This window comes from Cupriavidus sp. FW306-1B-F12B, from assembly GCF_058781795.1.
This window is the reverse complement of sequence record NZ_JBYSXC010000023.1, coordinates 1-57,671: the sequence shown is the minus strand read 5'-3', so window position 1 is coordinate 57,671 and position 57,671 is coordinate 1. Positions and strand designations below refer to the sequence as shown.

At 67.7% G+C, this 57,671-nt stretch carries 44 protein-coding genes and 1 pseudogene (1 of these 45 running past the window's edge); 21 read left to right on the top strand and 24 right to left on the bottom strand.

All coding sequences use genetic code 11. The features are described 5' to 3' along the window. The 3 genes from AC3WLE_RS28700 to AC3WLE_RS28690 form a co-directional block, all read left to right on the top strand. Window positions 1-921, top strand: the 3' portion of a protein-coding gene (locus tag AC3WLE_RS28700) for an NAD(P)/FAD-dependent oxidoreductase (RefSeq protein ID WP_492353184.1). Its footprint begins 333 nt before the window's first position; the window shows 921 of its 1,254 coding nt (coding positions 334-1,254); its start codon lies off the left edge, out of view; the stop codon is at window positions 919-921. A gap of 39 nt (window positions 922-960) precedes the next feature. Next, window positions 961-2,334, top strand: a complete 1,374-nt coding sequence (locus AC3WLE_RS28695; protein ID WP_492320231.1) for an MFS transporter — start codon at window positions 961-963, stop codon at window positions 2,332-2,334. A 69-nt stretch (window positions 2,335-2,403) separates the two neighbouring features. Continuing rightward, entirely contained in the window at window positions 2,404-2,724 is a 321-nt protein-coding gene (locus tag AC3WLE_RS28690; RefSeq protein WP_492353186.1) for a hypothetical protein, read from the top strand. 53 nt (window positions 2,725-2,777) lie between these two features. Here the strand turns inward: AC3WLE_RS28690 and AC3WLE_RS28685 are convergent, their stop codons facing one another. Then, window positions 2,778-3,623: a class II glutamine amidotransferase gene (locus AC3WLE_RS28685; protein WP_492340323.1), complete on the bottom strand. Its 846-nt coding sequence runs from the start codon at window positions 3,621-3,623 to the stop codon at window positions 2,778-2,780. A 327-nt stretch (window positions 3,624-3,950) separates the two neighbouring features. Between AC3WLE_RS28685 and rpoD the strand changes: the two genes are divergently transcribed. The 7 genes from rpoD to AC3WLE_RS28650 all read left to right on the top strand — a co-directional run bounded on the left by rpoD (window position 3,951) and on the right by AC3WLE_RS28650 (window position 15,236). After that, entirely contained in the window at window positions 3,951-5,921 is a 1,971-nt protein-coding gene (gene rpoD, locus AC3WLE_RS28680) for an RNA polymerase sigma factor RpoD (RefSeq protein ID WP_439671651.1), read from the top strand. A 56-nt stretch (window positions 5,922-5,977) separates the two neighbouring features. Then, a complete protein-coding gene (locus AC3WLE_RS28675; protein WP_492320228.1) occupies window positions 5,978-6,562 on the top strand; it encodes a DUF2760 domain-containing protein in 585 nt (194 codons plus the stop codon). After that, entirely contained in the window at window positions 6,562-8,409 is a 1,848-nt protein-coding gene (locus tag AC3WLE_RS28670; protein ID WP_492353187.1) for an Hsp70 family protein, read from the top strand. Before AC3WLE_RS28675 ends, AC3WLE_RS28670 begins: the two co-directional genes overlap by 1 nt. Further along, window positions 8,402-11,209 (top strand): Hsp70 family protein, encoded by a 2,808-nt coding sequence (locus AC3WLE_RS28665; RefSeq protein WP_492357352.1) that lies wholly within the window; start codon window positions 8,402-8,404, stop codon window positions 11,207-11,209. The genes AC3WLE_RS28670 and AC3WLE_RS28665 overlap by 8 nt, the downstream gene beginning before the upstream one ends. 72 nt (window positions 11,210-11,281) lie before the next feature. Continuing rightward, window positions 11,282-12,061 (top strand): protein-L-isoaspartate(D-aspartate) O-methyltransferase, encoded by a 780-nt coding sequence (locus tag AC3WLE_RS28660; RefSeq protein WP_492359038.1) that lies wholly within the window; start codon window positions 11,282-11,284, stop codon window positions 12,059-12,061. A 32-nt stretch (window positions 12,062-12,093) separates the two neighbouring features. Next, window positions 12,094-14,544, top strand: a complete 2,451-nt coding sequence (locus tag AC3WLE_RS28655; RefSeq protein ID WP_492357263.1) for a spermidine synthase — start codon at window positions 12,094-12,096, stop codon at window positions 14,542-14,544. An 86-nt stretch (window positions 14,545-14,630) separates the two neighbouring features. Further along, window positions 14,631-15,236, top strand: coding sequence for a J domain-containing protein (locus AC3WLE_RS28650; protein ID WP_492320223.1), 606 nt, complete (start codon window positions 14,631-14,633; stop codon window positions 15,234-15,236). A gap of 52 nt (window positions 15,237-15,288) precedes the next feature. Here the strand turns inward: AC3WLE_RS28650 and AC3WLE_RS28645 are convergent, their stop codons facing one another. From AC3WLE_RS28645 to AC3WLE_RS28635, 3 genes are all read right to left on the bottom strand, one after another. After that, window positions 15,289-15,591 (bottom strand): hypothetical protein, encoded by a 303-nt coding sequence (locus AC3WLE_RS28645; RefSeq protein WP_010811581.1) that lies wholly within the window; start codon window positions 15,589-15,591, stop codon window positions 15,289-15,291. A gap of 30 nt (window positions 15,592-15,621) precedes the next feature. Beyond that, entirely contained in the window at window positions 15,622-16,074 is a 453-nt protein-coding gene (locus AC3WLE_RS28640; RefSeq protein ID WP_011615190.1) for a PA2169 family four-helix-bundle protein, read from the bottom strand. 210 nt (window positions 16,075-16,284) lie between these two features. Next, window positions 16,285-16,713 carry an ACT domain-containing protein gene (locus AC3WLE_RS28635; protein WP_492320222.1) on the bottom strand — a complete coding sequence of 143 codons (429 nt, stop codon included), beginning with the start codon at window positions 16,711-16,713 and terminating at the stop codon, window positions 16,285-16,287. A gap of 205 nt (window positions 16,714-16,918) precedes the next feature. Here AC3WLE_RS28635 and acs point away from each other — a divergent pair, with 205 nt between their 5' ends. Continuing rightward, window positions 16,919-18,976, top strand: coding sequence for an acetate--CoA ligase (gene acs, locus AC3WLE_RS28630; protein ID WP_492357262.1), 2,058 nt, complete (start codon window positions 16,919-16,921; stop codon window positions 18,974-18,976). Between the two features lie 35 nt (window positions 18,977-19,011). Here the strand turns inward: acs and AC3WLE_RS28625 are convergent, their stop codons facing one another. Further along, window positions 19,012-21,741 carry a UPF0182 family membrane protein gene (locus tag AC3WLE_RS28625; protein ID WP_492320220.1) on the bottom strand — a complete coding sequence of 910 codons (2,730 nt, stop codon included), beginning with the start codon at window positions 21,739-21,741 and terminating at the stop codon, window positions 19,012-19,014. Window positions 21,742-22,020: 279 nt separating this feature from the next. On the opposite strand from AC3WLE_RS28625, the gene AC3WLE_RS28620 reads away from it, so the two are divergent. The 3 genes from AC3WLE_RS28620 to AC3WLE_RS28610 all read left to right on the top strand — a co-directional run bounded on the left by AC3WLE_RS28620 (window position 22,021) and on the right by AC3WLE_RS28610 (window position 26,720). Continuing rightward, a complete protein-coding gene (locus AC3WLE_RS28620) occupies window positions 22,021-25,437 on the top strand; it encodes an adenylate/guanylate cyclase domain-containing protein (RefSeq protein ID WP_492357266.1) in 3,417 nt (1,138 codons plus the stop codon). Window positions 25,438-25,619: 182 nt separating this feature from the next. Continuing rightward, entirely contained in the window at window positions 25,620-26,195 is a 576-nt protein-coding gene (locus AC3WLE_RS28615) for a cysteine dioxygenase family protein (protein WP_492320219.1), read from the top strand. A gap of 66 nt (window positions 26,196-26,261) precedes the next feature. Then, window positions 26,262-26,720, top strand: a complete 459-nt coding sequence (locus AC3WLE_RS28610; RefSeq protein WP_010811575.1) for an Lrp/AsnC family transcriptional regulator — start codon at window positions 26,262-26,264, stop codon at window positions 26,718-26,720. Between the two features lie 32 nt (window positions 26,721-26,752). Here the strand turns inward: AC3WLE_RS28610 and aspT are convergent, their stop codons facing one another. The 13 genes from aspT to AC3WLE_RS28545 form a co-directional block, all read right to left on the bottom strand. Next, window positions 26,753-28,450, bottom strand: coding sequence for an aspartate-alanine antiporter (gene aspT, locus AC3WLE_RS28605; protein ID WP_492357261.1), 1,698 nt, complete (start codon window positions 28,448-28,450; stop codon window positions 26,753-26,755). A 29-nt stretch (window positions 28,451-28,479) separates the two neighbouring features. Beyond that, on the bottom strand, window positions 28,480-29,865 hold the full coding sequence (locus tag AC3WLE_RS28600) for a BatD family protein (RefSeq protein ID WP_492353136.1): 1,386 nt from the start codon (window positions 29,863-29,865) through the stop codon (window positions 28,480-28,482). Further along, window positions 29,862-31,508: a VWA domain-containing protein gene (locus tag AC3WLE_RS28595; RefSeq protein ID WP_492357260.1), complete on the bottom strand. Its 1,647-nt coding sequence runs from the start codon at window positions 31,506-31,508 to the stop codon at window positions 29,862-29,864. Before AC3WLE_RS28595 ends, AC3WLE_RS28600 begins: the two co-directional genes overlap by 4 nt. Next, on the bottom strand, window positions 31,508-32,548 hold the full coding sequence (locus AC3WLE_RS28590; protein ID WP_492357259.1) for a vWA domain-containing protein: 1,041 nt from the start codon (window positions 32,546-32,548) through the stop codon (window positions 31,508-31,510). The genes AC3WLE_RS28595 and AC3WLE_RS28590 overlap by 1 nt, the downstream gene beginning before the upstream one ends. Further along, window positions 32,535-33,074: a DUF4381 domain-containing protein gene (locus tag AC3WLE_RS28585; RefSeq protein WP_492357258.1), complete on the bottom strand. Its 540-nt coding sequence runs from the start codon at window positions 33,072-33,074 to the stop codon at window positions 32,535-32,537. The genes AC3WLE_RS28590 and AC3WLE_RS28585 overlap by 14 nt, the downstream gene beginning before the upstream one ends. Next, a complete protein-coding gene (locus AC3WLE_RS28580) occupies window positions 33,071-34,093 on the bottom strand; it encodes a DUF58 domain-containing protein (protein ID WP_492357257.1) in 1,023 nt (340 codons plus the stop codon). The genes AC3WLE_RS28585 and AC3WLE_RS28580 overlap by 4 nt, the downstream gene beginning before the upstream one ends. Window positions 34,094-34,111: 18 nt before the next feature. Continuing rightward, window positions 34,112-35,089 (bottom strand): AAA family ATPase, encoded by a 978-nt coding sequence (locus AC3WLE_RS28575; RefSeq protein ID WP_492357256.1) that lies wholly within the window; start codon window positions 35,087-35,089, stop codon window positions 34,112-34,114. Between the two features lie 66 nt (window positions 35,090-35,155). Next, window positions 35,156-36,865 carry an arylsulfatase gene (locus AC3WLE_RS28570; RefSeq protein WP_492357265.1) on the bottom strand — a complete coding sequence of 570 codons (1,710 nt, stop codon included), beginning with the start codon at window positions 36,863-36,865 and terminating at the stop codon, window positions 35,156-35,158. 128 nt (window positions 36,866-36,993) lie between these two features. Further along, window positions 36,994-38,091: an HAD family hydrolase gene (locus AC3WLE_RS28565; protein ID WP_492357255.1), complete on the bottom strand. Its 1,098-nt coding sequence runs from the start codon at window positions 38,089-38,091 to the stop codon at window positions 36,994-36,996. Window positions 38,092-38,142: 51 nt separating this feature from the next. Beyond that, on the bottom strand, window positions 38,143-39,372 hold the full coding sequence (locus AC3WLE_RS28560) for a formylglycine-generating enzyme family protein (protein WP_492357254.1): 1,230 nt from the start codon (window positions 39,370-39,372) through the stop codon (window positions 38,143-38,145). A gap of 147 nt (window positions 39,373-39,519) precedes the next feature. Further along, window positions 39,520-39,915, bottom strand: a complete 396-nt coding sequence (locus AC3WLE_RS28555; RefSeq protein ID WP_492320207.1) for a hypothetical protein — start codon at window positions 39,913-39,915, stop codon at window positions 39,520-39,522. 69 nt (window positions 39,916-39,984) lie between these two features. Continuing rightward, a complete protein-coding gene (locus tag AC3WLE_RS28550) occupies window positions 39,985-41,148 on the bottom strand; it encodes a BamA/TamA family outer membrane protein (protein ID WP_492352337.1) in 1,164 nt (387 codons plus the stop codon). Window positions 41,149-41,178: 30 nt separating this feature from the next. Next, the gene (locus tag AC3WLE_RS28545) at window positions 41,179-41,964 is read right to left on the bottom strand and encodes a hypothetical protein (protein ID WP_492357253.1); all 786 of its coding nucleotides are present in this window, start codon (window positions 41,962-41,964) and stop codon (window positions 41,179-41,181) included. Between the two features lie 312 nt (window positions 41,965-42,276). Here AC3WLE_RS28545 and AC3WLE_RS28540 point away from each other — a divergent pair, with 312 nt between their 5' ends. Beyond that, window positions 42,277-43,233, top strand: a complete 957-nt coding sequence (locus AC3WLE_RS28540) for a SphA family protein (RefSeq protein WP_492320204.1) — start codon at window positions 42,277-42,279, stop codon at window positions 43,231-43,233. Between the two features lie 231 nt (window positions 43,234-43,464). Then, the gene (gene yihG / locus AC3WLE_RS28535) at window positions 43,465-44,367 is read left to right on the top strand and encodes a 1-acylglycerol-3-phosphate O-acyltransferase, YihG family (protein ID WP_492320265.1); all 903 of its coding nucleotides are present in this window, start codon (window positions 43,465-43,467) and stop codon (window positions 44,365-44,367) included. Window positions 44,368-44,374: 7 nt separating this feature from the next. Here the strand turns inward: yihG and AC3WLE_RS28530 are convergent, their stop codons facing one another. Genes AC3WLE_RS28530 through AC3WLE_RS28520 form a run of 3 tightly spaced genes read right to left on the bottom strand, consistent with a single transcriptional unit; the run spans window position 44,375 to window position 47,760 of the window. Further along, window positions 44,375-46,219 (bottom strand): NAD(P)/FAD-dependent oxidoreductase, encoded by a 1,845-nt coding sequence (locus AC3WLE_RS28530; protein ID WP_492357252.1) that lies wholly within the window; start codon window positions 46,217-46,219, stop codon window positions 44,375-44,377. A 7-nt stretch (window positions 46,220-46,226) separates the two neighbouring features. Continuing rightward, window positions 46,227-47,561, bottom strand: coding sequence for a c-type cytochrome (locus tag AC3WLE_RS28525; RefSeq protein ID WP_492352341.1), 1,335 nt, complete (start codon window positions 47,559-47,561; stop codon window positions 46,227-46,229). 13 nt (window positions 47,562-47,574) lie between these two features. Next, on the bottom strand, window positions 47,575-47,760 hold the full coding sequence (locus tag AC3WLE_RS28520; protein ID WP_340527259.1) for a DUF2970 domain-containing protein: 186 nt from the start codon (window positions 47,758-47,760) through the stop codon (window positions 47,575-47,577). Between the two features lie 152 nt (window positions 47,761-47,912). On the opposite strand from AC3WLE_RS28520, the gene AC3WLE_RS28515 reads away from it, so the two are divergent. Further along, the gene (locus AC3WLE_RS28515) at window positions 47,913-49,328 is read left to right on the top strand and encodes an aminotransferase-like domain-containing protein (RefSeq protein ID WP_492357251.1); all 1,416 of its coding nucleotides are present in this window, start codon (window positions 47,913-47,915) and stop codon (window positions 49,326-49,328) included. Here the strand turns inward: AC3WLE_RS28515 and AC3WLE_RS28510 are convergent. After that, a complete protein-coding gene (locus AC3WLE_RS28510) occupies window positions 49,325-50,779 on the bottom strand; it encodes a glycine betaine ABC transporter substrate-binding protein (RefSeq protein ID WP_492320264.1) in 1,455 nt (484 codons plus the stop codon). The two genes, AC3WLE_RS28515 and AC3WLE_RS28510, sit on opposite strands and share 4 nt — an antisense overlap. Before the next feature lie 247 nt (window positions 50,780-51,026). Between AC3WLE_RS28510 and AC3WLE_RS28505 the strand changes: the two genes are divergently transcribed. Genes AC3WLE_RS28505 through AC3WLE_RS28490 form a run of 4 tightly spaced genes read left to right on the top strand, consistent with a single transcriptional unit; the run spans window position 51,027 to window position 54,665 of the window. Then, window positions 51,027-52,037: a LysR family transcriptional regulator gene (locus AC3WLE_RS28505; RefSeq protein WP_492352344.1), complete on the top strand. Its 1,011-nt coding sequence runs from the start codon at window positions 51,027-51,029 to the stop codon at window positions 52,035-52,037. Then, complete coding sequence (locus AC3WLE_RS28500; protein ID WP_492357250.1) at window positions 52,030-53,505, top strand: FAD-dependent oxidoreductase; 1,476 nt, start codon at window positions 52,030-52,032, stop codon at window positions 53,503-53,505. Before AC3WLE_RS28505 ends, AC3WLE_RS28500 begins: the two co-directional genes overlap by 8 nt. Window positions 53,506-53,535: 30 nt before the next feature. Further along, a complete protein-coding gene (locus tag AC3WLE_RS28495) occupies window positions 53,536-54,072 on the top strand; it encodes a CMD domain protein (RefSeq protein WP_492320198.1) in 537 nt (178 codons plus the stop codon). Beyond that, window positions 54,069-54,665 carry a peroxidase-related enzyme gene (locus tag AC3WLE_RS28490; RefSeq protein WP_492357249.1) on the top strand — a complete coding sequence of 199 codons (597 nt, stop codon included), beginning with the start codon at window positions 54,069-54,071 and terminating at the stop codon, window positions 54,663-54,665. The genes AC3WLE_RS28495 and AC3WLE_RS28490 overlap by 4 nt, the downstream gene beginning before the upstream one ends. Before the next feature lie 34 nt (window positions 54,666-54,699). Here the strand turns inward: AC3WLE_RS28490 and AC3WLE_RS28485 are convergent, their stop codons facing one another. Both AC3WLE_RS28485 and AC3WLE_RS28480 read right to left on the bottom strand, forming a co-directional pair. Further along, window positions 54,700-55,035, bottom strand: coding sequence for a cupin domain-containing protein (locus tag AC3WLE_RS28485; protein WP_492357248.1), 336 nt, complete (start codon window positions 55,033-55,035; stop codon window positions 54,700-54,702). A gap of 33 nt (window positions 55,036-55,068) precedes the next feature. Next, window positions 55,069-57,671, bottom strand: a pseudogene (locus AC3WLE_RS28480) (DNA translocase FtsK); the annotation flags it as partial.

Genomic DNA, 57,671 nt, shown 5'->3' with positions numbered 1-57,671 from the left:
CTGTCTTACGACAAGCTGATCCTGTGCACCGGCGGCAGGGCCCGCGCGCTCAACCTCCCGGGCGCTGGCACGGCACCCGTGCATACATTGCGCACGATCGGCGACGCCCTGGCCCTGGCGCCGGAGTTGCGGCCCGGGCGCAGCATCGTGGTGATCGGCGGTGGCTGGATCGGCCTCGAAGTCGCCGCCACGGCGCGCCGCAAAGGTGCCGAGGTGACCGTGCTCGAAGCCCAGAGCCGGCTGTGCGAGCGCACCGTGCCGCCGGAAGTCTCGGAACACCTGCTCGGGCTGCATGCCTCGCATGGCACCCGCGTCAGGCTCGGCGCCAACATCACCGGCATCACCCCCGGTACCGGCGGCCGGTCCGTCGTGACGCTGGCCGATGGCGGCACGCTGGCTTGCCACGCCATCGTCGCGGGTGTCGGTCTCGTGCCGAACGACGAGCTCGCGCGGGAAGCCGGGTTGGAGTGCGACGGCGGCGTGGTCGTCGACGCAAGTTGCCGCACGTCCGACCCCGACATCTTCGCCGCGGGCGACGTCGCGGTCACGACCAACCCGTGGGCCGGCCGGCGCCTGCGGCTGGAATCCTGGCAGAACGCCCAGGAACAGGGCATTGCCGCCGCGCGCGCGGCGCTCGGTCTCGCGGTCGACTATCAGCCGCTGCCTTGGTTCTGGTCAGACCAGTACGGCATGAACCTGCAGATCCATGGCATCCCCCTTCCCTCGCACCGCGTGGTGGCACGCGGCACGCCCGGCACGGACAGCTTCGTGCTGTTCTACCTCGACGGCGATGTGGTCAAGGCCGCGCTAGGGTCCAACGCCGCGCGCGACCTGCGCTTCGCGCGCCGCCACATCGAGCAGTGCAAGCCGGTCGATGCCAGCCGCCTGGCTGACCCGAACGTGCCGATGTCCAGGCAGTAAGCCCAACCATAAGAACAGACCGACCGGAGACAAGCCCCCATGCAGCAAATCGACATCCACAAGCTGGCCGACACGGCCCGCTTCAACCGCTTCCATGCGCTCGTGCTGTTCTGGTGCGCACTCATCGTCATCTTCGACGGCTATGACCTCGCGGTCGTGGGCATCGCGCTGCCTTCGATCATGAAGGACCTCGGCGTCGCCCCGACCCAGGCGGGGCTCATGGTCAGCTCCGCGCTGTTCGGCATGGTGTTCGGCGCGATCTTCCTCGGCACCATGGCCGACAGGATCGGCCGCCGCTGGACGATCGCGATCTGCGTCGCCCTGTTCAGCGTCTTCACCGCCGCGGCCGGGCTGGTCAAGGACCCGCTGCTGTTCAGCATGGCCCGCTTCCTGGCGGGGCTCGGCATCGGCGGCGTGATGCCGAATGTGGTCGCGCAAATGACCGAGTACGCGCCGAAGAAAATCCGGGCGACCCTGGTCACCGTGATGTTCAGCGGCTATGCCGTGGGCGGGGTCCTGGCGGCGCTGCTCGGCAAGAGCCTGATCGAGGCCTACGGCTGGCAGTCGGTCTTCCTGGCGGCCGGCCTGCCCGTGCTCCTCATTCCTGTCATTCTCAGGTCGCTGCCCGAGTCGATGCCGTTCCTGCTGGCCAGGGGCGACCACGAAGCGTTGCGGCGCATCGTCTCCAGGCTAGCGCCGGAGCAACGGTGGTCGGCCACCGACCGCTTCGCCGTGCCGGCGCAGGACAAGGCCGCCAGCGCGCCGATCCGGCACCTGTTCCACGAGGGCCGTGGCTTCAGCACCATCATGTTCTGGATCGCGTTCTTCATGTGCCTGTTCATGGTGTACGCGCTCAGTTCATGGCTGACCAGGCTGATGGCGGGCGCCGGCTACAGCCTGGGTTCCGCGCTGACGTTCGTGCTGGTCCTCAACCTCGGCGCGATGATCGGCGCCGTGGGCGGCGGCTGGCTTGCCGACCGATACCACATCAAGTACGTGCTCGCCGCCATGTACGCGCTGGCCGCGGTCTCGATCACGCTGCTCGGATTCAGGATGCCGACTGAACTGCTGTTCGTGGTGGTGGGCCTGGCCGGTGCGTCGACGATCGGCACGCAGATCGTCGCCAATGCCTACACCGGGCAGTTCTACCCGACCGCCATCCGTTCCACCGGCCTTGGCTGGGCACTGGGCATCGGCCGCAGCGGGGCCATCCTCGCGCCAATCGTCATCGGGGTGCTCGTCGCCATGGAACTCCCGCTGCAGCAGAACTTCATCGCGATCGCCATTCCGGCCGTGATTGGCATGGGCGCGGTCCTGCTGATCGATCACAGGCGCTCGGCATCGGCCCGCTACGACGAAATGAGCGGGCTGCCGGCGTCGCCGGTCGGGCTGTCCATCGCGGACCGGAACTGATTGCCCAGGCCGGCGCGGCCCGGCGGGCAGCGCTCCGGGGACAGGCGCGGGCACGGCTAGAATGTAGTCATGGGAACCACGTCGGGATCACTTCCAGGCCCCGACCCCGGTTCAGTCAGAATCGAAGAGGTTGTCGCGATGAAGGCAAGAGCCTCGGTCATTGCATTCGTATTGGTGACCCTGGCCACCCCGATGGCGCATGCGGGCGTGGCCGAGGACGCGCGCGGGCTCAAGAACGGCGTCAAGTCGGCTGGCAAGCAGGCCGGGCATGCGGTGCGCGACGGCGCGCATGCCATTGGCCGCGGCGCAAAGGCGGCCGGCCATGCGATTGCCGATACCACCAAACAGGGCTATCGCGCGACCAAGAAGGCCGTGAAGGGTCACGAGTAAGGACTTGTTCCGCGGAGCTGGATCCTGCCACGCTCCCTTGCTCCTTTACGCCCTCAGGCCGGCTGGGAAGGCAGCCGCGGCACGAAGCAGCTGCGCGCGATCTCGCCACCGCGGGCCACCAGGGTGGTCGCCTCTGGAATTTCCTCCCACACCCCCTGCACCTCGATCAGCGGCTCGGACAGCACCAGGAAGGCATTGTCGCCGGCGGCGATGATGCGCGGATCGTCCGGGTAAAGCGCGCGCAATTGCCGGAACGAGGTGCTGTGGAACAGCGAGCGCGAGTCCGTCTCGCTCGAATAGCGCACCGCCACGATCTGCTGGCCGTCGGTCACGCAGACGGTCATGTTGAGCGGAAACTGCACGTCGTAGCGGTGGCCCACGTCCTCGATCAGCCCGGCCATCTGCTCCAGCGCGCCGCCCGGGTCGCGCTCCAGGCCGAAACTCAGGGCCAGGAAGAACATCACCTCGGAATCGGTCGATCCCTCGATCCAGCGGAACAGGTGCGGCGCCACGGCCATCATCAGGTCGCGCCGCAACAGCGGGAATTCGCGGATCAGGCCGTTGTGGACGAACAGCCAGCGGCCGAAGCGGAACGGATGGCAGTTGGTCTCCTGCGTCGGGGTGCCGGTGGCTGCGCGCACGTGGGCAACGAAAAGTGGCGCTCTCACCGCCCGCGCCGTCTCGCGCAAGTTGGTGTCGCTCCATGCCGGGTGCAGGCAGCGGTAGCGGAACGGCACCTCCGAGTGACGTCCATACCACCCGACGCCGAACCCGTCGCCATTGGTCGTGGTATGACCCAGCCGCGAATTCAGGCTCTGGTCGATCAGCGAGTGTTCCGGCTGGAACAGCACCGTTTCCAACGGAACGGATTTGCCCGAGTAAGCCAGCCAGCGGCACATGATGCTTCCTCCTTGACCGGTGCGGCCCGGTGGCTTCCGGCCCACACTTCCAGTTGTAGGACGACAACGCGCGAACGCAAAGCACGCGCAGGCTGTGGCGCACCGGCTACCCTCAACTGTGCGCCGGCTCCACTGGGATACGGCGAGTTGACGCTGCGAAGCAGCAATGGCTGTAGAATACGCGTCCTCCCCGATTCCAATGGTCACGGCGTCCGATATCGGCCCGCGCCGCACCGGTACCTCACGAGCCTTGACAGCAGGCCCGATAGCGCACGCACAGCGTGCGCGCTGCTGTCGAAACGCGATTCACGAAGGAAACAGTAGTAAATGACAAGCGGCGTACAACGAACGGCAGCTAAAACACGAGAAGCAGGCGCAATCAAGGACCCTGGCCAGACCAGCGCAGGGTCGACGGCGCAGCCTGATCCATCGACGGAAGCCGCCGCGCGTAGCCAGCAATTGCGTGCGCTGATCCAGCTGGGCAGGCAGCGCGGCTACCTGACCCACGCGGATATCAGCGACCACCTGCCGGAGAACTTCACTGACACGGCGGCGATGGAAAGCATCGTCAGCACGTTCGCCGAGATGGGCGTGAAGATCTATGAGCAGACGCCGGATGCCGAGACGCTGCTCCTCAGCGATGGCCCGGTGGTGGCCTCGGACGACCAGGCCGATGAAGAGGCCGAGGTAGCGCTTGCGACCGTGGACTCCGAGTTCGGCCGGACCACCGACCCGGTGCGCATGTACATGCGCGAAATGAGCTCGGCAACGCTGCTCACGCGCAAGCAGGAAGTCGAGATCGCCAAGCGCATCGAGGAAGGCCTGAACAATATGGTGCATGCCATCTCGGCCTGCCCGTTCACCATCGCCGCGATTCTCGAGCTGTCGGGCAAGGTCGCCAGCAATGAAATCAGCATCGACGACCTGGTCGATGGCCTGAGCGACGAGAGTATTGCCGAAGCAGCCGTGGCGGCGGCAGCTGACGAGACCGACGACAGCGTCGATAGTGCCGACGAGGCCGATGACGACTCCGAAGACTCCGACGACGAAGGCTCGACCCAGCAAAGCAATGAAAAGGCCCTGGCCCAGCTGCGTGAGGAATGCCTGAAGCGGTTCGCGCGCGTCACCGCGCAATTCGAGCTGATGTGCCAGGAAAGCGCCGCAAATGGCGCGGGCTCGGCAGCCTTCCTGGCCGCAAGGGATGCGGTGCGCGAAGAACTGCGCACGATCCGCTTTACCGCGAAAACCATCGAGCGCCTGTGCGCCAACGTCCAGGCCATGGTCGACGAGGTGCGCACGGTCGAGCGCCAGGTGGTCCAGCTGCTGGTCGAGCGCTGCGGGATGGAGCGCGAGGAGGTCATCGCCCGCTTCCCCGGCAATGAAACCAACCTGGCCTGGGGGCAGGAGCTGGTCGCCCAGTCCCGTCCGTACAGCGCGGCGGTCGCGCGGGCCCTGCCGGACCTCGAGGCGCACCAGCAGAAGCTGATCGACATCCAGGCCCGGGCGGCGCTGTCGCTGCCCGACCTGAAGGGCGTCAACCGCAAGATGCTGGCAGCCGAGCGGCAGATGCGGCAGGCCAAGCACGAGATGACGCAGGCCAACCTGCGGCTGGTGATCTCGATTGCCAAGAAGTACACCAACCGCGGGATGCTGTTCCTGGATCTGATCCAGGAAGGCAACATCGGCCTGATGAAGGCGGTCGACAAGTTCGAATACCGCCGCGGCTGGAAATTCTCCACCTACGCGACGTGGTGGGTACGCCAGGCCGTGACGCGGGCGATTGCCGACCAGGCCCGCACCATCCGCGTCCCGGTGCACATGATCGAGCAGATCAACAAGCTCAATCGCCTGTCGCGCGAGATCATGCAGCAGACCGGCAAGGAACCCGATCCGGCGGTGCTGGCCGAGCGCCTGGACATGACCGAAGACAAGGTTCGCTCGATCATGAAGATCGCGAAAGAGCCGGTCTCGATGGAAACCCCGGTCGGCGAGGATGGCGATACCAGCCTGGGCGACATGATTGCCGACTCGGACACGGCCACGCCCGCCGACGCCGCATTGCAGGCGGGCCTGCGTGCCGTCGTGCGCGAGATGCTCGACGAGCTCACGCCGCGTGAAGCCAAGGTGCTGCGGATGCGCTTTGGCATCGATATGTCCACCGACTACACGCTGGAGGAAGTCGGCAAGCAGTTCGATGTCACGCGCGAGCGGATCCGCCAGATTGAAAGCAAGGCGATGAAGAAGCTGAGGCATCCCAGCCGGGCAGACCAGCTGATCACCTATCTGCGCGACGCCTGATACTCGCCGGCAACAGCCGCTTGGCCGACTGACACAGAGCAGACAGGAGCTTTCGGATGACTGACTCGAACCTATCTTTCTTCGGCAGGGTCTCGCTTGCCATGGGCACCTTCTTCGCCATCCTTGGCAACCGCGAACTCGCGGCCGGCGTCAGGCGCCTGCGTGACGGCGAGGGATTCGCCGCGGCGCCGGCGCCCGCGCCTGTATCGGCACCTGCTCCCGCCCCGGTGGCGGAGGCTGCCGCACCCGTGCTGAAGGAAGCCAGCCCGGTGGCGGCGCTGCAGTTGCTCGGACTGCTCCAGCGCGATGCACGCTTCATCGACTTCGTCGAGGAAGATATCGCGCGCTATTCCGACACGGAGATTGGTGCCGCCGCGCGCCTGGTGCACGATGGCTGCCGCGGCGTGCTGCGCGAGCACTTCACCATCCGGCCGGTGCGCGAGGAAGCCGAGGGCAGCCGCGTCACGCTGGCCGACGGCTTCGATGCCACCGCCATCCGCCTGACCGGCAACGTGGTAGGCAGCGCGCCGTTCCATGGCAGCATCAGCCACCGCGGCTGGAAGGTCGAGGAAGTCCGCCTGCCGCGCGTGGCCGAACGCCATGACGCCACCGTGATTGCCCCCGCCGAGGTGGAGCTTTGATGAGCGAAGCACGCTATGCCATCGGCATCGACCTGGGCACCACCCATAGCGCGGTCTCCTACGTCGACCTGGCCGCCAGCGATGGCGAGAAGACCAGCCAGCGCGTCCTGCCCATCACGCAGCTGACCGCGCCGGGGGCCGTCGAAGACCTGGACCTGCTGCCCTCCTTCCTGTACCTGCCGCACGCCAGCGAACTCGCCCCGGGCGACCTGGCGCTGCCGTGGAACGCCGCGCGCGACTTCGCCGTGGGCGAACTGGCGCGCAGCCGCGGCGCGGCCACGCCGATCCGCCTGGTGTCGAGCGCGAAGAGCTGGCTGTGCCATCCCGGCATCGACCGCCGCGCGCCGGTCCTGCCCAACGACGCACCGCCCGAGGTGACGCGCGTGTCGCCGCTGGAGGCTTCCGTGCGCTATCTCGCGCATCTGCGTGAAGCCTGGGACCAGGCCCACCCCGAAGCGCCGTTTGGCGAGCAGGACGTCACCGTGACGATTCCCGCATCGTTCGACCCAGCCGCACGGGAACTGACGGCCGAGGCGGCCGCCGCGGCCGGCTATGCCCGCATGACCCTGCTCGAGGAACCCCAGGCCGCGCTCTATAGCTGGATCCAGAAAAGCGCCGGCCAATGGCGCAAGCAGGTCAAGGTCGGGGACATCATCCTCGTCGTCGATGTGGGTGGCGGCACCACCGACCTTTCGCTGATCGCCGTGATCGAGCGCGACGGCAACCTTGAGCTGCACCGTATCGCGGTCGGCGACCATATCCTGCTCGGCGGCGACAACATGGACCTGGCGCTGGCCCACGTGGTGGCGCGCAAGCTGGCGGCCCAGGGCACCCAGGCGGATCCGTGGCAACTGCGCGCGCTGACCTATGCCTGCCGCGCGGCCAAGGAAACGCTGCTGACCGACCCGGATACCGATACCGTGCCGCTGGTCGTGCCCAGCCGCGGCTCCAAGCTGATCGGCGGCTCGATCCGCACGGACCTGACCCGCGCCGAGCTGACCCAGACCATCCTGGAAGGCTTCTTCCCGCAAGTCGAGGCCTCGGCCCGCCCGGTGAGCCGGGCACGCGCCGGCCTGACGCAGCTTGGCCTGCCCTATGCGCAGGATGCTGCCATCACGCGGCACCTGGCCGCGTTCCTGGGCCGGCAGGTGGCGGCGCTGGCCGAAATCGAAGGCTTGCAGGGCGCACAGCCGGAAGGCGCGACCTTGCTCCACCCGACCGCCGTCCTGTTCAACGGCGGCGTGTTCAAGTCCGGCCTGCTGGCGGACCGCATCCTGCAGACGCTGAACGGCTGGCTCGCCGCGGAAGGCGCGGCCCCTGCCCGCCTGCTTGACGGCGCCGAGCTGGACCTGGCCGTGGCACGCGGCGCCGCTTACTACGGCTACGTGCGGCGCGGCAAGGGGGTGCGGATTCGTGGCGGCACCGCGCGCGCCTACTATATCGCCGTGGAATCGTCGATGCCCGCCGTGCCTGGCTTCGAACCGCCGATCCAGGCCCTGTGCGTGGCACCGTTCGGCATGGAGGAAGGCACCGAGGCCGCACTGCCGCCGCAGGAATTCGGCCTGGTGGTGGGCGAACCCGTGCACTTCCGCTTCTTTGGCTCGTCGGTGCGCCGCCAGGACCAGGTCGGCACCCTGCTGGACTACTGGGGGCCGGAGGAACTGCAGGAGCTGGAAGAAATCCAGGCGACCCTGCCGGCCGAAGGCCGCACCGCGGGCGAAGTGGTACCGGTCAGGCTGCATGCGCGGGTGACCGAGGCCGGCACCCTGGAACTCGAAGCCGTGCCCGGCGGCAGCGCTGAGCGCTGGAAGGTCGAGTTCGACGTGCGCGGCAGCGCCGATGCCTGAGCAAGCGGCCGGGCCGGCGACGAAGCAATACGTCGTCGGCATCGACCTCGGCACCAGCAACACCGTCGTCGCCTACGCGAAGGCCGGGTCCGACGAGATCCGCGTCTTCGATATCGACCAGCTGGTCAGCCCGGGCGAGGTCGCGGCCCGTCCCCTGCTGCCCTCGGTGCGCTACCACGCGGCACCGGGCGAGCTCAGCGGCGACGACCTGCAATTGCCCTGGCAATCCGCCGCCAGCGCCGCCGCGCGCCGGACCGTGTTCGGGCGCCTGGCGGCCACGCTCGGCGCGCAGGTGCCCGGCAGGCTCGTAGCCAGCGCAAAGAGCTGGCTGTCGCATGCTTCGGTCGACCGCACCGCGGCCATCCTGCCATGGGGCGGCGACGACGATCTCGACAAGATCTCGCCGGTGGTCGCCAGCGCCAGCTACCTGGGCTATGTGTGCGCGGCGTGGAACCACCGTTTTCCCGATGCGCGGCTCGAGGACCAGGACGTGGTCCTCACCGTGCCCGCCTCGTTCGACGAAGGCGCGCGCGCGCTGACGCTTGAGGCGGCGCGCCTGGCCGGTCTGCCCGCCCTGCGCCTGCTCGAGGAGCCGCAAGCCGCGCTCTACGACTGGCTGTTCCATCATCGCCAGAGCCTGGACACCGACCTGGCGCAAACCCGCCTGGTGCTGATCTGCGACGTGGGCGGCGGCACCACCGACCTCACCCTGATCCGGGTGGAGATGCAGGACGGGCAGCCGCAGCTGACCCGCATCGGCGTGGGCAACCACCTGATGCTCGGCGGCGACAACATGGATCTTGGCCTGGCGCACCTGGTCGAGGCGCGCCTCGGGGCCGGCGGGCCCGCGCAGCCGCGGCTGTCGGCGGCCGGCCTGTCGCAACTGGTCGCGCGCTGCCGTGCCGCCAAGGAGCAGCTGCTCGGCGCGCAGGCGCCGGACTCGGTCACGGTGACGCTGTTGGGCGCGGGCGCCAGGCTGGTCGGCGGCGCACGCTCGGTGGAAGTGAGGCGGCAGGAGGTCGAACAGCTGATCGTCGACGGCTTCTTCCCCAAGGTGCCGGCCAGTGAAAGGCCGGGGCGCGCACGGGGCGCGATTGTCGAGTTCGGCCTGCCATATGCGTCCGACCCCGCCGTGACCCGGCACGTTGCGGCGTTCCTGAGCCAGCACGCGGCGCAGTCGCGGGCGGCACTGGACGCACCACAGGCGCCGGCCGATGCCTTGCCGATGCCCGATACCCTGCTCCTCAACGGCGGCGTATTCAGCGCGCAGGCGCTGGCCGGCCGCATCGCCGACACGCTGGGCACGTGGCGCGGCGCGCCGCTGCAGGTCCTGCACAACGACAATCCCGACGTTGCCGTGGCCCGGGGCGCGGTCGCGTATGCCCGGGCCCGTGCCGGGCAGGCCCCGCGCATCGGCGGCGGCTCGCCGCGCAGCTACTTTCTGGTTCTCGATGATGGCGCGTCGGGGCAGCAAGGGATCTGCCTGCTGCCGCGCGGCACTGAGGAAGGCCACGAAATCCACCTCAGCGACCGCACCTTCGCCTTGCGGCTCGGCCATCCGGTGCAATTCCACCTGGCGTCCTCCGTCGCCGACACGGCCTATCAGCCCGGTCAGCTGACCGACCTGTCGGCGGGCGACTTCATCCGCCTGCCGCCGATCGCCACCGTCGTGCCGCCGCGCGGCGCCAGCGGCCCGCGGGAAACGCCGGTGCAGATCACCGCCTCGCTGACCGAGGTCGGCACGCTCGAGGTCCACTGCATCGACATTGCGGATGCCTCGCAGCGATGGCGCCTTGAGTTCCAGTTGCGTGGCAATGACACCCAGGCGGCACCGGCGCCCGATACGGCACACCCGTCCCTGCCCCAGGCCCTGGAGGCGATCGACCGCACCTTTGGCGCGCGCTCGCAGGACGTCGGCCCCAAGGAGGTCAAGCGGCTGCGTGCGCAGCTGGAACAGTTGCTGGGTGCGCGCGAGCAATGGGACAGCGCCGTGCTGCGCGAGCTGTTCGGCGCCTTCTGGGAACGCGCCCGGCGCAGGCGGCGCACTGCCGACCATGAACGCCTGTGGCTGAACCTGGCCGGCTATTGCGTGCGCCCGGGATTCGGCTATCCCCTCGACGAATGGCGCGTCGAGCAACTCTGGTCGCAGTACGACCAGGGCATCCAGTACGTCAACGAAAGCCAGAACTGGTCCGAGTGGTGGACGCTGTGGCGGCGCGCGGCAGGCGGGCTGGACGAAAGCGCGCAACTGCGCCTGCTGGAAGACATGGCCTTCTACCTGCAGCCACCCGGCAGCACCCGCTACAAGAAGCCCGCCGGGCCCGCCAGGGGCGGCTATGCCGATATGGTGCGCCTTGCCGGCTCGCTCGAGCGCATTCCCGCCGACGCCAAGATCGAACTGGCCGATTGGCTGCTGGCCCGGCTGCGCAAGCCATCCGAAAACAGCCAGGGCTGGTGGGCCGTGGGCCGCATCGGCGCGCGCCGGCCGTTCTACGGCAGCGCGCACAGCGTGGTGCCGGCCGGGACCGCCGCCCAATGGCTGGACGCGATCCTGGCCCTCGACTGGAAAAAGGTCGAGCCGGCAGCGTTCGCCGCCGTGCAGATCGCGCGCATGACCGGCGATCGCAGCCGGGACCTGCCCGACGAGATCCGGGCAACCGTGGTGCGCCGGCTGGAAGCCGCCAACGCGCCGCCAAGCTGGATTGCCATGGTGCGCGAAGTGGTGGAACTCAATACCGCGGACGAGGGGCGGGTGTTTGGGGAGGCGCTGCCCGCCGGGCTCAAGCTGATTGCGGGGTAGCGGACCAGCGCGAAGCGACTTGCAGGCGCCTCATTTGCCACTTATCTGCGCCAGCCAGACCGATGATCTACGATGACGGTAGGCTCCTTGCCTGCCCCACTCGTGAAGCCATCAGCGCCCCGCCCACCCCTCCCAATCCTGGTTGCCGCCATCGCGCTGGCCTTGCCCTGCTCGATCACCGCCGCCGACGACGCCCTTGCCCCGCAGCGCGCCGACATGGTCAGCGAGATCGCCGCGGTCGCGGCAGGGGCCGCCGCCCAGAGCGGCAGGCATGCCATCGACCCGCGCGTCATGGCCGTGATGGGCCAAGTGCCTCGCCACGAGTTTGTGCCGGACGCGCAGAAGCCGCACGCCTACGAGAACCGGCCGCTGCCGATTGGCCATGGCCAGACCATTTCGCAGCCGTATATCGTCGCCCTGATGACCGACCTGATGATGGTCAAGCCTGGCGACACCGTGCTGGAGATCGGCACCGGCTCCGGCTACCAGGCCGCGGTGCTGACCGGGCTGGCGCGCGCGGTCTATACCATCGAGATCATCGAGCCGCTGGGACGGCAGGCATGCGACCGCCTGAAGCGGCTGGCCTACCGGCAGGTGGCGTGCAAGGTGGGCGACGGCTACTACGGCTGGGACGAGCACGCGCCCTATGACGCCATCGTCGTCACCGCGGCGGCCAGCCACGTGCCGCCGCCGCTGATCCGGCAACTGAAGCCAGGCGGGCGCATGGTGATCCCGGTGGGCGCCCAGTTCCTGACGCAGTACCTGCTGCTGGTCGAAAAGGCCGCGGACGGCACCGTTTCCACCAGGCAGATCCTGCCGGTCAGGTTCGTGCCGCTGGTTGGCAAGCACTGAAGCGCGGCACATCAGCCCGGCCAGCTGACGCCATGCCACGCCCCCCGCTGTTCGCCCTGGCCTTGCTCTCCGCCACCGCGCTGGGCTACGAGATCCTGCTGATGCGGCTGCTTTCCATCATCCAGTGGCATCACTTCGCCTACATGATGATCAGCGTGGCACTGCTGGGCTATGGCGCGGCCGGTGCGCTGGTGGCGCTGGCGCAGCGAACGCTGGTCCGCCATTTCGTGCCAGTGTTCGCGGGCGGGGCCCTGCTGTTCGGCGTCAGCGCGATGGGTTGCTTCGCCCTGGCCCAGCACGTGGCGTTCAACCCCCTGGAGATCCTGTGGGAGCCATCGCAGCCGCTGCGCCTGTTGCTGATCTACCTGCTGCTGTTCGTGCCGTTCCTTTGCGCCGCCACCAGTATCTGCCTGAGCTTTTCCCGCTTCACCGGGCAGGTTCCCCGCATCTACAGCTTCGACATCCTTGGCGCCGGGCTGGGCTGCCTGGGCATCATCGTGGCGCTGTTCGTGCTGCATCCGGTCGATGCGCTGCGGCTGGTCGGCATGGCAGGCATGGCGGCGGCGGCGCTGGCATGCGTGGAATGCCGCTGGCACCGGCCCTGGCTGCCGGCGCTGCTGCTGTTGGCGGCAATCGCGCCGGCCGGCGTGCCAGGTGACTGGATTGCGCTGCGGCCGTCCGAGTACAAGGAGCTGAGCCAGGCCCTGCGCATCGGCAACGCGCGCGTGGTGGCGCAGCGCTCGAGTCCGCTCGGCCTGGTCACGGTGGTCGAGAGCCCTTCGATCCCGTTGCGGCATGCGCCCGGGCTGAGCCTCAATGCCAGCCAGGAGCCGCCAGCACAACTGGCCGTATTTACCGATGGCGACGGGCTCAGTGCGCTCAACCGCCATGACGGCCGGCGCGAACCGCTTGCCTACCTGGGCGACCTCACCTCTGCCGTGCCTTACCACTTGCTGCGCAATCCGAAGGTACTGGTGCTGGGCAGCGGTGCGGGGGCGGACGTGTTGCAGGCGGTCTATCACCAGGCCAGCGCGGTCGATGCCGTGGAACTGAATCCGCAGGTGATCGACCTGGTGCAGGGCCGCTTCGCTGCGTTTTCCGGCAAGCCGTACAGTGCCGCCGGCGTGCGTGTCTTTGCCGGCGAGGCGCGCGGCTTCCTGGCGGCCAGCACGGCACGCTACGACCTCATCCAGGTGGCCCTGCTCGATTCGTTCAGCACCTCATCGGCCGGACTGTACGCGCTCTCCGAGAGCTATCTCTATACCGTGGAGGCCTTCCAGGGCTACCTGCGCCATCTTCGGCCCGGCGGCCTGCTTGCGATCACGCGCTGGGTCACGCTGCCGCCGCGCGACATACCCAAACTGCTCGCCACCGCCGTGGCCGCCATGGAAGGCGCGGGCGTGCCCGAGCCGTCCCGGCGGCTGGCGCTGGTCCGTGGCTGGAAAACGGCCACGCTGGTGGTCAAGAACGGGGAATTCAGTGCCGCGGAGCTTGCCGCCCTCGCCGACTTCTGCCGCGCCCGTTCCTTCGACGTCGAATACTATCCCGGCATCCAGCCCGGCCAGGCGAATCGCTACAACGTGCTGGACCAGCCCTACTTCTTCGACGCCGCGCAGGCCCTGCTCGGCCCGGAACGCGACCGGTTCCTGTCCCGCTACAAGTTCGACGTGCGGCCCGCCACCGACGACAGGCCGTATTTCTTCCACTTCTTCAAATGGCGCACGCTGCCTGAACTGCTGTCGCTCAAGGCGCAGGGTGGACTGCCCTTGCTGGAATGGGGCTATCCGGTGCTGGTGGCCACGCTGCTGCAGGCCACCGCCCTGGCATTGCTGCTGATCGTGGTCCCGCTCTGGATCCTGCGGCGGCGCCCCCGGCCGCAGCCCGCCGCGGGGCCTGGCGGCAATGGCGCAGCCGTGCGGCGCTTGCGCGAATGGCGAGCCGGCTTCTACTTCCTGGCGGTCGGCCTCGGCTTCATGTTCGTGGAGATCGCCTTTATCCAGAAATTCATCCTGTTCCTGAGCCACCCGCTCTATGCGGTCGCGGTGGTGCTGTGCGCCTTTCTCTGCTTTGCGGGACTGGGTAGCCGATACGCCCAGCGCATGCCCGCGCGCGCTGGCAATGACCGCGGCAGGCGGCAGGCGGCGCTGGCCGTCAGCGGCATCTGCGTGGCCGCGCTGGTCTACCTGGCGGCGCTGCCGACGGTCTTCAGGCTGTTGATCGGGTTGCCGGACCCGGCCAGGATAGGTGTCTCCGTGCTGCTGATCGCGCCGCTGGCGTTCCTGATGGGAATGCCGTTCCCGCTCGGCCTGGCCCGGGTCGCGGCGCGCGACGAAACGCTGGTGCCCTGGGCATGGGGCATCAACGCCTGCGCCTCGGTGGTGGCGGCGGTCCTTGCCACGCTGGTCGCGATCCACGTCGGATTCACCGCGGTGGTGCTGCTGGCGCTGCTACTGTACGCTGCCGCGGCGCTTGCGTGCCCTTGAACCGGGGCCGCTCTCCCATGCCATGGCTGCGGGTCACCCCGTGCTAGGATGAATGCCCGCCCGGAAGAACGACGCCCAATCGGCCCATGACCACCCTCTACACAACCCTCGGCGTGGCACCGGACGCCACCCTGGACGAGATCAAGCGCGCCTACCGCCGCGCCGCGATGAAGTGGCACCCCGACCGCAACCTTGGCCGCGAGACTGAGGCGCATGCGGCATTCCAGGAAATCCGCGACGCCTACACCATTCTTTCCGATGCCGGGCAGCGCCAGATCTACGACGAGGTATTCGAGCGGGAAATGCAGCGCTGGCAGGCCGAGCGCGAGGCTCAGGAAGAGCAGGAGCGCGAGGCGCAACGCGAGAGCCAGCGCATCGCGCAGGAACATTACGAGAAAATGCTCGGTATCGCGATGCGCTTTGCCGACGACGGCCACAACCGCGACGTCATCTTCGGCGTGCTGCTCGGCCGCGACTGCGAGGCGGAACTGGCGTCACGCATCGCGGACAGTATATGGGCGCTGCAGGAGTCGCGGCGGGCAAGTGCGCGGGCCGCGCACGCGCCGGACACCGAGGCCGCCCAGGCGCCCGACGGGGCGGCAGCGTCAAACCCCGACGAGGAAACGCGGCCCAGGCGTCATGCCGGCGCCTTCGATTCGTTCTGGCACGGCTTGTTCGGCATCCGCTCGTAGCGGCGGTGTTTTCAGGACTGCCCCCGCGGGCGCACAAGCCGGTACAAAAGCACTAGATGTCGGGTGCGACCAGGAGCCCGCTTTTCACCGTGTGGATCAGCGCAAGGCGGTCTTCCACCGCCTTGCGCAGGACCTCGCGTCCCCTGAACGGATCCGTCAGGTAACTGGCGTACTGGCTTGCCCGAATCTGCACCTTGAGATGCATCGTCGTCGGTCCGCTCTCCGGCCATGTCACCAGGAACGCCGGATGGCTGTCCGCGCACTCAACGAAAGCAGCGTCAGGGGACGGGAAACAGGAGTCGGCGCCCTGGGCAAGGAACTGTAGATCCTTGTCCTTGAACTCGTAGGTTGCCATGGCTTACTCCCATCGCGCGAAGCCGGGCCCTCAGTGAATCTGCATCCCGCGCATGGCATGAATCCGGCCATGATGCTGCGTCAACGCCTCATACTGGCGCTGCAGCGCCGCGCTGGCCTCTGGCGGCAGCGGCTTCATCATGACGGACTGATACTCGCGCCTGGCGGCATCTTCCTCGTGCTCGCACATGCCCAGCACGGCGTCGTCATTGTTCGGCGACAGCATGTGGCGGAATGCCATCCAGCGGCGGTACAGCATGCCATTCATGCTGCCCCGGTCAGCTGGCGCGCCGCCCATGGCGCTGACCATCGACTGCAGTTCCTTTACCGACGCCCGGTACGATTCCGCGGTGCTGGTCAGAATGTCGCGCAGCGCTGCATCGCGCACTTCGCTGGCGCCGCTCATGCAGGCCAGTTCGCTGTCCTTGCCAGCCTCGATCAGCTGGTTCAGCGCCAAGACAGCTTGTTGCTGGTTGTTGCCCATGGAATTCTCCCAATTTGCATGCCAGCGATGCGCAACTTCGGCGCAAGTCGCCAGGTCTCGCCAACGGACGGACCGCCACGGCGCAACCGGCCGCGAGGGGAACGTCGGAGACGCCATCAACATGAATCAGCCGGTTCGCGCCGGGCCCCATCTGCCTGCCCGTTCAGAGGCAAGGCGTGATTCCATGATAGGAGATGGCTGAACCTCGCTTCAGCCCTTGCCCAGGATTGCCATTGCCTTGTTCGCATCGTCGAGCGAGTCCACCGACACGTACGCGACAAACTGCATCCCGATGACGGAGGCAGAGAATCCGCGCAGGTTGATTCCGCCTTCCGCCAGCTTTCGGGTCAGTTCCGCCACGATGCCGGGCCGGTCCCCGCCCATGATTCGCACCGAATGCAGGCTGTGCGTGACGTTGAAGCCGACCTGGGCAGCTGCACGGATTTCCCTGTCATTCTGCAGCGGTGTCACGAACACGACACCCTTGCCGGGGTCCTCCGGCGTGCGGCGCGCAATCGCGAATTGCAGGTCCGCACCGGCATCGCGCAAGGTCTCCAGTACCTCGGCGAGGCCGCCGGGACGGTCCGGTATGGTTGCCGCCCACACGTCCACGCGTTCCACGAGAAGATCGTTGGTCATTGCTCATTCCTCCAATGCCCTCCTACGAATCTAGCTTATGGCGGCCGCCAGGCAAGCTCCGGGCTCGGCGGACAGCGGCAGGGCGAATTCCTGGAAACTCCCCGTGCCCGGACTTAATATGGACTAGTCGTTTCAGGCAGCAATCGCAGGATAGTGGCACCGACCATACCTGGATGGATGCCATGGAAAGTGAAGGGGGATCGTCATGTCTGAAGGCAAATCGCCACGCCATGCTGCCCAGCAGGAATTGGCCGATGTGTCCGAGGCCGAAATCGCGGTCCATTGGCCCGAGGAGGACTATGTTCCGCCGGCCGGCCAGTTCATTGCGCAGGCCAATCTGACCGATCCCCATATTTTCGAGCGCTTCTCCCTCGAACGTTTCCCCGAGTGCTTCAAGGAGTTCGCAGACCTGCTGGACTGGTACAAATACTGGGAAACGACCCTGGATACCAGCAACCCGCCTTTCTGGCGCTGGTTCGTCGGCGGCAGGATCAACGCCTGCCACAATTGCGTGGATCGCCACCTCGCTGCATACAGGAACAAGACCGCGATTCATTTCGTGCCCGAGCCGGTGGATGAGGCGGTGCATCACCTCACCTACCAGGAGCTCTTTGTTCGCGTCAATGAGCTGGCCGCCCTGCTGCGCGAGTTCTGCGGCCTGAAGGCCGGCGACCGCGTCACGCTGCATATGCCGATGGTGGCCGAACTGCCCATCACCATGCTCGCCTGCGCGCGCATCGGCGTGATTCATTCGCAGGTATTCAGCGGCTTCAGCGGCAAGGCCTGCGCCGAGCGCATCGCGGACTCCGAGAGCCGGCTGCTGATCACCATGGACGCCTATCACCGCGGCGGTGAATTGCTCGATCACAAGGAAAAGGCCGACATCGCCGTGGCAGAAGCCGCCAGCGCCGGTCAGCAGGTCGAGAAGGTCCTGATCTGGCAGCGCTACCCGGGCAAGTATTCCAGTGCCGCCCTACTGGTGAAGGGCCGCGATGTCATTCTCAATGACGTGCTCGCCGGGTTCCGCGGCAGGCGTGTCGAGCCCGAGCCGATGCCGGCGGAGGCGCCGCTGTTCCTGATGTACACGAGCGGCACGACGGGCCGGCCCAAGGGCTGCCAGCATTCCACTGGCGGCTATCTGTCCTATGTGGCGTGGACCTCTAAGTACATCCAGGATATCCACCCCGAGGACGTCTACTGGTGCATGGCCGATATTGGCTGGATCACCGGGCATTCCTACATCGTCTATGGCCCGCTCGCGCTCGCCGCTTCGTCTGTCGTCTATGAAGGCGTGCCGACCTGGCCCGACGCCGGCCGGCCCTGGCGTATTGCGGAAAGCCTTGGCGTCAATATCTTCCACACCTCGCCCACCGCAATCCGCGCGCTGCGGCGCAACGGGCCCGACGAGCCGGCGAAGTACGACTGCCATTTCAAGCACATGACCACGGTGGGCGAGCCGATCGAGCCCGAAGTCTGGAAGTGGTACCACCGTGAAGTCGGCAAGGGCGAGGCGGTGATCGTGGACACCTGGTGGCAAACCGAGAATGGCGGCTTCCTCTGCAGCACGCTGCCGGGCATCCACCCGATGAAGCCCGGCAGCACTGGCCCGGGGATCCCGGGCATTCATCCGGTGATCTTTGACGAGGAAGGCAATGAGGTCCCGGCCGGCTCGGGCAAGGCGGGCAACATCTGCATCCGCAATCCCTGGCCGGGCATATTCCAGACCGTCTGGAAGGATCCGGACCGCTACGTGCGCCAGTACTATGCGCGCTACTGCAAGAATCCCGACAGCAAGGACTGGCACGACTGGCCGTATATGGCGGGCGATGGCGCAATGCAAGCGGCGGACGGCTACTTTCGCATCCTTGGCCGCATCGACGACGTGATCAATGTTTCCGGCCATCGCCTCGGCACCAAGGAGATCGAATCCGCAGCACTGCTGGTGCCGGACGTCGCCGAGGCGGCGGTGGTGCCGGTGGCCGACGAGGTCAAGGGCAAGGTGCCTGATCTCTATGTATCGCTCAAGCCGGGACTGTCGCCTTCCACCAAGATCGCGAACAAGGTCTCGGCCGCGGTGGTATCCCAGATTGGCGCGATTGCGCGTCCGCATCGGGTCGTGATTGTTCCCGACATGCCCAAGACACGCTCGGGCAAGATCATGCGCCGCGTGCTGGCGGCGATCTCCAACCACCAGGAGCCTGGCGACGTATCCACGCTTGCCAATCCGGAGGTCGTCGAGAAGATCAGGGAGCTGGCGACATAGGATGGCGCTCCTGCCGGCGGCTCCCGGCACGCCGCTCACTTCCGCTCATCGGCACCCCCTGCCCCGAGCGCCTCGAGCAGCGGCCGCAAGGCATCGAGTTCCGCGCCAAAGCCGCTCCAGTCCCCCGCCTTCAAACGCTCGACGGCGCGGTCATAGTGCGCGAGTGCTTCGCGCGCGCGGGCGTTCGCTGCGCCCTGCGCCGGAATCGCCGCCGGCGCGGATTCCTTGAACAGGGCCGCAAGCGCTGCGCCCAGGGTGTCCTCCATGACCACGCGATCGCCATAGGCGGCGATCACCCGCTTGAGTTCGGGCAACTGGCCGGACTCCGCACGCAGGTAGAGCGGCGAGACATAGAGGATGGAGTTCTCGATCGGCACGACCTGCAGATGGCCGCGGATGACGCGCGAGCCCATCTGGTTCCACAGCGAAATCTGCTGCGAGATCTCGGTATTCTGCTGGATGCGCGCCTCGATCTGGAACGGCCCGTAGACCAGCCTTTCCTTGGGGAAGGTGTAGGCGACGAGCTTGCCGTAGCTGGGGGGATCGGAGCGCGCAGCCAGCCAGGCGATCATGTTCTCGCGCTGGCTCGGCACCATCGGCAGCATCAGGACGAACTCGGCGCGCGGTTCGTCCGGCAGCCGCAGGATCATGTAGTAGGGCATCATCCGCGCGGCGGGCGTGTTCCCTGTGCTCATGCCGGTCAGCTGGCGAGGAAACTCCCACAGATCCTCGCGGTTATAGAAGACTTCTGCCGCTTCCATGTGGTAGGCGCGGTAGATCCGCGCCTGGATCAGGAACAGGTCCTCAGGGTAGCGGATATGCCGCTGCAGGTCCTGCGACATGGCGCCCAGCGGCCTGAACATGCCCGGGAAGATGCGCTGGTACACCTGCACGATCGGATCGGCCGGGTCGCTGGTGTAGAAGTCGACCGTGCCGTTGTACGCATCGATCACGACCTTGACGGCGTTGCGGATGTAGTTGGCGCCGCCACCGGTGCCGGGCTGCGAATAAGGGAACCAGCGGCTGGTGGTGTAGGCATCCTGGATCCAGTAGAGGCGACCGTCGCTCACGACCACATAGGGGTCATGGTCGAGGCTGAGGAACGGCGCAATCGTGCGCACGCGGTCCCGGATATTGCGATGGAGCAGGATGCGGCTTTCCTGCGTGATGTAGCCGCTCAGCAGGATATTGGGATCGCCGAGATGCCAGGCGAACAGGGTCCGGCGCGCGATGCCGCCGATTCCGATGCCGTCGCGCCCGCGGTAGGCCGTATAGACGTTGTCCTTGCCCTTGGGGTAGTCGAACTCGGGCACGCTGCCTTTGACGATGACATAGCCTTTGCCGCCTTCACCGAAATAGAGGCGCGGCTCCTGGATGACCGGGCCGCCGTCGGAGAGCGGGGGAATGTCATGCAGATAGAGCGAGGGCAGGCCTTCGGCGGATTTCTCGGTGACCGGCGACATCACCACGCCATTGCCATGGGTGAACAACAGATGCAGGTTCACCCAGGTCTGGGCATTGGCCGGAATCAGTGCCGGCTCAAGCTCCCGCGCCGACAGCATGACCTGCTGGTAGCCTGCGCCGAGCTGGTAGCGGTCGATGTCCGTCGCGAGGAACTTGTAATAGGTCCTGATCTCCTGCAGCTGCGCATAGGTATCGCGCAGCGGCTGCAGGTCCCACAGGCGGATGTTGTCGATGGTCGGCCGATTGGCCTGGAGCGCGGCGAGATTCAGGTTCTGTTCGACCGGAAACGGCTTTACCTCGATCTGCGTCAAGCCATAGGCCTCGCGCGTCAGCGCAATATTGTGTTGGAGATACGGTGTCTCGAGTTGCAGCTCGTTCGGCTTGACATAGAAACGCTGGAACAGTGCCGGCCAGATCGTGCCGAGCACGATTGCGCTGCCGACCACCAGCAGCGCCGCGGCCGCAGGCACCCGGTAGTCCCGCCAGCGCATATTGGCCCACGAAGCGGCGGCAGCCGCGGCAGCCAGGCCGAATTGCAGCCACAGGAGCGGCAGCCCGACATGGACATCGGTATAGCTCGCGCCGACCACGACCCCGTTGTCGCCGTAGAGCAGCATGAAGCGGTCGAGCCAGTAGGACCACGCCTGCAGCGCGAAGAACAAGCCGAGCAATGCCGATCCATGGGTAGCGGCCGCCGGCGAAAGCCCGCGCGGCGACCGGACCAGCGCGATGTCGCCGCGCAAGCCGTAGACCACGCCGGCAACTACTGCGCTGCAGCACAGCAGCAGGAGCAGCCAGTTCCTCAGTGCAAGATACGCCGGCAGCGTGAAGAAGTAGAAACCGATGTCCTTGGCGAAGATCGGATCGGTCTTGCCGAAAGGCACCTGATGGAAATAGCGCAGCGCAATGGCCCAGCTCGACAGTTCACCGACTGCCATGAGCAGCCCCACCAGGACGGCGACGCCGGCAATGGCGGCGCGCCAGGGGACGCGCGCCGCAATCTCGCCAACCGGCTGGCCCAGGACCTCCGGCCTCCAGGCCTGCGCCTGGCTCGCGCTGCGGTGCGCCAGCCAGCCCGATAGCCAGAGCGCGCCTGCCGAAACGGCGAATACGGCAAGGAACAGAAGCGCCTGGGTGGCGAATATCGTGCGGAACACCCCGGCGTAGCCAACCGAGGCAAACCACAGCCAGTCAACGATGAGGCCGGCGACGCGGCCGACAGCGATCAGCGCGACGATGGCGGCAACAACCCAGGTCGCAAGGCGTCTCAGGCGCGTGGCGTCCCTCGCTGGCGAGCGCATCGATCAAGCTCCTTTGCGGCACCGTCGCCCGAGCTGCCGCGCAGCCATGCATGGGTCCGGGGCAAATCGTGCAGCCTGAATCATTGTAGGCGAGGCAATCAGGCCGGGTTGATGCTGCGTCTCACCGCCGCGGGGGCAATTCATCAAGTATCTTTCCCGGCAGGTCGACTTGCTTTTCGTGACGACGATTTCAGCTCAGTCGTCGGGCCAAAGGAGACCGCGTCGTTTGATAAAATTCAATCGTTGAGTCTTGCAAGTCCCGGAAAGGGGACAAGCCCTATGCGCTGCGCAAGCTGCGGGTTCGAGAATCCGGCAGGTGCCAAGTTCTGCGAGGAATGTGGCGCCAGGCTTGTGCGTGCCTGCCCGGCCTGCGGGCAAGAGGCTAGCGCGAGCGCCAAGTTCTGCAGCGAATGCGGCGCGCCGCTGACCCCGTCAAGCGCGACGCCCCCGATCACCACACTTGCGCCCAGCGCCCCCGTCGACTACACACCTTCCTATCTGGCCGAGCGCATCCGGGCGGCGCAGGCGGACCTGGAAGCCCGCGGCGAGGCGGACGGCGAGCGCAAGACGGTGACCGCGCTGTTCGCCGACATGGCCGGCTCGACCGCGCTAATCCATGACCTGGATCCCGAAGACGCGCGCCGCCTGATCGACCCGGTGCTGGCGCTGATGATGGAGGCCGTGCATCACTATGAAGGTTATGTGGCCAGGTCGATGGGCGATGGCATCCTGGCGCTGTTCGGCGCGCCGATCGCGAACGAAGACCATCCGCAGCGGGCCTTGCTGGCGGCGCTGCGCATGCAGGAGGCCATGCGCCGCTACGCCGATGGGGTGCGTCTGGCCCAGGGGATCGCGCTGCAGATCCGCGTCGGCGTCAACTCCGGCGAAGTGGTGGTGCGCGCGATCCGCACCGAGGATTTGCACACCGACTACGACCCGGTGGGCAATTCGATCCACATTGCTTCGCGCATGGAGGGCATTGCGGTGCCCGGCTCGATTGTCGCGAGCGAACACACCCACAACCTGACCGAAGGCTATTTCGCCTTCAAGGCGCTCGGCGCGACGGCGATCAGGGGGCTGCCCGAGCCGCTCGCGGTGTTCGAAGTCCTCGGCCTCGGCCCGCTGCGCACCCGGCTGCAGGTGTCGGCCAGCCGCGGGCTGGCGCGCTTTGTCGGCCGCGCTCGCGAGCTCGAGCAGCTGCGCGAAGCGCGCGCGCGGGCGCAAGCCGGACACGGCCAGATCGTCGGCGTGGTCGGCGAGCCGGGGGTCGGCAAGTCGCGGCTATGCCTCGAGTTCAAGCAGCTCGCGCCGCGCCAATGCCTGGTGCTGGAAACCTTCTCGGTATCACACGGCAAGGCCTATCCGTATCTGCCGCTGATCGAGCTGCTGCGGAACTACTGCGAGATCACGGCGCAAGACAATGAGCGCCGGCGGCGCGAGAAGCTGACCGGCAAGGTCCTGACCCTGGATCGCGCGCTGGAAGACACCCTGCCCTATCTGTTCCACCTGCTTGGTGCCGCCGAGCCGAACTCGGTGCTGGCGCAGATGGACGCCCAGGTCCGCCGGCAGCGTACTTTCGAGGCAATCAAGCGGCTGCTGGTGCGCGAGAGCCTGGCCCAGCCGCTGGAGCTGATCGTCGAGGATCTGCAGTGGCTCGACAGCGAGACCGAGGCCTTCCTTGGTTTTCTCGGCGAGAGCGTGGCCAGCGCCCGCATCCTGCTGCTGGTCAATTACCGGCCCGAGTACCGGCACGACTGGGGCCGCAAGAGCTACTACACCCAGCTGCGGCTGGATCCCCTGGACGAAGCCGACGCCCGGGAACTGCTGCGGGCCTTGCTGGGCGACTCCGCCGGACTCGCACCGCTCGAGCACCTGATCCTGGAACAGACCGAAGGCAACCCCTTCTTCATCGAGGAAGTAGTGCAGACGCTGATCGAGGAGAACGTGCTGCGCGGCGAGCGCGGTCATTACCGTCTCGAGCAGATCCCGACCATGCTGCACATCCCGACCACCGTGCAGGGGGTGCTCGCCGCCCGCATCGACCGCCTGCAGCCGGCCGAGAAAGCGCTGCTGCAGACCCTGGCGGTGGTCGGCAAGGTATTTCCCTGGAGCCTGCTCGCACGCGTCATCGAGCAGCCCGAGGACACAATCAAGAACCTGCTGACGCGGCTGCAAGCCGGGGAATTTATCTACGAGCAGCCGGCGTTTCCGGAGGTGGAGTACAGCTTCAAGCATGCGCTGACCCAGGAAGTGACCTACGGCTCGCTGCTGAGCGAGCGGCGCCGTGCGCTGCATGAGCGCACCGCCCAGGCGATCGAGGCCCTGTTTGAGGCCCGGCTCGAAGAACACTGCAGCGATCTGGCGCATCATTTCAGCCGCAGCGGCAACGCGCCGAAGGCAGTGGAATACTTGCATTGCGCCGGGCGGCAGGCGGCGCAGCGCTCTGCCAATGCCGAAGCGGTCGCCCACCTGACCAAGGCCCTCGCCTTGCTCAAGACGTTGCCTGATGGTCCCGAACGCGCACGGCAGGAACTTGCACTGCAGATCACGCTCGGTCCGGCCTGGATGTCCACCCATGGACTCGCTGCCCCGGAAGTCGAGGCGACTTACACCCGCGCGCTGGCACTGTGTCGACAACTCGGGGAAGCGAATCAGCTCTTCCCCGCCTTGATGGGGCTGCGCACGTCGCTCATCGTCCGCGGGGAGCTGTCGACCGCACACGAGTTGGGCAAACAACTCCTGACGCTGGCCCAGGAGGCGCAGGACCCGGCGTTGCTGGTACAAGCCTATCGGGCGGTGGGCGTCAGCTTGCTCGCTCTCGGCGAACTGGGCGCTGCCCGCACGCAGCTGGAACAGGCCCTGGTGCTCTATGACTCGGGCAAGTGCCAGTCGCCTGCCTTCTTCCTGGAGCCCGGTGTGCTGGCGCTGGCCTGCCTGGCCCTGGACCTGTGGCTGCTCGGCTATCCGGACCAGGCCCTCGCGCGCAGCGAGGAGATGCTCGCGCTGGCCCGGACCTTGTCCCACCCTCCTGACTCGGCCAATGCCCTGACCTTCGCCGCCATGCTTCGCCTGTACCGCGGCGAGACGCAGCCGATGCATGAACTGGTTGAAGCACTTCTCGCCCTCTCGACCGAGCACGGCTTCCCGTTCTGGCTGACTTCCGGAACCATCCTCTCGGGCTGGACGCTGGTCGCGCAGGGACGCACGGCGGAAGGCATCGAGACGATGCAGCAGGGCCTGAGCGCCTACCGGGCCACCGGGGCAGCGATTTGGCAGACACATTTCCTGGCGCTGCTGGCCGAAGCCCACGGGAAAGCGGGACAGGCCGAGGCAGGGCTGCAGATGCTGGCCGAGGCGCTGGCCGTGGCGGACCGAACCCACGAGCGCCTGTACGAGGCGGAGCTGTATCGGCTCAAGGGGGAACTGACGCTGCTGCAGCCAGGCTGCGCGGGCGCGGCGGGCACCGGCCGGGACGAGGCCGAGGCCTGCTTCCAGCAGGCGATTGCGATCGCGCGCCGCCAGGGCGCCCTGTCGCTGGAGCTGCGCGCGGTGATGTCCCTGAGCCGGCTGTGGCGGCAACACGGCAAGGAGGTCGACGCCCGCGAGATGCTGGCCGAGGGCTACGGCCGGTTCACCGAAGGCTTCGACACCGCGGACCTGCAGCAGGCCAAGGCGTTGCTCGCCGAGCTGGACTGAAGATCATGAGGGAGCTGTCCAACCACCTGCCCCGACCTGATTCGAGCATCTGATTCTAAGGATATGCTGATCTGAGGAATAGAATTACAATTCCTGTCGATTTTGAACGACAGTTCGCACGCCTGTGCTCCTGCCCGCAAATATCATGGACACGTACCCAGAACAAGACCAAGGTGCCTGCCATGCCGACCGGATCTCCCCTGACTGCCGCCCCTCCGGCAACTCTCCCGCATCTCCCCTCGCCAGCCGCGCCGCTCGACCAGCTGGCGCTCAATCTCGAGGCCACCTTCGCCCACAGCGCGCGCATGGTGGCCGGCCACATCGCCATGCACCTGCCGGACACCGACACGCTGCTTGCAACACTGCCGCCAGGCGCCCTGCTCGGCAAGCCGGATACCTATGCCCGCCACCTGGTCCATGCCGACCCGCTGGAGCGCTTCTCGGCGATGGTGCTGGTCTGGCGCCCGGGCCAGGCCAGCCCCGTGCACGGCCATCGCACCTGGTGTGCCTACCGCGTGCTGCGCGGCACGCTGAGCGAACAGCACTACCGGTGGGATCCCGCCAGCCGGCAGGCGCGCCATGCCAACACCGTCACGCGCATGGCCGGCGATACCTTCAGCGTGCCGGCCGGGCTGCAGCATATCCATGCGCTGGGCAATGCCAGCGACGAGATCGCCGTGTCCCTGCACCTCTACGGCGTGCACCGCGACCACATTGCCACCGGCGTGAACCTGCTGGTGGCGACCGCCGACGCCTAGCTTTTTCCGCGCGTAGCCGCGCCGCATGCGCGCGCCTGCCCACCCTCACCTGAACCGCTACGCGCCATGGACCGCTACGACAAACAGATTCTCGCCATCCTGCAGGAAGACGCCACCGTGCCGGTGGCAGAGATCGGCGAACGCGTCGGCCTGACCTCGACGCCATGCTGGCGCCGGATCCAGCGGCTGGAAGACGCCGGTCTGATCCGCAAACGCGTGGCACTGCTCGACGCCGACAAGCTCAATGCCGGGGTCACGGTCTTTGTCTCGGTCCGCACCAGCCAGCACAACGTGAAATGGCTGGCGCAGTTCCACGGGCTGGTGGCATCGATCCCGGAAGTGACCGAGTTCTACCGCATGGCCGGCGATACCGACTACCTGCTGCGCGTGGTGGTGCCGGATATTGCCGCCTACGACCGCGTCTACAAGAAGCTGATCCAGGGCGCCGAGCTGGCCGACGTCAGTTCCAGCTTTGCGATGGAGCAGATCAAGTACACCACGGCGCTGCCGCTCGATTATGCGTAGGCCGGCACCGGCCCTTCATGCGCACATGTCAGCTAAGTGAACTTGAACGCCAGCGAAATAATGATCGGCCCCAGCACCGGCAGCAGCACGTTGGCAATGGCATAGGTAATGGTGTAGCCCAGCAACGGCACCGAGCTGTGGCTGGCGGCCAGGATGGCGCTGATCGCCGGGGTGCTCACGTGCTGCCCGGCAATCGCGCCAACCAGCAGCGGGCCTTCGATCTTCAGGATCTTGTGCCCGATCCACAAGGACAGGCACGCCGGCCCCAGCGACACGGCCAGCCCGATCAGCGGCAGCACCGCGCCGTGCTCCCGGATCAAGGAGATCGCATCCGGCCCGGCGGACAAGCCGACGCATGCGACAAAGACCGCCAGGCCCAGGTCCTTCAGGATCTGCACGGCCGACCTCGGGAAGGTGCCGCGCGACGGCCTTCTTGAATTGATCCATCCGAACACCAGGCCGCTGAGCAGCGCCCCGCCCCCGCTGCCAAGCGAAATATGCATCCCGCCAAGGCTCAGGCTCAGGGTTCCCACCAGCAGGCCTGCCAGGATGCCCAAGCACAGGAAGACCAGGTCGGTGACCTCGGTTGCCTTCGCTTCCACGCCGATTCCGGCAATGGCTTCGGACAGCGACGGCTCCAGGCCGACGATGGTGACCACATCCCCATGCTGCAGCGGCGTGGAACGCGTAATCGGCAGCGACATCCCCGAGCGCCGCACCTGCAGGATCCAGACTTCACGCAGGCGGCGTGCGCCGGCCAGGCGGGCCAGTTCGCCGATGGTCTTGCCGTTGACCCTGGGCTTGTTCACGATGACCTGCTTTTCGACCAGCTGGATGGCATCCGTGTGGGCCTCGGGCAGCAGGACTTCGGGCCCGATCAGGGCTGCCGCCTTCAGCAGGTTGCTGCGGATCCCGACCATGGCCAGGATATCGCTGGCCTGGACCTTGTCGTCATCGCCAAGCTCGATGCTGGTGCCATCACGCAGCACCGTGACGATGGACGCCCGGCCACCCACCTGTTGCTGCAGCTCGCTCACCGTCATGCCGGCGGCCTGGTGCACGGAATAGGCGCGCCCGATCAGGCGCGGCAGCGCGGGTTGCGTCGCGACGTCGTCCTCGGACGCGGCATCCATCTTCGCGGCGACTTCCCTGGCGGCCTTGCGCAGATCGATGCCCAGCAAGGCCGGCGCGATCTGGCTGGTGAAGAACACAATGCTGATCAGGCCGACCAGGTAGGTCAGCGTATACGCCGTGGCGATATTGGCCTCGTAGCGGCTCACGGTGGCGGCGTCCAGCCCCAGGTGCTTCAGCGCTTCGGCGGCGGTGCCGACCACGGCCGATTCCGTCGCCGCACCGGCGGCCAGGCCGGCGGCGGCGCCGGGATCGAAGCCCAGGTAGGCGGCCGCACCGATGGCGATGGCGAGCACGACGATGGCTTCCACCACCGGCAGGACCATATAGCGCAGGCTCGACCGGTTCAGGTTGGCAAAGAACTGCGGCCCGCCGGAGTAGCCCATGGCGAAGATAAACAACGCGAAGGCCATGTCCTTGAGCTCGCCGTGCATCTGGCAACCGGTCTGCCCCATGAACAGCGCGACGATCAGCGTGCCGCAGACTCCCCCTAGCTGGATCGGGCCCACGCGTGCCTTGCCGATGAAGTAACCCAGGCCCACGGTGATGAAGAGCACCATCAACGGGTTGCCTGCAAACAGATCAACGGAGCATTTCATAGGGGGCGTCGCTTGCGGGGGGCTTGTTGTCAGGGATTGAGCGGAGGCAGTGCGCGTATGGCTTGCCGGTGCCGGCGCACCGGTGCCCTGGCGGCATGGCGGCGCAGGGCGTGGGCCAACGGGGTGCCATTCCAGGCGGCCTGGGCCGGCATCGCGCCGTAGAGATGGCGTTGCAGGCCGGTCACGGCATCGGCAAGGGCGGCATCGCCGAGCGACTCTGCCCACGCTGCGGGGGTGGTGCCATGGGCGGCGCGCGTCCATGCCCCCAGCGCCTGGCTGGCGGCAGCGGCATTGCCTGCCTGGCAGGCTTGCAGCGTTGCTTCCAGCTGCGCGTCGGCACCTTCGGCGCGGGCGCGCTTGCGCTCGGCCAGCCGCTGGCGCAGCCGGGCCAGCGCCGGCCGCATACGCCACCACGACAGCCCGGCTGCCAGCACAGCCACCAGCCCCACTGCCCCCCACAGCAACGTCCGCCAGGGCAAGCCGCCCTCGCCCGGAAGCGCGCCGGCAGACGGACCGCCCGGGGCCAGCGCGCTGCCCGCGCGCACGGCAGCCACTACCACCTTGATCGCGGGCGCTTCGGACTTTGCCGGCTTGCGTGTGGTCGGATCGACCCAATCCACTGTCACCGCCGGCAGCGTGTAGGTACCGGTCCGCTCGAACACGTAGGTGATGGCATCCACGCGCGTGCCGCCCGGCCCGGGCGCGTCCTGGGCGTGATCGGACAGCCGCGCATCGGCGCTGAAGACCCGCACCCCGCGCGGCGCCGCGGCGTGCGGTGGATGGATCATCATGGCCTGGGTCTGCGGCGCAAAGGTGGTGACGGTGCGCACCAGGGCATCGCCCGCGCGCAGCCGCACGGTGCCTTCGTCGGAGGCGTGGTCCAGCGCCTGCGTCACGGTGAGCCGGGCCACCGGCAGCAAGGGCCCTCCGGTTCCGGCGCCGGCCTTCACCGCGCCGCCGGCTCCCGCGCTGATCCGCGTGGGCGGGAAGGTCACGCTGCCCTCGCGCGGCGCGCCGTCGTCGCCTGCATAAGTGAAGCGCACGGTCGCGGATGGCAGCTCGAAGTCGCCGTCCTGCTCGGCGGTAAAGGCATAGGTCTTGCGGATGCCGGCGTAGGCAACGCCATCGATGGTTTCGATCGAGTTCAGCGCGCGCTGGTCAGGCATGGTGACGACGGCGCCCGGCACCTGGAGCACCGGGAAGGCCGGCGCCGACATGAAGAAGTTGGGCGCCAGGATGGTGACATCGATGCTGACCTGCTGGCCGACCAGCACCGGCTGCTTCGCGCCCACTTCCACGCGCACGATGGGCTCGGCGGCACGCGCCAGCAAGGGCAGCAGCAATGCCGCCATCAGCAAGACCAGCGGCGCAAGCTGCCGCAGCCACGCGCGCTGACACACGGCGCGGCCGCTCATGGCTGCCCCTGCTGCGGTGCGGCCTGCCCGCGCTGCAGCGCGAACTTGCGCTGCAGCAGGTCGGTCGGCGTGCTCTGGATCGCGCGCATCCACATCTCGGCGTCCTGCGTCAGGCCGATATGCATGGACTGGCCGCCCTGCTCCGGCGGCTTCGCGGCGTCGTACTTGATTTCATCCGGCGGCACGTCGGGGGGCTCTTCCTGGTCGTCGGGCTCTGGCTTGTCTTTCGGCTTCTGCTGCGCCAGCAGCTTTTCCATCAGTGCCAGGTTGGCTGTGGCCGCCGGCCATTGCGGCTGGCGCCTGAGGGCCTGGCGGTAGCGCGCGGCGGCTTGCTGGTACTGACCCTGCCGCGCCAGCGCATTACCCTGGTTGTAGTCGGCCTGCGGTGAATCGACCAGCGCGAAGCTCTGCACCGCCTGCGCGTACTGGCCGGCGCGATACTGGGCGACGCCGCGCCACATCGCATCGTCGAACAGCGTCGCGGCGCGCGCGAAGTCGCCCTGCTCGAAGGCGCGGCGGCCTTGCTGGTCATGCGTCAGCCACAGGTCGGCAAAGCGCCACGGCCGCGCGGCATCGGCCTGCTGTGCGCGCAAGCCCGGCTGCGGTGCGGCGAGCGCCAGCGCCAGCAGCAGGCCGGCGCTCCAGCGCACGGTCCAGCCCTTGCGGAACCACAGCATGGCCAGCAGCGTGACCGGCAGCACCAGCCACCAGCCTTCATCCTTCCAGCGCGTGCGGTCGCCAGCCTGCATCTGTTCGAGGTGCGACTGCACATGGCGCTGCACCCACGCCACGTCGTCGTCGCTGCCGGGCGTGAAGGTGGCGAGCGGTGCGCCGCTGTCGTCGCCGAAGCGCTTGAACGCCGCCACGTCCAGCCGCGCGAACACGCGCGCGCCGTCCTGTTCGACATAGCCGCCCTCTGCATTGCGCAGCGGCCCGCCCGGTTCCGTGCCGATGGCCAGCACCACCGGCTGGCTGCGGCCGCTGTCCGCCTGCGTGCGGAAGGCCCTGGCGGCGGCGGGGTCCACGCCGTCGGTCAGGAACAGGATGGTGCCGGGCACCGGCTCATGCGCCAGGTCGGCGTCGATGGTGCGCAGCGCCTGTGCCATGTCGCGCCCCGGCACCGGCATGATGCGGGTCTGCAGCGCATCGACAAAGGTCTGCAGCAGGTTGGTGTCGTCCGTCAGCGGCAGCACCAGGTGGGTGGAGCCGGCATAGGCATAGATCGCCGTGCGGCCGCCGTCGCGGCGCGCCAGCAGCGCCTTGATCTTGAGCTTGGCGCGCTCCAGCCGCGTGGGCGTGACGTCCACTGCGTCCATGGTGCGCGACAGGTCCACGGCGATCGCCAGCGGCGCCTTGTCGTCCAGGAACGGCGGGCGCTCCTGCCGACAGCTCGGCCCTGCCAGCGCGATGGCGCCGAGTGCCAGCAGCAGCGCGGTCAGGTGGACCGGGCGCAGCGCCACGCGGCGGCGTTCGCCGATCATCAGCGCGTCGAGCAGGTGCGGCGCGATGGTCTGGCGCCAGCGCCGCCGCACGTCGCCGCGGCGCTGCACCGCCCACACCAGCAGGGCTGCCGGCACCAGTACCAGCAGCCACCACGGGCGCAGGAAATGGAAGTGCGCAAGCGTGTCGAGCAGGGCTTGCATCAGCGCCCCTCCCCGCCGGCATTCACCATCTCGTCGTCGGCGCCTTCAGCCGAATGGCGCGGGCGCGACAACCACGCCGAGTAGCCGAACATCAGCAACTGGTACGCCAGCACCAGCGCCAGCGCTGCCCCCAGCGGCCACATGAACAGCTCGCGCCGCGGCCGCCATGACAAGGTCTTCTGGTTGTGCGGCGTGATCCGGTCCAGCGTCGCGTAGATGGTCTCCAGCCCGGCCTGGTCGGCGCCGAAGAAGTAGCGCCCGCCGGTCTGCGCGGCCAGCCGCTGCAGTACGCCGAGATCGACCTTCTCCTCGCCCGAAGCATTGGGATCGCCGATGCCGATGGTATGCACCACCACCTTGCGCTCCCTGGCGATCCCCCCCGCGCGCTCGGGCGGCATCCGGCTGGCGGTGTCGTTGCCGTCGGTCAGCACGATCAGCACTTTCTCGGGCGCTTCGCTGTGCTCGAACATCTTGATGCCGAGCCCGATGGCATCGCCCAGCGCCGTGCTCGGCCCGGCCATGCCCGGCAGCAGGCCGGTGATCAGCGTCTGCACCAGTGGGTGATCCAGCGTGAACGGTGCCAGCGGGTACGGTGCGTCGCCAAACACGATCAGGCCGATGCGGTCGCCCGGGCGCCTGGCGACAAAGCCGCTCACCACCTGCCGCACCGCCTGCACGCGCGGGATCAGCGCGCCGGACGGGTCGCGGAAGTCGCGCGTGTCCATCGACTGCGACAGGTCCAGCGCGATCAGCAGGTCGCGCGCCGGCTGCACCTTCTGGATCGGCGCCTCCAGGAACTGCGGCCGCGCCAGCGCCGTCACCACCAGCACCCACGCCAGCGGCGCCAGCACCCATTGCAGCCGGTTGCGGCGCGGCACCACGGCCCCGGTGGCCGGGGTCAGGCCGGCGGCGCTGGCCACCTCGCCAAAGAACGGCAGGCGCACCGACGGGCTTTCCTCGCGGTACGGCGGCAGCCACCACCACAGCAGCAACGGCAGCGGCAGCAGCACGAAGAGCCAGGGGTATTCAAACTGGTACATGGTGCTCCGCAATCCAGCGCCGGCACGCGCCGGCCACCGCCTGCACCTGCGTCTCGGGCCATTGCGCCAGCACCGCGTCGTCGCGGTATTCGGCGTCCTGCACCAGCGCAGCCAGCAGCGGCGCGGCATCCTGGGCGCGCCCGGCGTGTGCCTGCAGGAATTCGGCCCAGCCGGCGCCGGCCAGGCTAGCAACCTGGGCGCGCGGCCACGCGGCCAGCGCCGTGCGCTTGAGCAGCGCCGCCATCTGCCGCAGCGCTGCGACGCGGTGCGCGGGGTCAGCGCCCAGCGGCAGTCCTGCCAGTTCGGCCAGCGCCTCGCGCCGGTAGCGGTTGGCGCGGTAGCGCCGCCACGCGCGCCAGCCGGCCCAGGCCAGGACCAGCAGCAGCAAGCCGCCGGCGATCGGCCAGCCGATGGTTTGCGGCACCCACGATGGGGGCGGCGGCACGGCTACGTCGGCAAGGGTGGCCAGCGTAGCGACGCCCGTGCTGTCTTCGACGCCCGCTGCGGTGCTGTGCGTGAGGCTCATCGCGCCGCTCCTGCGCGTTGCCGCACCGGCGTCTGCTGCAGCGGGCGGCCCAGCAGCCGGCGCAGCTGCAGCGCCGTTTCCTCTGCCGCCGACAGCGGCAGCAGCGGCACGCCGATGGCGTGGTGCCAGTCCAGCAGCGCCTTGGCGTGCGTATCGACAAACTCCGCAATGCTGCGTCGCGTGGCCGCATGGCCGAAGCCCAGCTCCACCTGCAGTTCGCCGTCGCTGACCACCAGCTGGCCGGACTCCGGCAACTCGCTCAGGAATGGATCGTGGACCAGGATGGTCAGCACGTCGTTGCGCGCGGCCATTTCCAGCATCAGGTCGCGGGTGTGGTCGTCATGGCCGTCGAAATCGCTGATGACGATGACCAGGCAGTCGTGGCGCGCCATGCGCGCGGCGCGCTCCAGCGCCGCGTTCAGCTGCCCCGCGGCGCGCCGCGATGGTGCGTCGGCGCGCAGGGCCTGGTTGAAGCGCGCAATGCCGCCCAGCAGCTGCTGCACGGCTTCGCGGCTGCGGCGCGGAGTGAACTCCTCGGCCTTCGCATCGCCGAACACCACGCCGCCAACGCGGTCGCCTTCGGCCAGCACGCGCCAGGCGGCCAGCGCCGCGGCCTCGGCGGCGCTGACCGACTTCATCGCGCGCCGGCTGCCGAAGAACATATTGATGCGCTGGTCCACCACCAGCAGCACTGGGCGGTCCTTTTCCTCGGTGTAGACGCGCACGTGCGGCTGGCCGGTGCGCGCGGTCACGCGCCAGTCCATGCTGCGGATATCGTCGCCGGGCAGGTACAGGCGCAGTTCCTCGAAGGTCAGCCCGCGTCCGCGCACCTTGGAGGCGTGGCGGCCGGCCAGCACGCTGTGCACCGGCTGGCGCGGCAGGAAGTGGAAGTCGCGCGCGGCCACTTCCAGCGCGGCCAGTGCCGCTGCATCCACGCTGACGCCCGGCGTGGCGCGGCTGGCCGCGTCATGGGCGTCCGGCACGGGCGAGCGGGTCCGGGATCGAAGGTTGGCGCGCATGCGGTCGCCTCCGGCGGATCAGGCTACGGCGACCTGCTGCACCAGGCGGTCGATGACAGCGTCAGCCGTGATGCCGGCGGCATGCGCTTCGTACGACAGGATCAGCCGGTGGCGAAAAACTTCGTGCACGATGGCCTGCACGTCTTCCGGCGTGACGAAGTCCCGCCCGCGCAGCCACGCATGCGCCCGCGCCACCTTGTCGAGCCCGATCGACCCGCGCGGGCTGACTCCGATCTGGATCCAATTGTCGAGATCGTCGTCGACCTGCTTGGGCTCGCGGGTGGCGTGCACCAGTGCCACCACATAGCGCGCCACGGCATCGCTCACGTGAATCGCATGAATCTCGGCACGGGCCGCGAAGATGATGTCCTGCGCAAGCTTGTGCGCCTGCGTCGCCGTACCTGCAGCACCGTCGGCAACTTCCTCGCCGCGCGCCAGCCTGACGATCTCGCCTTCAGCATCCGCCTCCGGATAGCCAACGTTGACGTGCATCAGGAAGCGGTCCATCTGCGCCTCAGGCAGCGGATAGGTGCCTTCCTGCTCGATGGGGTTCTGCGTGGCCATGACCAGGAACAGCCGATCGAGCTTGTGCGTGGCGCCGCCCACGGTAACCTGCCGCTCTTCCATGGCCTCGAGCAAGGCCGCCTGCACCTTGGCCGGCGAGCGATTGACCTCGTCGGCCAGGATCAGGTTGGCAAAGACCGGCCCGGGCTGGAAGCGGAACTCGCCCTTGCCGGCCTCGCTGAAATAGACCTCCGAACCGGTAATATCGGCCGGCAGCAGGTCGGGGGTGAACTGAATGCGTGACAGCCGCGCATCCAGGTTTTTTGCCAGCATCTTGATGGCGCGGGTCTTGGCCAGCCCGGGCAGGCCCTCGACCAGCAGATGGCCGTCGGCGAGCAGGCCGAGCAGCAGCCGCTCGATCATGCGTTGCTGGCCGACGATGGATTCGCCCATGCGCTGTTGCAGGGCCAGTACGTCGTCGCGAATGCTCATCAGTAAGTCCCTGGGCTGTGGATGACCGTCGGCGGCCATGCAAGGCCGCCGACGGATCTTCTTTGCTTACTTCGCTTTGGAGGGCTGGTCCAGGCTCTTGGTCAGGGCCTCCATCATCTGGTCGATGCTGAAGCTCGCCGGACGCTGGGACGGCGGATAATCCTTGAAGGTCTGGAGGAACGGTGCCACCCGCCATACGCCGTACTGAATCAGATAGGCATTCTTGCCAAGCCAGTCATAGTACTGGTCGGACACGACGTCGGCGCGCTCGTAAGGATCCATGCGCAGATTGAAGACCTTCGGCGCCCGCAGGCAGGTGAAGGGATTGGACCATACCTCGAACCCGCCAGGCTTGCGCTGCTCGCAGAAGACAATCTTGAAGTCGTTGTAGCGATAGGCGACCAACATGCCGTCGTCATTGAAGTAGTAGAAATCGCTACGCGGTCCGGTCTTGGACTGCCCGGTGAGGTACGGCACGAAGTTGTAGCCGTCCAGATGCACCTTGAAGGACTTGCCGCCAACGCTGGTCCCCTTCAACAGGCGCTCCTTGATGTCGGTATCGCCGGCCGCTGCGAGCAGCGTGGGGAACCAGTCAAGGCCCGAGATCATCGTGGTAGACACCGTGCCAGGCTGGATGCGTCCCGGCCAGCGAACCATGGCCGGCACGCGGAACGCGCCTTCCCAGTTGGTGTCCTTTTCACTGCGGAACGGCGTGGTGGCGGCATCCGGCCATGACCACTGGTTCGGGCCGTTATCGGTGGTGTAGATGACGATGGTATTTTCGGCCAGCTTCAGGTCATCCAGCGTCTTGAGCAGTTTGCCGACGTGGCCGTCATGTTCGATCATGCCATCGGCGTAATCGTTGCCGGCCATGCCGCTCTGGCCCTTCATGGAAGGCCGCACGTGGGTGAACAGGTGCATGCGCGTGGTGTTCATCCACACAAAGAAGGGCTTGTCGGCCTTCGCCTGCTTGGTGATGAAGTCGGCTGCCGCCTGCGTGGTTTCGTCGTCGATCGTCTCCATCCGCTTCCTGTTCAGTGGGCCGGTATCTTCGATCTTGCCATCCGCAAAGGAGTGAAGCACACCACGCGGAGAGTTCCCCTTGGTGAAGTTGGTGTCGTTCTTGGGATAGTAGGGTTGCTCCGGCTCCTCTTCCGCATTCAGGTGGTAGAGATTGCCGAAGAACTCGTCAAAGCCATGCGCCGTCGGCAGGTATTCGTCGCGGTCGCCGAGGTGGTTCTTGCCGAACTGGCCAGTTGCATAGCCAAGCGGCTTCAGCGCCTGGGCGATCGTCACGTTCTGCGCCTGCAGGCCGACCTTCGCGCCGGGAATGCCAACCTTCAGCAGGCCGGTGCGCAGGCCCACTTCACCAGTGATGAAGGTGGAACGGCCCGCCGTGCAGCTGTTTTCGGCGTAGTAGTCCGTGAACATCATGCCTTCGCGGGCAATGCGGTCGATGTTTGGCGTGCGATAGCCCACAACGCCGTGACTGTAGGCGCTGATATTGGTCTGCCCGACGTCGTCACCGAAAATCACCAGGATATTGGGCTTCTTGCCTGAGGCAGCTCCGGCCGGGGCCGCCGGCGCGGAGCCGGTGCCCGCGGGAGTCGGGGCTTCCAGGGCAACAGGCGGATTCTCTTTGGCCGGTGCCGGCGCCGCCGCGGTGGGCGGTGCACCGGACGGCTGCGCCGCAGCCGGCGCCTCCGCAGGCGCCTTGGCTTCCTCAGCCTTTTTGCAGCCCGCAATGGTCAGAATGGCGACTGCCATCACGGCCATAGCAAAGCGGCACCCCTGCCTCTTCCCGTTTGCTTCCTTCGCTTGACTCATTTCTGCCTCCAATTGACAGGCCAACCATCACTTTGCTTTCCGTGCGCGCGAATGCCTGCCGGGCAGGCAAACCCTGCTCACTGCGGCTTGTTCCCGGGATAAATCCGCTGCCAGTCCTGTTTCATGCTGACCACCGTCCAGCCCTTTGCCGCGGCGGCATCGAGCGCCTTGTCGAGCTTGCCGACCTTCGATTCGCGGTCGTAGGCGAACTCGCGTTCGGCGTCGTCGTGGCGCACCAGCACCGCCATGCGCGGCCCATCGCCGCTGGTGGTGTACTCCAGCATCTGCAGGTCGCCGTCGGAATTGCCGACGGCGAGGATCGGGCGGCGGCCGATATTGCGGTAGATGCCGACCGGCTTGCCCGGACCGTCATCGACGAAATCCATCTTCGGGTCGCGCACCAGCGCCCCTTTGCCGTCTCGCGTCACATAGCGGATCGCCTGGGAGGAGCCGATCACCTGCTCGGGCGGAATGCCGTAGGTCTTCGCGGTCCAGGGCCGCATGAATTCGATCGTGCCGCCGGAGACGATGTAGGTCTTGAATCCGTTTGCACGCAGGAAGGCGAGCAGTTCCAGCTGCGGCTGATAGACCAGTTCCGTGAAGGGACGCTTGAACTTCGGGTGCTGCGCCTTCGCCAGCCAGTCACGGATGGTGCGGTCGTACTCTTCCACCGTCATGCCGCTGTTGGCAGTCATGATCAGCGCGGTGAGTTGCTTTTCATTGCGCATCAGGCCCTGCATGTCGTTGGCCATCAGCGCCTTGAAGGCGGGGTTGTTCTTCCATTCCGGGTGCTGGGGCGCCGCCGCCCTGACCTGGTCGAGCAGGAAGAAGAACTGGAAGTACAGCGGCTGCTCGCTCCACAGCGTGCCATCGTTGTCGAAGACGGCAACGCGCGCTTCTGGCGGGACAAAGGCGGGCGAGCCCGGCCGCGTGACATCGCTGACGAACTTGACGATCGACTGCCTGACCGGACCGTCGCGCCACGACGGCAAGGCCTCGGCGGCGCTGATTTCGGGCGCCGGCGCATAGGCGGACTGCCTGTCACCAGCGGCCGCAGGCGGCGTCGTGCAGCCAGTGAGGCTCGCGCCGGAGACGGTCAGCGCCAGCGCCAGGGCGGCCAGCGCCGGCCGTGGCAGCCACGCGCGGCGAGGCAGGGCAAGGGTGGGATGGTCCATGACGCGAGTTCCTGTCGTTGCTCGGATACGGTTGCGGAAGTCCCGGCAGCGCTACGGCTGCCGCGCCATCGCCACGGCTTGCTGCTGGCGCATTTCCGCCCAACGGCTGTCATCCATCACCAGCCGGAAGCCCAGGTGGGACATGCTGTTGTACGGGTCGGTCCCGCGCCGCGCGCTGGGCCGGTAGCTCAGGCAGTAGTCCTCGTTGCAGAGGAAGGAGCCGCCGCGCGTCACGCGCTTTGGCGCATCGACGGGTATGCCGGGCTCGCCCGGGTCCCAGGAGACGGCCGGGCCGGTCGGGTTCTCGACCAGGCGATTCGCGCTGGCCTCGCGCCGGAACTGGTCGGCGCGATACCAGTCGGCCACCCATTGCCAGGCGTTGCCGGTCATGTCGGCCAGGCCATAACCATTGGGCGGGAAGGTGCCGACCGGGCTGGTGCCCAGCGCGCCGCCAGCCTTGGGGCTGACAACCGGGAACGGCTGGTTCTGCTGGCCCTGCCAGACATTGGCCATCTGCTTGCCCTCAGGCGTGAATTGCTCGCCCCAGGCATAGGTGGCCTGCTCCAGGCCGCCGCGGGCGGCGAACTCCCATTCGGCTTCAGTCGGCAGGCGCTTGCCGGCCCATTTGGCGTAGGCTTCGGCATCCTCATAGGAGACCTGCACCACCGGGTGGTCGTCCTTGCCTTCGATCGAGGTGCCCGGGCCGCCCGGATGGCGCCAGTCCGCGCCCGGGACATAGCGCCACCAGCGCGAGTAATCCCGCAACGGCACGGGACGCGGCGTCCCGACGAACACCATGCCACCCGCAACCATGGCGCTGGCGGGCGGCCTGGGCGTGCCCGGGGGCAGCTGGACTCTCAGGGTTTCCCACTCGGGCGGCTTCTCGGCGGTGCTCACGTAGCCAGTGGCTTCGACGAACTTGCGGAATTCCGCATTGGTGACGTGGTGCTGGTCCATCCAGAAGGCGTGTACACGCACCTTGTGTGCCGGCTTCTCGTTGGCCTGGGCCATCTTGCTGTCGCTGCCCATCAGGAATTCGCCGCCGGGCACGCGCACCATGCCAGCGGGTCCGCGCTTGCCATCGCCGATGACGATGGCGGGCGCCGTTGGCGTCCGCCCCTGCATGTACCAGTAGCTGGCGCCGAGGCCTGCTGCGACCCCGAGACCCAGCAGCACCAGGATCAGTGCCTTCTGCCCGCTGCGCCGTCCCGCGGCAAGCGCAACTGAGCCGGAACGCCCCGCGCCCGCGCCGGGATTGCTGCCTTTACGTCGTCCGCTCATTCACTCCGCCTCTTTGTATACAAGAATCATGCTGACTCAGCGCAAACCATGATCTCAGATGGCTACGGCTATCAGAAGTCAGCTTTTTCTCGTTCGGAGGCCAAGTGAATTAAGTTTTTCTTGCGCGCACTGCCACTGGCGCCCTGCTCATCGCTCGCTATCTGCCCTTGGCACCATCTTCGTCAGGGCCGCCGGATCTTCCTCACCCTCATTGAGGATGCCGTAGTCCGCCGGAAACAGCGCTGCCAGCGGTGGCGGATACTGAAAGGCGTGCAGCGGCTCCAGGTTTTCGCCAGCGTCGATCACGAACACCTCGATCAAGCGGCTGCGGCCGCCGTTCTCCTGGCCGGCCACATAGTAGTGAACGCGGTTTTGCCAGACGAAGTGCCCGCCGAAGTAAGGCCTGGAGACATCCGGCAGCCCGGCCAGATGCGTTTCGCAGAGCAGCACCGCTTCGCGCAGGTAGTTCCGGCTGGCCGTCTCATCGGGGGCAGACAGCCTGGCGATCATGCCCCTCCTGTCCTTGATCTTCTTGGCTGCCATAGCGTAGCGAGCAGGTTGAGCGCGTGGGCGCCAGGACACCCTACCGGCACATGGAGCGGTTCCGGCAACTCAGTGCCATGCGCTCCCCACCTGGATATAGAAGGCGTTCTGGCCCTTGCTGTGGGCCACGTCAAGACCGATCGAGACACCGAGCTTGCGCGCAATCATGTAGCGAAAGCCCGCACCGACGCTGTAGACGGTCGAGGCATCGGAAAAATCATGCCAGCGCCCGTATGCCTTGCCGACACCGGTGAAGCCCAGCAGCGACCAGCGCGGCGTCACGTCCCAACGCAGCTCCATTTCAGCCGCCAGCGCATTGCGGTCCTGGTAGCGCCCCTTCTGCACCCCGCGCAAGTCCACGAACGGCTGCGCGTAGAACGGCACGTCGCCGGTGGAAAAGCGCGTATCGGCGCGCAGCCCCAGGATCACGGTGCGCGCCAGCGGCAGCCAGGTGAAGCCGCGCGCGTTGTACATATTGAATGACTGCGTGCTGCCAAAGCCGCCGCGCGCAAACTGCGCCTCCAGCTCGGCATAGCTGCCGCGGCTGGGATAGAAGATGTTGTCGCGCGAGTCGTAGTCCACCACCAGCCCGGCCTTGCCGATGCGCTGGGTCTTGTCGAAGCTGCCGAGTTCACCCGCATCGCCAACCTTGAAGGTCGCGGTCGAATCGAAATACACGTAGCGCGGCCCCACGTACCAACGCGTATCGGCAACCCGCACGAGCAGTTGTTGCACCAATGCCACGCCTCTGAGTTCGTAGGCACGGGGCTGGTTCAGCAAGCCGAAGTAGTCCAGGTTTGCATTGACCTTGGCGATGCCCCCAAGATAACGGTAGCGGTCGCCGTCCCAGGTGTGGAAGTGCGCCACGCCGGCGCCCCAGGTGCCGTTTTCCGTATACGCACCGCCGATGGCAGTAATGTTCGGCGGTGCGGGCCCCTTTCCACTGGCCTTGGCGCTGGCCGCCGCATCCGCCATGGATTCGGAGAAAAACATCAGCCCCAGCCCGCCGCCGTAGCCAACGGCTGGTTCCGTGATAACGACCGGCACCGGCAGCGCGCCCTTGTGATTGAGCAGGAAGTCGCTCATGTCCAGCTTGCCGTCCTCAGGATCGAAGAACGACAGCGGTTTCTTTTCAGCCGGCGCTTCAGCCTGGCCGAAGGCGGCGCCGCACCAGAGCAAGGCCAGTGCGCCTAGCAGCGATGCAATGCGCTGGCTTGCCTGGGAGCGGGTCATCAGCAAGTTATGAAAGGTCCCTGTTTATGGCTACAGCGGGAACTGGATATTCAAGCCCATGAACACCTGGAATTTGGGCACCCCGACTCCCTCGTGCCCCACCGTCCATTGCGGCTCGGCAAACAGGTTGTAGGTTTCCTTGCCGATTTTCCAGATCTTGCCCGCGCCGATACCGAGGGGGATGTAATAATTCCCACGCTTGAGGTCGAAATTCCAGGTCGCGCTGCTGCGCAGGTACCAGCCTTGCGGCAGGTTATAGATCACGAACGGCTGCGCGGTCAGGTTATCCTGGGTAGGCCGGTCGCTTTCCCCGGCAAAGGAATGCTGCCAGGTCACGAGCCCGCCGATCATGCCCCATTTCTGCGGGGAGATTGCCACGCCAGCCAGGCCGGCTTGCCATTTCCCGGTGCCGGTCTGGTCGCGCGATGCCGTCGGGATGGTCAGCTGGGGCCCGATGCCCCATTCCACCCCCATCCCCTTGAGCAGGACCAGGTTGAACAGGTTCAGGTCGCCCAGCCCGGTCTTGCTGCCGTCCGGCGCCACGTTCGGCGTGGTCACGACCGGCATCGTAAACCGGACGATCTGCGGCAACCCGAACAGCTTGTGTGGAATGGTGCCGCGCAACAAGACGCTGTTGCCGTCCTCGTCGCCGAGTCCGTAATAGCGCCCCACATACTGGTCCTGCAGATTCAGGGTAATAGTCGGGCTAAGCGGATTGTTTGACGAATTCATGTCCTCTGTCGATGGCCCGGCCGCACTGGCAAGCAGCGGCAAGATCACCGCAACGCTACCCGCAGCTAGCCGTAGTTTCTGCATGACTGAATTCATTTCGAAAGGCCGCCCTGAACGAAATTGGTAACACCCGCCATTGAATATGGCGTTTCCATCATCGCAGAGCGTCTCAGGGCTTGTGAAGTAAATATTTACGATGCCGTGATGAAGATTTTCATCGGTTTGCGCGCTGGCAGTGACGGCGGTCTTTGCTGGTAGTATGCAATTTCGCAAAAATATAAGGGTTGGGCATTGCCTTACCGTGTGATTTCACTGTAGCTGGCGCTGGCAGGCATGCGCCAGGGTCCGGCATTCCGGCAAGCGCCGGGCCGGCCTTGCACTTCATATTCCGTGAATATGTCAAAGACCATCGCAAACCGGCTCGCCGTTGCTGCCCCCTTCCTCTTTGCCTGTGCAGGTGCGCACGCGACTGAAGGCGCCCTGGGGCGACCCGTGACCGGCACCAGCGTGCTTCCCAATGTAGGGGTCGTGTCGCCGGAGCCGGCGCTGATCGTAAACGTCGGCGAGATCTACCTGGATGGCTCGATCAGCGGCAGCCGCAGCGTGCCCATCGCGGGCAAGGCAGCGCTGGGCGTGGACGGCAAAGTCGCGTTCACCCTGGCAACGGTGATGAAAGTCTGGGACACCGACACCGGCCCCTGGAACTTTGCCTCCAGCTTCACGCTGCCCTATGTCTGGACCAAGGTGACCGCCAACCTCAGCGTGGGCGGGCTGGGGGGCAAGACGCAGGACACCGCATCGAACCTGTTCGACATTACCTTCGCACCGATCATCGCGGGCTACCATTTCTCGAAGACCGAGCACGTGGCGCTGAGCCTGAACGTGTGGGCGCCGACCGGCAAGTACGACCCCAACGCCCTGGCCAACCCCAGCCTGAACAACTGGACCTTCATTCCGCAGGTGGCCTACACCAAGCTGTTTCCCGAACAAGGGCTTGAGTTCGATGCCGTGGCCGGGATCCAGTTCTACACCCGCAACAACGCCACCGATTACCAGAACGCGCCGCTGTTCACGCTCGACACCATGCTGCTCAAGCGCTTTGCCAACGGTGCCGGCCTCGGGCTGATCGCGGGCACGACGCAGCAGCTCGGCGACGACAGCGGCCCGCTCGCCGACCGCCTGAACGGCTTCCGCGGACATGACTGGGCGGTGGGCCCGATCGTCACCTACGACACCAAGATCGGCGCCAAGAGTCTGCTCTCGCTTGGCCTGCGCTGGGTGCCGACCGTCGCCAGCAAGAACCGCCTGAAGAGTACGAACACATTCATGGGGACGGCGACTATCGTGTTCTGAGGCCTGTGCGTTCCCCCGCGGCAAGGCAGAATGCATGCCATGCACCCCTTTGGGCAAGTTGAAGTACGCACGCAATAGTGCCTGCCTTGATCACGCGCAAGCCCTCAACCTTTTCAAGCCTGCAAACTGGCATCCATGACCTCAGTTCCCTCCCCTTCAACCGGTGCCACCGGCACCAATGCCTCAACCAGTCAGCCCTCCCCACCGCCAACTCGCCGCCGTCCGGCTCCGGTGCCGCGCGGCCGCTTCGCGTGGCTCACCGGCACGCTCAGCTGGACGCTGCTGAGCGGCAGCACGCTGTTCTGGTGCGCGCTGCTGTTCCCGCTCGCGCTGCTCAAGCTGGTGCTGCCGTTTGCCGCCGTCAGGCGGCGCATCGATCCGATGCTCAACGGCATCGCCACCGCCTGGATCTCCGGCAACACCGGCTGGTTCGCGTGGATCCAGCGTGAGCCGTGGGACGTCCAGGGCAATGAGGGACTGCGCTATGCCGACTGGTACCTGGTCAACTGCAACCACCAGTCGTGGGCCGATATCTTCGTGCTGCAGCGCTCGCTGAACCGGCGCATCCCGCTGCTGAAGTTTTTCCTGAAGCAGCAGCTGATCTATGTGCCGGTGATCGGGCTGGCGTGGTGGGCGCTGGACTTTCCGTTCATGAAGCGCCACGGCAAGGCGCAGCTGCGGCGCAATCCGGCGTTGCGGCGCCAGGACCAGGAAACGGCCAAGCGCGCCTGCGCGAAGTTTTCGCTGGTGCCGACCAGCGTGATGGTATTTGCCGAAGGGACCCGCTTCACCGAGGCCAAGCGCGCGGCCCAGGACTCACCGTACCGCCATCTGCTCAAGCCCAAGGCCGGCGGGCTGGCGGTGGCGCTGAATGCGATGGGCAACAAGTTCCGCTCCCTGCTCGACGTCACCATCGTGTACCCGGAAGGCGCGCCAGGCTTCTGGGACCTGGCCTGCGGACGCGCCGGCCCGGTGCTGGTGCGCATGCGGCAGTTGCCGGTGCCGCCGGCCTTCTGCGAGGCCGACTACGGCAGCGACAAGGCCTTCCGCACGGAATTCCACAACTGGCTGGCACGCCAGTGGGAAGCCAAGGACGCCGAGATCGATGCGCTGACGCCGCCGCGCGAAGGCTGAAGCCCTGCTACCCGGGCAGCCGCTCGACTGCCCGCTTCCCCTGTCCCACCGCCGCGGTCAGCGAAGGGCTGCCGGCATTGTCGCTGTTGGCGATGCTGATATTGCCCACGCCGGCCAGCCCTGGCCACACCGCGTCGGGCGCCACGTTCTCAGCGGCCAGGCTGTCGGGCATATAGCTGTAGCCATGCGCCCAGCGGTTGACGGTGATGCCGCGGATCACGTCCTTCGAAGCAAAGCCCTTGTGCCCGAGCATGCGGTCAAGCTGCGCGCGGATGTCGCGCTCCAGCGTGTCGAACGGCGTGCCCAGCAGCAAGGCGCGGCCCGCGCGGAAGCGGTCGCGCGCCTGCATGCCGCTGTCAGGCACGGTCGGCACATAGAGCATGTGCAGCACGGCCGGATCGGAGGGCTGCCTGCCCGCCGGCGGCTCCAGCCACAGGTCGGTATAGGCCATGGCCGGCGCGTGGATGCGGCGCGTGCGCAGCGCGGCGAACGCCTGCCAGTGGTCGAGCGCCACCTTGGTGTAGACCAGCGGCGCCTTGGCCTCGTTGTGCAGCACCTCTTTCTGCTTGGCCGGCAGCGACGGCAGCAGGTACGGGATCATCATGTTGTAGCCGGCCAGCACCACGTGGCGCGCCTCGACGCGATGCAGGTTGCCGCTGAACCCGTAGGTCACGCGCGTGATATTGCCGTCGGGCTCGACCGCGATCGCGGTGCTGTTCAGGCGCAGGCGCACCGGCTGCCCGTCGCGGTCCAGCCGGCTGTAGTCGAACGCGGCCGACACCACATCGGCCGGCCGGGCGATCGACGCCGCGCCCGGGATCAGGCTCTGCACCAGCAGCCGTGCCAGCGAGGCATTGCCATCCGGAAACCACAGGCGCGATGCCGGCGACTTGCCAAGCCGCGCATTGCCCGCCGGCGCGGGCATGTTGGCGCCGGCAGGCAGGCCGATGGCGATGGCGTCGGCAACCGAAATGCCATCGGCATCGAGCGCATAGGCATCGTTGCTGCGGCTGCGCAGGAAGCGCTGCCCGGCCAGGCCGATGCCGGCCTTGTCACGCAGGAAGCTGGCGTAACGCACGGAGCGCAGCGCTGCCGCGCGCTCGGTGCCGGACAGCGCCGGCAGGTAATCGGTGGTGCCGGCGGCCAGCCGCGCCAGCGCGGCGCGGTCCGCCACAGGCAAAGGCGTGTTGTCCAGGAAGCGCGACAGGGCAGCCGCATCCGGGGCACCGGCCTGCTGCCCGCTGCGGGAATCGATCAGCTCGCCGAACGGATCGCCAGCCACCCACTGGTCGCGCCCGAAATGCTCGGCATCGAAGAACACGGCGCGGCCCATGCCGAGCGCGGCATAGGGATCCGCAGGCACAGTGCCAGGCGGGCGCGTGGCATCGAGCCCGATCCCCGCCAGCAGTTCGCGCACCGCGGCGTCGCTGGCAGCGCCTGCCGGCATTTCTGCACTGCCGCCATAGGTCACCAGCCGCTTGCCGCGCACCGTGAACTCGTTGCGCTTGGCATGGCCGCCGAAGTCGTCGTGGTTGTCCAGGATCAGGATGCGCCGGTTGGCGCCGAAACGGCGCCGGTAGAACCACGCCGCCGCCAGCCCGCTCAGCCCGCCGCCGACCACCACCAAGTCGAAAGCCTCGCGCGCCAGCACGACCGGGTATTTCGCGCCCTCGCGCGCCAGGCTGTGCGCCAGCGTGTAGGTGCCGGCATGGTTGCCGCGCAGGCCGGTCAGCGCGGGCGGATACGCCACGCCTGCCCCGCCCTGCTGCGCGTGCAGCAACTGCACGGGCGCAAGGCCGGCGGCAATGGTCAGGGCGGTGCCGTTGAGGAAGTCTCTGCGCGTAATCGTCATCGGGTGCTCATCGGGATGCGTCGCCTGCCGCAGCCGGGTGCTGCGCGGCCAGCGCCTTGCGCCGTGCCGCCACGGCGGCTTCCGGCACCGGCGCCGCGCGGTTGCCCCAGCTGCCGCGGATAAAGGTCAGCACATTGGCCAGTTCCTGGTCGTCCAGCGTCCAGCCATAGCCGGGCATGTGGTAATCCGCCGGCGCGGTGCCCACGCGCGCGGTCACGGCGCCGTCGAGCAGCAGGTTCACCAGCGAGGCCGGGTCGGGATCGGCCACGGTGGGGTTGCCGGCCAGCGGCGGGAACACGCGGGCAAAGCCCTTGCCGTCGGCGCCATGGCAAGGCATGCAGAACACCGCGTACTGGCGCGCACCGGGCACATCGAAGCGGCCCTGCCGCAGTTGCTGCGCGGTGGCGGCATCGTGCCGGAACGGCTTGTCCTCGCCGCGCGCGCCGGGCAGGGATTTCAGGTAGGCGGCCACGGCATCGAGGTCGGGCGCGCTCATGTACTGGGTGGCGGTGGAGATCACCGTGGACATCGGCCCGAACGAGGTCGCGTGCCCGTTGCGCCCGGTGCGCAGGAACTCGGCGATATCCGCGCGCGACCACGCGCCCAGGCCGGTGACCTGGTCGCCGGTCAGGTTGGTGGCGGACCAGCCCTCCACGCTCGCCCCCGACAGGAAATGGCGGCTGCGCTCGTCCAGCCCCTTCTCGGCGAACAGGTTGCCGCGCGGCGTATGGCAGGCGCCGCAGTGCGCCACCGCCTGCACCAGGTAGGCACCGCGGTTCCAGGCTGCGCCGCGCGCGGGGTCGGTGCGGACCGGGTCGTCATCGACGAACAGGACGTTCCACACCGCCAGCAGGCTGCGCATGCTGAACGGCCAGCGCATCTGCGGCGCGGGATTGTGCTGGGTGACCGGCGCCACCTCGGCACGCAGGTAGGCGTACAGCGCCGCCACGTCCTCGGCGCGCATGCGCGCGTACGAGGGATACGGCATCGCCGGATAGAGCCGCTTGCCGTCGCGCGCCACGCCGTGGCGCAAGGCGCGGTCGAACTCGGCCAGGGTATAGGCGCCGATGCCGCTGCCGGTATCGGGCGTGATATTGGTCGAATGGATCGTGCCGACCGCCGTGCGGATCGGCAGGCCGCCGGCGAAAGGCTTGCCGCCTGCGCTGGTATGGCAGGCGGCGCAGTTGGCGATGCGCGCCAGGTAGCGGCCGCGTTCGATCTGTTGCGTGTCGGTGGCGGCCAGCGCCATGCCCATGGGCAGCAGCACCGCCAGCGTCAGGCTGGCCAGCTTGCGCAGCGCGCGGGATGTGGCGATATCAAGTCCTTGGGGCAAGAGAAGCATGGGGGCAGTCAGTTCACGCAGCCGACGCCGCCCAGTTTGCCGCCAGCACCAGGCACACCACCAGCCCCGCGGCCACGGCCACGCCGGTCAGGATCAGCGGCACCGGGCGCAAGGTGTCCAGGTCGCGCTGGTGCTCCTGCCCCTGGCGCAGGCCAAAGAAGCCCCACAGCACGGTCCGCAACAGCCTCAACGGGTTCATGGCATCTCCTTGCACAACGCCTTTGTGTACGAGATGCCGATTATGGGCTGTGCGCGCCATCCATAACAGCATCAGATACCAGGAAAATTTACGTATCAGTTTGCCTGGCGGGGAGATAATGCGCTGACCCGCCAAGCCCCCGCCAAGCCGCCATGAAACGCTACGAAGCCCTTGCCGAAACCCTGGCCGCCGATATCCGCAATGGCAGCCTGCCGCCGGGCACGCGCCTGCCGTCGATCCGCAAGACCGTGGCCCAGTATGGCGTCAGCCCCTCGACCGCGTTCCAGGCCTATTACCGGCTGGAAGAGCGCGGACTGGTGCGGGCGCGCGAGCGCTCCGGCTACTACGTGGCGGGACCGGCACGGCGCGAGCTGCCCCAGCCGCAGGCGCGGCCGTCGCGCCAGGTGTCAACGCAGGTGGACATCTCCAAGCTGGTGTTCGCCGTGCTGGAAGGCGCGCGCGACCGCGAGCTGGTGCAGTTCGGCTCGGCCTTTCCGTCGCCCGAGCTGTTCCCGTGGGAGCGGCTGGGCAAGTCGCTGGCGCGCGCCGGCCGCGCGCTCGACCCGTGGTACTCGGTCAACGACCTGCCGCCGGGCAATGCCGCGCTGCGCCGCCAGATCGCACTGCGCTACCTGGGCGCGGGCGCGCCGCAGCCGGCCGAGGACCTGGTCGTCACCAACGGTGCGCTCGAGGCGCTCAACCTGTGCCTGATGGCGGTGACGCAGCCGGGCGACGTGGTGGCAATCGAATCGCCCGGCTTCTATGCCTCGCTGCAGGCGCTGGAGCGGCTGCGGCTCAAGGCCGTGGAGATCCCGGTCGACCCCGCCGAAGGCATCGACCTGGGCGCGCTCGACACCGCACTGTCACGGCACCCGGTCAAGGCGTGCTGGTTCATGACGCAGTTCCAGAATCCGCTCGGCGCCAGCATGTCGGAAGACAAGAAGAAGGCGCTGGTGGCCTTGCTGGCGCGCCACCAGGTGCCGCTGATCGAGGACGATGTCTATGGCGAGCTCTACTTCGGCAACCGCTGCCCGCTGCCGGCCAAGGCCTTCGACACGCAGGGGCTGGTGATGCACTGCAGCTCGTTCTCGAAGACGCTGGCGCCGGGCTTCCGCATCGGCTGGGTGGCGCCGGGCCGCTTTGGCGAGGCCATCCAGCGGCTCAAGCTGATGACCACGCTGTCGGCCGGCGTGCCCACGCAGGTGGCGCTGGCCGAATACCTGCAGCACGGCGGCTACGACAAGCACCTGCGCAAGCTGCGCCACATGCTGGAGACGCAGCAGGGCCGCATGATCGATGCCATCGGCCAGCATTTCCCGGAAGACGTGTGCGTGTCACGGCCGGAGGGCGGGTATTTCCTGTGGGTCGAGTTTGCGCCGGGCTTCGATGCGCTGGCGCTGCACCATGCCGCGCTCGACGCCGGCATCGGCATTGCGCCGGGTCCGATCTTCTCCGCGCGGCAGGGCTACCGCAACTGCATCCGGCTCAACTACGGGCACCTGTGGAGCGACGAGGCCGAGGCCGCCGTCGCCACCCTCGGGCGGCTGATCGCGCAGCAAGGCAGCTAGCGCGCATCGCGATGGCGGCGCAGCGCCCACTCCAGGGTTTCGAACGCGGCCTGCACCACCAGTGCCAGCACCGCTGCCGGGATCGCGCCCGCGAGCAGCAGCGTGGTGTCGTTGAGCGCCAGCCCGGTGGCAATGCGCTCGCCGAAACCACCGGCGCCGACAAAGGCCGCGATGGTCGCAGTGCCCACGCTGATGATGGCCGCGGTCTTGATGCCCGCCAGCAGCACCGGCAAGGCCAGCGGCAGCTCCACGTAGCGCAGCACCTGCCCGCCGCGCAGCCCGAGCGCACGCGCCGCGTCGCGCATACCCTGCGGCACCTGTTCCAGCCCGGTCGCGGTATTGCGCACGATCGGCAGCAAGGCATAGAGAAACAGCGCCACCATGGCCGGCCAGACGCCGATGCGGCCCAGCAGCGGAATCAGCATCGCCAACAGCGCCAGCGACGGCACCGTCTGCAGCACGCTGACCACGCCAAGCACCGCCTGTCCGGTGCGGCGCCGCCGCGCCGCCAGCATCCCCAGCGGCACGCCGACCAGCGTGGCGGCACCGACCGCCCCCGCCACCAGGCCGACATGGCGCCGCGCCAGGCGCGTGGTGTCGGGCCCGAACAGCGCGGCAAACAGCCGGCCGCGCGGCCCGGCACCGTCATGCGCTGCCTTTTGCCCCGCAGTGCCGGCCAGGAACGCGCGCGCGATCGCGTCGAATGACTGGCCATCGATCTCCGCCGCCGCATTCATGGCGATCATGTCGTCGGCGCTGACGCGCCCGGCCAGCCGCTCCAATGCCTGCCAGGCCTGCGGGAAGCGCTGCGGAACGTCGAGGCGGTAGACCACTACCGCGTCGTAGCGCGGGAAGTAATGCCGGTCGTCCTCCAGCACGCGCAGCTTGTACTTGCGGATCTTGGCGTCGGTGGAATAGATGTCGATGGCATCGACCTGTCCCGCGGCCAAGGCCTCGTAGGCGACGCCGTGATCCAGCCCGAGCGGGCGTTGCGGCAGCCCATAGCGGCTGGCCAGCCCCGGCCAGCCGTCGGCGCGCCCCAGGAACTCGTGGGACAGGCCGAGCCTGAACTGCGGCTGCGCGGCGAGGTCGCTCAGCCGGCGCAGCGCGCCGGCGCGGGCATCGGACACAGCCAGCGCGTAGGTGTTCTCGAAACCAAGCGGAATTGCCGCGCCCAGCCCCATCGGCGCCAGTGCCCGCTGGATGGCATCGAGGCCGGCCCCGGGGGGCAGCTTGAGGATTTCGGCGGCGAGCGTGCCGGTGTAGTCGGGATAGAGGTCGATGCTGCCGGCCTTCAGCGCCTCGAAGACGATCGCGGTATTGCCCAGCCCTGGCTGGTGCTGCGCGGCGCCGGGCGGCCCCGCGGCCTGGGTCAGCAGTTCGCCAAGGATGTACGACTCGGTGAAGCGCTTGGAGCCGATGCGCAGCGGATCTGCCGCGCGCGCCGGCATCGCGCCCGCGAGTGCGGCAGCCAGCACCCACGCCACTGCCCGCCACAGCGCGCGCCCTGTTCTCCCAATCTCCCGACTGCCGTGGATCCAAGCCAAAACGTCTGTCCCGATATGGGGCCGGTGTGCGCCCGGCATCGCTACATCATAGCTGCCGCATGTCCTTATCCCGAAATTGTATTTGCCATTTGCATGATGAAGGCGTCAGAATCCGGATTACACATACATTAATCCCGAGACCCGGCCCGCCATGGAAATCCGGCAACTGGAAGCCTTCGCCGCAGTCGTCACCACCGGCAGCGTCACCGCCGCCGGGCGCCTGCTCGGCCGCTCGCAGCCGGCCATCACGCGGCTGATCCAGGAGCTGGAGGCCGAGCTGGGCTTTGCCCTGTTCACCCGCAGCGGCCCGCGCGTCAGCCCGACCGAGCAAGGCTTCCTGCTCTATGACGAAGTCGAGCAGACGCTGGCCGGCATGCAGCAGATCCGCACCCGCGCCGCGGCGCTGGCGCGCGGCGATGGCCGGCCCCTGCGCATTGCCGCGACCCCAGCGCTGGCGGCCGGCCTGCTGCCGCCGGCGCTGGCGCTGGCCTTTGAGCGCGGGCTGTGCGCGCCGGAACGTGTCGCGGTGCAGAGTGTGTCGCCCGAACAGGTGGTGCACGCGGTGCTGACCGGCGCCGCCGACATCGGCCTGAACAGCCTGCCGCTGGAACACCGCGGCGTGACCGTGCACTGGATCGGCCAGTCCGCATGCGTCGCAGCCGTGCGTGCTGACGACACACTGGCCGCGCAGCCTGCGATCGCGCTGCAGGACTGCCGCCGGCGCCGCATCGTCACCATGCAGAACCCGTACCGGCTGCGCCGCCGCGTCGACCGGGCCCTGGCTGGCGCCGGCGTGCCCAAAGCGGGCGTGATCGACACCAACACCTCGATCAGCGCGCTGACCCTGGTGCGCGCCGGGCTGGGCATCGCCGTGCTGGAGCCGGTGACCGCCCGCGGCCTGCCGCTGGCCGATATCGCCGTGCGGCCCATCGATGCCGATATCCCTTTCTACTTCGGCGTGATCACGCCACAGGCCCGCCCGGCCAGCACGGCGGTGCTGGGGCTGGTGCAGGCCGTGGCCGACGCCGCCGCCGCGCTGTTGCCCGACCTGGTGCGGCGCGATCCCGCCGAACACGGCGCGCTGCTGCAATCGCTCTATGGCAATGCCAGCGACGACGCTGACACGCTCACGCAAGATGCCGGACTTCCAAGCCATGACTGACCTATCCGCTCCCGCCCTTATCCCCGCCGCCGGCCTGGCCGCGCTTGAAGCGCGCCTGCGCCGGGACCTGTCCTGGCTGGACCTGCCCGCCAAGGCCTGGACCATGCCGCGCAGCCACGATGGCCAGGACGTGCTCGACGCCGCCGTCATCGGCGGCGGCATGGCGGGACTCGCAGCCTGCGCCACGCTGACGCACCTGGGCATCCGCGTGCGCGCCTTTGACCGCGCCCCGGCGGGCTTCGAAGGCCCGTGGGCCACCACCGCGCGCATGGAGACGCTGCGCTCGCCCAAGCAGCTGACCGGCCCCGCGCTGGGCCTGCCGGCCCTGACCTTCCGCGCCTGGTTCGAGGCGCAGTTCGGCGAGGCCGCCTGGCAAACGCTGGACAAGATCCCGCGCCTGCAATGGATGGACTACCTGCGCTGGTACCGAGAGGTGCTGGCGCTGGATATCCGCAACCAGCACCAGGTCGATGCCATCGTGCCGCGCGCGGACGGCCTGGTGGCGCTGTCGATGCAGACCCCGGACGGCCCGCACACCGTGCTGGCGCGCCGCGTGGTGCTGGCCACCGGCCGTGACGGCCTGGGCGGTGCCTACGTGCCGCCGGTCGCGGACACGCTGCCGCGCCACCTGTGGGCGCATTCTTCGGACGAGATGGACTACGCCAAGCTGCGCGGCAAGCGCGTGGGCGTGGTCGGCGCAGGCGCCTCGGGCATGGACAGCGCCGCGACCGCGCTGGAGGCGGGCGCCGCCAGCGTCGAAATGCTGATCCGCCGCCCGGACATTCCGCGCGTCAACAAGAGCAAGGGCGCCGGCAATCCGGGCCTGACTTTCGGCCACTACGGGCTGTCCGATGCCTGGAAATGGCGGCTGCGCCATTACATCAACACCCAGCAGGTGCCGCCGCCGCGCGGCAGCACGCTGCGCGTGTCGCGCCATGCCAATGCCTTCTTCAACCTGGGCGCAGCGCTGGAAGCGATCGAGGCGCAAGGCGATGTCCTGTACGTGCAGACACCGCAGGGCACGTTCGAGCTGGACTTCCTGATCTTCTCGACGGGCTTTCGCATCGCGCTGGAAACACGGCCGGAGTTCGCCGCCTTCGCCCCGCATATCCGCTTCTGGCGCGACCGCCATGCGCCGCCCGCGGGCCAGGAAGACCGCGAGTTGTCCGATTCTCCCGATCTCGGCGCAGCCTTCGAATTCCAGGAGAAGACGCCCGGCGCCTGCCCCGGCGTCACGCGCATCCACTGCTTCTGCTATCCGGCGGCGCTGTCGCATGGCACCGTGTCCGGCGACATCCCGGCGATCAGCGACGGCGCACGCCGGCTCGGCCAGGGCATTGCCGCGCTGCTGTACCAGGAAGACGTTGAGCTGCACTACGCCGCGCTGCAGGCCTATGCCGAACCCGAAGTCTTCGGCGACGAATGGGTGCCGGCCCCGCCGCCGGCGCTGCGCACCGCCAAGGCCTGAATCCCACCCGACCTGAACCTAGAGAGTCCGATGACCCAGCCCCCGACTTCCACGGTCGACCTGATCGACCAGCTCACCGGCCTCGCGCCGGGTAGCGCCACGCACGCGCTGCGCCACCAGCGCAACAAGGTCGTGGCCGCCACGCAAGGCAGCTACGACGCCCTGTTCGACCCCGCCCTGCCTGGCCTGTCGCTGGCAGAGCGCCTGCTGGTTGCGCTGTACGCGGCACGCCTGACGCCGTCGACGGCACTGGCCGCACACTATCGCGCGCGCCTTGAGCAAGCCGGCGCAGATGCCAGCCAGGTCCGCGCCGCGGCCGAAGGCCAGCCGGAGGATATTGCCGACACGCGCCTGCGCGCCATGCTGGAGTTCACCCGCAAGCTGATCGAAAAGCCCGTTGAGGGCGACAAGGCCGCGCTGCAGGCCCTGCCCGCCGCCGGCCTGAGCACCCCGGCAGTGGTCACGCTGGCGCAACTGGTCGCCTTCCTGTCGTACCAGGTCCGGCTGGTGGCCGGCCTGGATGCGCTGAAAGCACTGAACGACAACGCCGCAGGAGCCCAGGCATGAGCGAGATCATCAAATCCCACGGCTTCACTAATGAAGTCCTCGACTGGAAGGCCTGGCTGGACGTGGTCGAACTCGACCAGGCCACGCCCGAGCAGGTCGCCGTACTCGAAGAGAGCCATCCCAAGGCCAAGGTCCAGGATTACTACCGCTTCCTGGTGCACCAGCCCGAAATCCTGCGCCAGCGCTCCACCGCCTTCAACGCCATCATGTACGCCCCCGGCGGCATGCCGCGCGCCGAACGCGAGTTCTCCACCACGGTGGTGTCGCGCATCAATGGCTGCGTCTACTGCGCATCGGTCCATGCGCAGCGCTTCGAACAACTGGCCAAGCGCAACGACGTGATCCGCCAGGTGTTCGACGATCCCCATACCGCCGGCACGACTGCGCGCGAGCGGGCAATCGCGAAGTTCTCGATCGAACTGACCGAGCGGCCCGCCGAAGTCACTGCCGACCAACTCAAGCCGTTGCGGGAAGCGGGCGTCACGGATGCGGAAATCCTGGACCTGATCCACTCGATCGCCATCTTTGCCTGGGCGAACCGGCTGATGCTGAACCTGGGCGAGCCGGTGTTTCCGGAGCAATCCGGGGAGTAAGCCGTCAGGCGCCAGCCGCAATGCGCGCGGGCGCTCAGCCCGCACCGTGATGCACCGCCAGCCAGACACTGGGCTGGCTGGCATCGGTCCACGCCACCCGGTGGCGGCAGTGGGCCGGAAGGTGCAGCCAGTCACCCGGCTTCATGGGATGCTGGCCGGACTGGCCTTCGATCTCGATGGCGGCGCTGCCGCTGACCAGCAGCACCCACTCCGCCTCTGCACTGTCGTACCAGAAGCCCTCAGGACTGGCCTGCCCGTTGGAGACGATGCGCTCGATCCGCAGCCCGGGCCGTTCCAGCAGCGGCTGGAAGAGTTCCTGGGCCGCGCCGGCCGGGACGTCCGCCAGCAGGTTTCCGTGTTCAGGCTGCATGCTGCCTCCGGGAAGTCGTGGTTGCCGAACCCGTCAGTTGCCCGGCCCCGGCGCCAGTACGTCGCGCGCGCCGTTGCGGCCCATCGGCGACACCAATCCGGCTACCTCCATCTGCTCGATCAGGCGTGCCGCGCGGTTGTAGCCGATGCGCAACTGGCGCTGCACGGCGGAGATCGATGCACGGCGGCTGGTCAGCACAAAGCTGGCGGCTTCGTCGTAGAGCGGGTCGGCCTCGCCCTCGCCGCCGCCGTCACCGAACAGGTCGGTGCTGCCGGCCTCGGCCGGGTCGCCGGCGAGGATGGTTTCATCGTAGTCCGGTTCGCCGAATTGCTTCCAGTGCTCCACCACGCGGTGCACTTCGTCGTCGGCAACAAAGGCGCCATGCACGCGCTGCGGGTAGCCGGTGCCGGGCGGCAGGAACAGCATGTCGCCCTGGCCGAGCAGGCTCTCGGCGCCCATCTGGTCGAGGATGGTGCGCGAATCGATCTTGGACGAGACCTGGAACGCCACGCGCGTCGGGATATTGGCCTTGATCAGGCCGGTGATCACGTCCACCGAGGGGCGCTGCGTGGCCAGGATCAGGTGGATGCCGGCGGCGCGCGCCTTCTGTGCCAGGCGCGCGATCAGTTCTTCGATCTTCTTGCCGGCGACCATCATCAGGTCGGCCAGTTCGTCGATCACCACCACGATCATCGGCAGGCGCGACAGTGGCTCGGGCGCGTCCGGCGTCAGCGAGAACGGGTTCGGCACTTTGCGCTCGGCGGCCTCCGCGGCGCGGATCTTCTGGTTGTAGCCGGCCAGGTTGCGCACGCCCAGCGCGGACATCAGCTTGTAGCGCTTTTCCATCTCGCCGACGCACCAGTTGAGCGCGTGCGCGGCCTGCTTCATGTCGGTGACCACCGGCGCCAGCAGGTGGGGGATGCCTTCGTAGACCGATAGCTCCAGCATCTTGGGGTCGATCATGATCATGCGCACGTCTTCGGGCGTGGCCTTGTACAGCATCGACAGGATCATGGCGTTGACCGCCACCGACTTGCCCGAGCCGGTGGTGCCGGCCACCAGCAGGTGCGGCGCGCGGGCCAGGTCGGTCACCACCGGATTGCCGGTGATGTCCTTGCCCATGGCCAGCACCAGCCGCGAATGGTGGGCCTGGAACGAGGCCGCGTTGACGATCTCCGACAGCCGGATCATCTGCCGGCGCGCATTGGGCAGCTCCAGCCCCATGCAGGTCTTGCCGGGAATGGTCTCGACCACGCGGATCGAGGTCACGCCCAGCGCGCGCGCCAGGTCCTTCATCAGCCCGACCACCTGGGCGCCGCGCACGCCCATGGCGGGCTCGACCTCGAAGCGGGTGATCACCGGGCCGGCACCGGCGCCGACCACGGCCACTGGCACCTTGAACTCGGCCAGCCGCTGGGCGATCAGCTCGCCGGTTTCGCGCAGGCGCTCTTCCGATACCTGTTCGGCGCTGTCGACGCCGGTCTCCAGCAGTTCGGCCGGTGGCAGGCGGTAGTCGACGACGGGGCGCGGAGGCGGCGGCGCGACCGGCACCGGCACGGGCGCAGGCTGGGCGGCAGCGAGCGGCACGGTGCGGCCGACCACGGCGGGCAGCACGATGCGCGGCTTGGCGGCCGGGGTCGGCGCCTGGTTCAGTGCAGGTGTCTCAGCAGGCTCAGGGACCTCCGGGGCTTCCGTCGCTTCAGGCGCTTCTGCTGTTCCAGCAGGCTCGGCCGCATCCGCTTCCGCGTCCTCGGCGATCAGGCCATTGCCGTCCATCAATCCGCCGGGTTCGTTGTCCTCCGCGGGTGCCGGGATGCTGGCATCGAGAGCGCTGCCCTCTTCCATCGCGGAGCTTGCCACGGCCTGGGCTACGGCCTCGGCACCGGTGACATCCAGTTCGGGCTCGGCAGCTGCCAGCGCTTCGGATTCCCCAATGACAACGGCGTGATCTCCGCTCTCGGCCTCGGCCTCGGCTTCGGCTTCGGCTTCGGCTTCGGCTTCGGCTTCGGCTTCGGCTTCGGCTTCGGCTTCGGCTTCGGCTTCGGCTTCGGCTTCGGCTTCGGCTTCGGCTTCGTGGCAGGGTGACGGTAGCCAATGCGTGCGGTTCCGCGTCGACGGCAATGTCCGGCGCCACGTCCGGCACAGCCGCGTCCGGTTGTTGCGGTTCCGGCACAGCCGCTTGCGCTACCACTGGCTTGCCTGCCAGCGCCTGCAACTCGGCCAGCAGGTCGAGGGCTTCCTGCCGGATCGCGGCAAGCGTGGCTTCGTCGGCTTCGGCCGGCACGGAATCCGGCGCGATGTCGCCAACTATATCGGTGTCTGCAGACACCGGTTCCATGACAGATGCGTCAGGCGCTGCCACTGCCTCGGGTTCCGCGCTGGCAACCGGCTGCGCGGGAGCGGCCACGGCTTGCGTGGCACCAGTGAGGGCCGGCGCTACGGCGGCGGCTTCGGCCGGCACTGATACGGCGGCAGGTACCGTGACGGAAGCAGTGGCCGAGGCGACGCCCTTGCCGGAAGCCTCGGGCAGCGTCGTAATCGCCGAACGCACCAGCGGCTGCGGCTGGCGGAACGGGCTGCTGACGACCGTGCCGCGCAGGGGCTGCGCCGGGCGCGGCGCCGGAGCCGGTGAAGGG

Coding starts and splice junctions, on each gene's coding strand:
- AC3WLE_RS28615 (WP_492320219.1), top strand. CDS start 25,620: ATGCCGACCGGATCTCCCCTGACTGCCGCCCCTCCGGCAACTCTCCCG.
- AC3WLE_RS28565 (WP_492357255.1), bottom strand. CDS start 38,091: ATGGACCATCCCACCCTTGCCCTGCCTCGCCGCGCGTGGCTGCCACGG.
- AC3WLE_RS28540 (WP_492320204.1), top strand. CDS start 42,277: ATGTCAAAGACCATCGCAAACCGGCTCGCCGTTGCTGCCCCCTTCCTC.
- rpoD (WP_439671651.1), top strand. CDS start 3,951: ATGACAAGCGGCGTACAACGAACGGCAGCTAAAACACGAGAAGCAGGC.
- AC3WLE_RS28665 (WP_492357352.1), top strand. CDS start 8,402: ATGCCTGAGCAAGCGGCCGGGCCGGCGACGAAGCAATACGTCGTCGGC.
- AC3WLE_RS28620 (WP_492357266.1), top strand. CDS start 22,021: ATGCGCTGCGCAAGCTGCGGGTTCGAGAATCCGGCAGGTGCCAAGTTC.
- AC3WLE_RS28510 (WP_492320264.1), bottom strand. CDS start 50,779: ATGCCGGCGCGCGCGGCAGATCCGCTGCGCATCGGCTCCAAGCGCTTC.
- AC3WLE_RS28645 (WP_010811581.1), bottom strand. CDS start 15,591: ATGGCAACCTACGAGTTCAAGGACAAGGATCTACAGTTCCTTGCCCAG.
- AC3WLE_RS28570 (WP_492357265.1), bottom strand. CDS start 36,865: ATGGCCGTGATGGCAGTCGCCATTCTGACCATTGCGGGCTGCAAAAAG.
- AC3WLE_RS28660 (WP_492359038.1), top strand. CDS start 11,282: ATGACGGTAGGCTCCTTGCCTGCCCCACTCGTGAAGCCATCAGCGCCC.
- AC3WLE_RS28525 (WP_492352341.1), bottom strand. CDS start 47,561: ATGCTTCTCTTGCCCCAAGGACTTGATATCGCCACATCCCGCGCGCTG.
- AC3WLE_RS28575 (WP_492357256.1), bottom strand. CDS start 35,089: ATGAGCATTCGCGACGACGTACTGGCCCTGCAACAGCGCATGGGCGAA.
- AC3WLE_RS28490 (WP_492357249.1), top strand. CDS start 54,069: ATGAGCGAGATCATCAAATCCCACGGCTTCACTAATGAAGTCCTCGAC.
- AC3WLE_RS28585 (WP_492357258.1), bottom strand. CDS start 33,074: ATGAGCCTCACGCACAGCACCGCAGCGGGCGTCGAAGACAGCACGGGC.
- AC3WLE_RS28690 (WP_492353186.1), top strand. CDS start 2,404: ATGGGAACCACGTCGGGATCACTTCCAGGCCCCGACCCCGGTTCAGTC.
- AC3WLE_RS28595 (WP_492357260.1), bottom strand. CDS start 31,508: ATGCAAGCCCTGCTCGACACGCTTGCGCACTTCCATTTCCTGCGCCCG.
- AC3WLE_RS28610 (WP_010811575.1), top strand. CDS start 26,262: ATGGACCGCTACGACAAACAGATTCTCGCCATCCTGCAGGAAGACGCC.
- AC3WLE_RS28640 (WP_011615190.1), bottom strand. CDS start 16,074: ATGGGCAACAACCAGCAACAAGCTGTCTTGGCGCTGAACCAGCTGATC.
- AC3WLE_RS28500 (WP_492357250.1), top strand. CDS start 52,030: ATGACTGACCTATCCGCTCCCGCCCTTATCCCCGCCGCCGGCCTGGCC.
- AC3WLE_RS28600 (WP_492353136.1), bottom strand. CDS start 29,865: ATGAGCGGCCGCGCCGTGTGTCAGCGCGCGTGGCTGCGGCAGCTTGCG.
- AC3WLE_RS28625 (WP_492320220.1), bottom strand. CDS start 21,741: ATGCGCTCGCCAGCGAGGGACGCCACGCGCCTGAGACGCCTTGCGACC.
- AC3WLE_RS28560 (WP_492357254.1), bottom strand. CDS start 39,372: ATGAGCGGACGACGTAAAGGCAGCAATCCCGGCGCGGGCGCGGGGCGT.
- AC3WLE_RS28545 (WP_492357253.1), bottom strand. CDS start 41,964: ATGCAGAAACTACGGCTAGCTGCGGGTAGCGTTGCGGTGATCTTGCCG.
- AC3WLE_RS28505 (WP_492352344.1), top strand. CDS start 51,027: ATGGAAATCCGGCAACTGGAAGCCTTCGCCGCAGTCGTCACCACCGGC.
- AC3WLE_RS28515 (WP_492357251.1), top strand. CDS start 47,913: ATGAAACGCTACGAAGCCCTTGCCGAAACCCTGGCCGCCGATATCCGC.
- AC3WLE_RS28695 (WP_492320231.1), top strand. CDS start 961: ATGCAGCAAATCGACATCCACAAGCTGGCCGACACGGCCCGCTTCAAC.
- AC3WLE_RS28650 (WP_492320223.1), top strand. CDS start 14,631: ATGACCACCCTCTACACAACCCTCGGCGTGGCACCGGACGCCACCCTG.
- AC3WLE_RS28635 (WP_492320222.1), bottom strand. CDS start 16,713: ATGACCAACGATCTTCTCGTGGAACGCGTGGACGTGTGGGCGGCAACC.
- AC3WLE_RS28550 (WP_492352337.1), bottom strand. CDS start 41,148: ATGACCCGCTCCCAGGCAAGCCAGCGCATTGCATCGCTGCTAGGCGCA.
- AC3WLE_RS28580 (WP_492357257.1), bottom strand. CDS start 34,093: ATGCGCGCCAACCTTCGATCCCGGACCCGCTCGCCCGTGCCGGACGCC.
- AC3WLE_RS28685 (WP_492340323.1), bottom strand. CDS start 3,623: ATGTGCCGCTGGCTGGCTTACTCGGGCAAATCCGTTCCGTTGGAAACG.
- AC3WLE_RS28655 (WP_492357263.1), top strand. CDS start 12,094: ATGCCACGCCCCCCGCTGTTCGCCCTGGCCTTGCTCTCCGCCACCGCG.
- AC3WLE_RS28530 (WP_492357252.1), bottom strand. CDS start 46,219: ATGACGATTACGCGCAGAGACTTCCTCAACGGCACCGCCCTGACCATT.
- AC3WLE_RS28555 (WP_492320207.1), bottom strand. CDS start 39,915: ATGGCAGCCAAGAAGATCAAGGACAGGAGGGGCATGATCGCCAGGCTG.
- AC3WLE_RS28495 (WP_492320198.1), top strand. CDS start 53,536: ATGACCCAGCCCCCGACTTCCACGGTCGACCTGATCGACCAGCTCACC.
- AC3WLE_RS28670 (WP_492353187.1), top strand. CDS start 6,562: ATGAGCGAAGCACGCTATGCCATCGGCATCGACCTGGGCACCACCCAT.
- AC3WLE_RS28590 (WP_492357259.1), bottom strand. CDS start 32,548: ATGTACCAGTTTGAATACCCCTGGCTCTTCGTGCTGCTGCCGCTGCCG.
- acs (WP_492357262.1), top strand. CDS start 16,919: ATGTCTGAAGGCAAATCGCCACGCCATGCTGCCCAGCAGGAATTGGCC.
- AC3WLE_RS28485 (WP_492357248.1), bottom strand. CDS start 55,035: ATGCAGCCTGAACACGGAAACCTGCTGGCGGACGTCCCGGCCGGCGCG.
- aspT (WP_492357261.1), bottom strand. CDS start 28,450: ATGAAATGCTCCGTTGATCTGTTTGCAGGCAACCCGTTGATGGTGCTC.
- AC3WLE_RS28520 (WP_340527259.1), bottom strand. CDS start 47,760: ATGAACCCGTTGAGGCTGTTGCGGACCGTGCTGTGGGGCTTCTTTGGC.
- AC3WLE_RS28675 (WP_492320228.1), top strand. CDS start 5,978: ATGACTGACTCGAACCTATCTTTCTTCGGCAGGGTCTCGCTTGCCATG.